51 protein-coding genes (1 of these 51 running past the window's edge) are annotated in these 57,671 nt (G+C 66.1%); 24 read left to right on the top strand and 27 right to left on the bottom strand.

Going from position 1 to position 57,671, the window contains the following annotated elements; genetic code table 11:
* A protein-coding gene (locus ACFW6D_RS28715; protein WP_379333224.1) for a cytochrome c oxidase subunit II crosses the window boundary here: on the bottom strand, positions 1–709 show its 5' portion. It extends 290 nt beyond the left edge of the window; 709 of the gene's 999 nt are visible here — the first part of the coding sequence; its start codon is at positions 707–709; its stop codon lies off the left edge, out of view.
* A 475-nt stretch (positions 710–1,184) separates the two neighbouring features.
* On the opposite strand from ACFW6D_RS28715, the gene asnB reads away from it, so the two are divergent.
* Complete coding sequence (gene asnB / locus ACFW6D_RS28710; protein ID WP_379333222.1) at positions 1,185–3,128, top strand: asparagine synthase (glutamine-hydrolyzing); 1,944 nt, start codon at positions 1,185–1,187, stop codon at positions 3,126–3,128.
* 126 nt (positions 3,129–3,254) lie between these two features.
* On the opposite strand, the gene ACFW6D_RS28705 is transcribed toward asnB, so the two are convergent.
* Together ACFW6D_RS28705 and ACFW6D_RS28700 are read right to left on the bottom strand one after the other, a co-directional pair.
* Positions 3,255–4,181 (bottom strand): carbohydrate kinase family protein, encoded by a 927-nt coding sequence (locus tag ACFW6D_RS28705; protein ID WP_379333220.1) that lies wholly within the window; start codon positions 4,179–4,181, stop codon positions 3,255–3,257.
* Between the two features lie 391 nt (positions 4,182–4,572).
* Positions 4,573–4,929 carry an iron-sulfur cluster assembly accessory protein gene (locus ACFW6D_RS28700; protein ID WP_056816608.1) on the bottom strand — a complete coding sequence of 119 codons (357 nt, stop codon included), beginning with the start codon at positions 4,927–4,929 and terminating at the stop codon, positions 4,573–4,575.
* A gap of 314 nt (positions 4,930–5,243) precedes the next feature.
* Here ACFW6D_RS28700 and ACFW6D_RS28695 point away from each other — a divergent pair, with 314 nt between their 5' ends.
* The gene (locus ACFW6D_RS28695) at positions 5,244–5,843 is read left to right on the top strand and encodes a DUF3043 domain-containing protein (protein ID WP_379333219.1); all 600 of its coding nucleotides are present in this window, start codon (positions 5,244–5,246) and stop codon (positions 5,841–5,843) included.
* Positions 5,844–6,082: 239 nt separating this feature from the next.
* Here ACFW6D_RS28695 and ACFW6D_RS28690 read toward each other — a convergent pair whose 3' ends face one another.
* Positions 6,083–6,250: a hypothetical protein gene (locus ACFW6D_RS28690; protein ID WP_379333215.1), complete on the bottom strand. Its 168-nt coding sequence runs from the start codon at positions 6,248–6,250 to the stop codon at positions 6,083–6,085.
* Between the two features lie 85 nt (positions 6,251–6,335).
* On the opposite strand from ACFW6D_RS28690, the gene ACFW6D_RS28685 reads away from it, so the two are divergent.
* Positions 6,336–7,289 carry a helix-turn-helix domain-containing protein gene (locus ACFW6D_RS28685; protein ID WP_379333213.1) on the top strand — a complete coding sequence of 318 codons (954 nt, stop codon included), beginning with the start codon at positions 6,336–6,338 and terminating at the stop codon, positions 7,287–7,289.
* A 3-nt stretch (positions 7,290–7,292) separates the two neighbouring features.
* Here ACFW6D_RS28685 and ACFW6D_RS28680 read toward each other — a convergent pair whose 3' ends face one another.
* Together ACFW6D_RS28680 and ACFW6D_RS28675 are read right to left on the bottom strand one after the other, a co-directional pair.
* Complete coding sequence (locus ACFW6D_RS28680; protein WP_379333211.1) at positions 7,293–7,748, bottom strand: hypothetical protein; 456 nt, start codon at positions 7,746–7,748, stop codon at positions 7,293–7,295.
* Positions 7,745–8,200: a MarR family winged helix-turn-helix transcriptional regulator gene (locus ACFW6D_RS28675; RefSeq protein ID WP_379333209.1), complete on the bottom strand. Its 456-nt coding sequence runs from the start codon at positions 8,198–8,200 to the stop codon at positions 7,745–7,747. Before ACFW6D_RS28675 ends, ACFW6D_RS28680 begins: the two co-directional genes overlap by 4 nt.
* A 200-nt stretch (positions 8,201–8,400) precedes the next feature.
* Here ACFW6D_RS28675 and ACFW6D_RS28670 point away from each other — a divergent pair, with 200 nt between their 5' ends.
* The 5 genes from ACFW6D_RS28670 (at position 8,401) to ACFW6D_RS28650 (ending at position 12,900) form a co-directional block, all read left to right on the top strand.
* Positions 8,401–9,309 (top strand): alpha/beta hydrolase, encoded by a 909-nt coding sequence (locus ACFW6D_RS28670; protein WP_379333207.1) that lies wholly within the window; start codon positions 8,401–8,403, stop codon positions 9,307–9,309.
* 45 nt (positions 9,310–9,354) lie between these two features.
* Positions 9,355–9,891, top strand: a complete 537-nt coding sequence (gene cobU, locus ACFW6D_RS28665) for a bifunctional adenosylcobinamide kinase/adenosylcobinamide-phosphate guanylyltransferase (protein ID WP_379333205.1) — start codon at positions 9,355–9,357, stop codon at positions 9,889–9,891.
* A gap of 76 nt (positions 9,892–9,967) precedes the next feature.
* The gene (cobT, locus tag ACFW6D_RS28660; RefSeq protein WP_379333203.1) at positions 9,968–11,035 is read left to right on the top strand and encodes a nicotinate-nucleotide--dimethylbenzimidazole phosphoribosyltransferase; all 1,068 of its coding nucleotides are present in this window, start codon (positions 9,968–9,970) and stop codon (positions 11,033–11,035) included.
* A gap of 271 nt (positions 11,036–11,306) precedes the next feature.
* On the top strand, positions 11,307–12,053 hold the full coding sequence (locus ACFW6D_RS28655; protein WP_379333201.1) for an adenosylcobinamide-GDP ribazoletransferase: 747 nt from the start codon (positions 11,307–11,309) through the stop codon (positions 12,051–12,053).
* 133 nt (positions 12,054–12,186) lie between these two features.
* On the top strand, positions 12,187–12,900 hold the full coding sequence (locus tag ACFW6D_RS28650; RefSeq protein ID WP_379333199.1) for an MBL fold metallo-hydrolase: 714 nt from the start codon (positions 12,187–12,189) through the stop codon (positions 12,898–12,900).
* A gap of 55 nt (positions 12,901–12,955) precedes the next feature.
* Here ACFW6D_RS28650 and ACFW6D_RS28645 read toward each other — a convergent pair whose 3' ends face one another.
* A complete protein-coding gene (locus ACFW6D_RS28645) occupies positions 12,956–14,053 on the bottom strand; it encodes a branched-chain amino acid aminotransferase (protein WP_379333197.1) in 1,098 nt (365 codons plus the stop codon).
* A gap of 35 nt (positions 14,054–14,088) precedes the next feature.
* On the bottom strand, positions 14,089–15,189 hold the full coding sequence (gene gcvT, locus ACFW6D_RS28640; RefSeq protein WP_379333195.1) for a glycine cleavage system aminomethyltransferase GcvT: 1,101 nt from the start codon (positions 15,187–15,189) through the stop codon (positions 14,089–14,091).
* 293 nt (positions 15,190–15,482) lie between these two features.
* Between gcvT and ACFW6D_RS28635 the strand changes: the two genes are divergently transcribed.
* Positions 15,483–17,072 carry a phosphatase PAP2 family protein gene (locus ACFW6D_RS28635; RefSeq protein WP_379333193.1) on the top strand — a complete coding sequence of 530 codons (1,590 nt, stop codon included), beginning with the start codon at positions 15,483–15,485 and terminating at the stop codon, positions 17,070–17,072.
* Between the two features lie 83 nt (positions 17,073–17,155).
* Entirely contained in the window at positions 17,156–17,812 is a 657-nt protein-coding gene (locus ACFW6D_RS28630) for a nucleotidyltransferase domain-containing protein (protein WP_379333191.1), read from the top strand.
* A gap of 118 nt (positions 17,813–17,930) precedes the next feature.
* On the opposite strand, the gene ACFW6D_RS28625 is transcribed toward ACFW6D_RS28630, so the two are convergent.
* On the bottom strand, positions 17,931–18,920 hold the full coding sequence (locus ACFW6D_RS28625) for a hypothetical protein (RefSeq protein ID WP_379333189.1): 990 nt from the start codon (positions 18,918–18,920) through the stop codon (positions 17,931–17,933).
* 160 nt (positions 18,921–19,080) lie between these two features.
* Between ACFW6D_RS28625 and ACFW6D_RS28620 the strand changes: the two genes are divergently transcribed.
* A complete protein-coding gene (locus ACFW6D_RS28620) occupies positions 19,081–19,329 on the top strand; it encodes an excalibur calcium-binding domain-containing protein (RefSeq protein ID WP_379333187.1) in 249 nt (82 codons plus the stop codon).
* A 54-nt stretch (positions 19,330–19,383) separates the two neighbouring features.
* On the opposite strand, the gene ACFW6D_RS28615 is transcribed toward ACFW6D_RS28620, so the two are convergent.
* Positions 19,384–20,373 carry a hypothetical protein gene (locus ACFW6D_RS28615; RefSeq protein ID WP_379333185.1) on the bottom strand — a complete coding sequence of 330 codons (990 nt, stop codon included), beginning with the start codon at positions 20,371–20,373 and terminating at the stop codon, positions 19,384–19,386.
* Positions 20,374–20,507: 134 nt separating this feature from the next.
* Positions 20,508–21,023, bottom strand: coding sequence for a peptide-methionine (S)-S-oxide reductase MsrA (msrA, locus tag ACFW6D_RS28610; protein ID WP_379333184.1), 516 nt, complete (start codon positions 21,021–21,023; stop codon positions 20,508–20,510).
* A gap of 146 nt (positions 21,024–21,169) precedes the next feature.
* Here msrA and ACFW6D_RS28605 point away from each other — a divergent pair, with 146 nt between their 5' ends.
* Together ACFW6D_RS28605 and ACFW6D_RS28600 are read left to right on the top strand one after the other, a co-directional pair.
* Positions 21,170–21,643, top strand: a complete 474-nt coding sequence (locus ACFW6D_RS28605) for a carboxypeptidase-like regulatory domain-containing protein (protein WP_379333182.1) — start codon at positions 21,170–21,172, stop codon at positions 21,641–21,643.
* 79 nt (positions 21,644–21,722) lie between these two features.
* Positions 21,723–23,678: a GMC family oxidoreductase gene (locus tag ACFW6D_RS28600; protein WP_379333180.1), complete on the top strand. Its 1,956-nt coding sequence runs from the start codon at positions 21,723–21,725 to the stop codon at positions 23,676–23,678.
* On the opposite strand, the gene ACFW6D_RS28595 is transcribed toward ACFW6D_RS28600, so the two are convergent.
* From ACFW6D_RS28595 to ACFW6D_RS28580, 4 genes are read right to left on the bottom strand one after another with little or no spacing between them, the layout of a single operon-like run.
* Complete coding sequence (locus ACFW6D_RS28595) at positions 23,675–24,970, bottom strand: AAA domain-containing protein (RefSeq protein WP_379333178.1); 1,296 nt, start codon at positions 24,968–24,970, stop codon at positions 23,675–23,677. The two genes, ACFW6D_RS28600 and ACFW6D_RS28595, sit on opposite strands and share 4 nt — an antisense overlap.
* Complete coding sequence (locus tag ACFW6D_RS28590; RefSeq protein WP_379333176.1) at positions 24,967–26,448, bottom strand: hypothetical protein; 1,482 nt, start codon at positions 26,446–26,448, stop codon at positions 24,967–24,969. The genes ACFW6D_RS28595 and ACFW6D_RS28590 overlap by 4 nt, the downstream gene beginning before the upstream one ends.
* Positions 26,445–27,530 (bottom strand): hypothetical protein, encoded by a 1,086-nt coding sequence (locus tag ACFW6D_RS28585; protein ID WP_379333174.1) that lies wholly within the window; start codon positions 27,528–27,530, stop codon positions 26,445–26,447. Before ACFW6D_RS28585 ends, ACFW6D_RS28590 begins: the two co-directional genes overlap by 4 nt.
* Positions 27,527–28,312: a hypothetical protein gene (locus ACFW6D_RS28580; protein ID WP_379333173.1), complete on the bottom strand. Its 786-nt coding sequence runs from the start codon at positions 28,310–28,312 to the stop codon at positions 27,527–27,529. Before ACFW6D_RS28580 ends, ACFW6D_RS28585 begins: the two co-directional genes overlap by 4 nt.
* 137 nt (positions 28,313–28,449) lie before the next feature.
* Between ACFW6D_RS28580 and ACFW6D_RS28575 the strand changes: the two genes are divergently transcribed.
* Entirely contained in the window at positions 28,450–29,958 is a 1,509-nt protein-coding gene (locus ACFW6D_RS28575; RefSeq protein WP_379333171.1) for a leucyl aminopeptidase, read from the top strand.
* On the opposite strand, the gene ACFW6D_RS28570 is transcribed toward ACFW6D_RS28575, so the two are convergent.
* Positions 29,959–30,309, bottom strand: a complete 351-nt coding sequence (locus tag ACFW6D_RS28570; RefSeq protein WP_379333169.1) for an oxidoreductase — start codon at positions 30,307–30,309, stop codon at positions 29,959–29,961.
* A gap of 233 nt (positions 30,310–30,542) precedes the next feature.
* Between ACFW6D_RS28570 and sucB the strand changes: the two genes are divergently transcribed.
* The 6 genes from sucB (at position 30,543) to ACFW6D_RS28540 (ending at position 35,920) form a co-directional block, all read left to right on the top strand.
* Complete coding sequence (gene sucB / locus ACFW6D_RS28565; RefSeq protein WP_379333167.1) at positions 30,543–32,285, top strand: 2-oxoglutarate dehydrogenase, E2 component, dihydrolipoamide succinyltransferase; 1,743 nt, start codon at positions 30,543–30,545, stop codon at positions 32,283–32,285.
* 12 nt (positions 32,286–32,297) lie between these two features.
* Entirely contained in the window at positions 32,298–33,191 is an 894-nt protein-coding gene (locus ACFW6D_RS28560) for a TIGR01777 family oxidoreductase (protein ID WP_379333165.1), read from the top strand.
* A gap of 4 nt (positions 33,192–33,195) precedes the next feature.
* Positions 33,196–33,699, top strand: coding sequence for a GNAT family N-acetyltransferase (locus ACFW6D_RS28555; protein WP_379333163.1), 504 nt, complete (start codon positions 33,196–33,198; stop codon positions 33,697–33,699).
* 102 nt (positions 33,700–33,801) lie between these two features.
* Positions 33,802–34,551 (top strand): lipoyl(octanoyl) transferase LipB, encoded by a 750-nt coding sequence (lipB, locus tag ACFW6D_RS28550; protein WP_379333161.1) that lies wholly within the window; start codon positions 33,802–33,804, stop codon positions 34,549–34,551.
* The gene (gene lipA / locus ACFW6D_RS28545) at positions 34,548–35,570 is read left to right on the top strand and encodes a lipoyl synthase (protein WP_379239094.1); all 1,023 of its coding nucleotides are present in this window, start codon (positions 34,548–34,550) and stop codon (positions 35,568–35,570) included. The genes lipB and lipA overlap by 4 nt, the downstream gene beginning before the upstream one ends.
* A gap of 38 nt (positions 35,571–35,608) precedes the next feature.
* A complete protein-coding gene (locus ACFW6D_RS28540; protein WP_379333159.1) occupies positions 35,609–35,920 on the top strand; it encodes a pyrimidine/purine nucleoside phosphorylase in 312 nt (103 codons plus the stop codon).
* 43 nt (positions 35,921–35,963) lie between these two features.
* On the opposite strand, the gene ACFW6D_RS28535 is transcribed toward ACFW6D_RS28540, so the two are convergent.
* Both ACFW6D_RS28535 and ACFW6D_RS28530 read right to left on the bottom strand, forming a co-directional pair.
* Positions 35,964–36,497 (bottom strand): hypothetical protein, encoded by a 534-nt coding sequence (locus ACFW6D_RS28535; RefSeq protein ID WP_379333157.1) that lies wholly within the window; start codon positions 36,495–36,497, stop codon positions 35,964–35,966.
* A gap of 79 nt (positions 36,498–36,576) precedes the next feature.
* Complete coding sequence (locus ACFW6D_RS28530; RefSeq protein ID WP_379333217.1) at positions 36,577–36,969, bottom strand: DUF5360 family protein; 393 nt, start codon at positions 36,967–36,969, stop codon at positions 36,577–36,579.
* Positions 36,970–37,011: 42 nt separating this feature from the next.
* Between ACFW6D_RS28530 and ACFW6D_RS28525 the strand changes: the two genes are divergently transcribed.
* Positions 37,012–37,593, top strand: a complete 582-nt coding sequence (locus tag ACFW6D_RS28525; protein ID WP_379333155.1) for a TetR/AcrR family transcriptional regulator — start codon at positions 37,012–37,014, stop codon at positions 37,591–37,593.
* Between the two features lie 10 nt (positions 37,594–37,603).
* On the opposite strand, the gene ACFW6D_RS28520 is transcribed toward ACFW6D_RS28525, so the two are convergent.
* Positions 37,604–38,131, bottom strand: coding sequence for a hypothetical protein (locus tag ACFW6D_RS28520; RefSeq protein WP_379333153.1), 528 nt, complete (start codon positions 38,129–38,131; stop codon positions 37,604–37,606).
* 562 nt (positions 38,132–38,693) lie between these two features.
* Here ACFW6D_RS28520 and ACFW6D_RS28515 point away from each other — a divergent pair.
* Positions 38,694–40,112 carry a WGR domain-containing protein gene (locus ACFW6D_RS28515; protein WP_379333151.1) on the top strand — a complete coding sequence of 473 codons (1,419 nt, stop codon included), beginning with the start codon at positions 38,694–38,696 and terminating at the stop codon, positions 40,110–40,112.
* A 225-nt stretch (positions 40,113–40,337) separates the two neighbouring features.
* Here the strand turns inward: ACFW6D_RS28515 and ACFW6D_RS28510 are convergent, their stop codons facing one another.
* The gene (locus ACFW6D_RS28510) at positions 40,338–41,201 is read right to left on the bottom strand and encodes a TetR/AcrR family transcriptional regulator (protein ID WP_379333149.1); all 864 of its coding nucleotides are present in this window, start codon (positions 41,199–41,201) and stop codon (positions 40,338–40,340) included.
* On the opposite strand from ACFW6D_RS28510, the gene ACFW6D_RS28505 reads away from it, so the two are divergent.
* Together ACFW6D_RS28505 and ACFW6D_RS28500 are read left to right on the top strand one after the other, a co-directional pair.
* Positions 41,181–41,396 (top strand): hypothetical protein, encoded by a 216-nt coding sequence (locus ACFW6D_RS28505; protein WP_379333147.1) that lies wholly within the window; start codon positions 41,181–41,183, stop codon positions 41,394–41,396. The two genes, ACFW6D_RS28510 and ACFW6D_RS28505, sit on opposite strands and share 21 nt — an antisense overlap.
* Complete coding sequence (locus tag ACFW6D_RS28500; protein ID WP_379333145.1) at positions 41,393–42,979, top strand: hypothetical protein; 1,587 nt, start codon at positions 41,393–41,395, stop codon at positions 42,977–42,979. Before ACFW6D_RS28505 ends, ACFW6D_RS28500 begins: the two co-directional genes overlap by 4 nt.
* Positions 42,980–42,991: 12 nt before the next feature.
* Here ACFW6D_RS28500 and ACFW6D_RS28495 read toward each other — a convergent pair whose 3' ends face one another.
* The 7 genes from ACFW6D_RS28495 to ACFW6D_RS28465 all read right to left on the bottom strand — a co-directional run bounded on the left by ACFW6D_RS28495 (position 42,992) and on the right by ACFW6D_RS28465 (position 57,266).
* Positions 42,992–46,291, bottom strand: a complete 3,300-nt coding sequence (locus ACFW6D_RS28495) for an AAA domain-containing protein (protein WP_379333143.1) — start codon at positions 46,289–46,291, stop codon at positions 42,992–42,994.
* Positions 46,292–46,313: 22 nt separating this feature from the next.
* Complete coding sequence (locus ACFW6D_RS28490; RefSeq protein ID WP_379333141.1) at positions 46,314–48,245, bottom strand: DNA/RNA helicase domain-containing protein; 1,932 nt, start codon at positions 48,243–48,245, stop codon at positions 46,314–46,316.
* 112 nt (positions 48,246–48,357) lie between these two features.
* Positions 48,358–52,086: an AAA family ATPase gene (locus ACFW6D_RS28485; RefSeq protein ID WP_379333139.1), complete on the bottom strand. Its 3,729-nt coding sequence runs from the start codon at positions 52,084–52,086 to the stop codon at positions 48,358–48,360.
* Positions 52,087–52,144: 58 nt separating this feature from the next.
* Entirely contained in the window at positions 52,145–52,825 is a 681-nt protein-coding gene (locus tag ACFW6D_RS28480) for a hypothetical protein (protein WP_379333137.1), read from the bottom strand.
* A gap of 87 nt (positions 52,826–52,912) precedes the next feature.
* On the bottom strand, positions 52,913–53,269 hold the full coding sequence (locus ACFW6D_RS28475) for a hypothetical protein (RefSeq protein WP_379333135.1): 357 nt from the start codon (positions 53,267–53,269) through the stop codon (positions 52,913–52,915).
* Between the two features lie 7 nt (positions 53,270–53,276).
* Positions 53,277–56,870 carry a CHAT domain-containing protein gene (locus tag ACFW6D_RS28470; protein WP_379333133.1) on the bottom strand — a complete coding sequence of 1,198 codons (3,594 nt, stop codon included), beginning with the start codon at positions 56,868–56,870 and terminating at the stop codon, positions 53,277–53,279.
* 78 nt (positions 56,871–56,948) lie between these two features.
* Positions 56,949–57,266: a hypothetical protein gene (locus ACFW6D_RS28465; protein ID WP_379333131.1), complete on the bottom strand. Its 318-nt coding sequence runs from the start codon at positions 57,264–57,266 to the stop codon at positions 56,949–56,951.
* Positions 57,267–57,671 lie beyond the last annotated feature (405 nt).

Genomic DNA, 57,671 nt, shown 5'->3' with positions numbered 1-57,671 from the left:
TCGGCATCACGTCGCGCTTGAACATGAACTCCGGCACCCAGAAGGCGTGGATCACGTCGGCGGCGGCGAGCTGGAACTCGATGCGCTTGCCGGTGGGCAGCACCAGGACCGGGATCTCGGTGCTGGAACCGAAGGTCTCGATCTTGTCGTAGTGCAGGTACGAGAGGATGTCGTTGGCCGGCTTGCCGTGCAACGGACCCGGCTGCGGGTGACCCTCGTCGTTCTTGAGCTCACGGTATTCCTTGAGCTGGTCTTCGTTCAGCAGCTCCCGCTCGGTGTCGATACCGTTGTGGGTGAGACCGGCGACGTTGTTCACGTTGCGGTAGCCGAACTTCCAGTTCCACTGGAAGGCGGTCACGTCGACGGTGACATCGGGGTTGTCGTGCTTCTCGTGCACGTAGTTCTGCACGACCACGGTGAAGTAGAACAGCACCGCGATAATCACGAACGGGATCGCCGTGTAGGTCAGTTCCAGCGACACGTTGTAACCGGTCTGGCGCGGGAACTCCGGGGAGTTCTTGCGCTTGCGGTGGAAGATGACCGTCCAGAAGGTCAGACCCCAGACCAGCACGCCCATGACGAGCGCGGCCAGCACCGACCAGGTCCACAGCTCACGCATCCGGGCGGCCTCGGGGGTGATACCCGACGGCCAACCGAACCGGAGCCAAACATTGTCGATCGAGCAGCCCGAGACGAGCATCGCGGTCATCCCCAGGGATACCGCCAGCCCGGCCCGCCGAAGGATCCGGCCCTGCCGACCCTTCTCGGGTCGTGCCCCGATCTCTTCGCTCGCCTTGTGCGCCACGCTCACGCCTTCCTGGTCGCCACACATTCCGACACATTGCGTCGTCACAGGCGGCGATTCGCCCGCTCCGACACCTCTTCAAAGCAGTTTCAGGCCTTTCGAAGTATTGCCGCTGTGACGCACGCACACCTGAGAAGGACCTGAGTACTACGCAGCGTAGACCAAAGCGGGCACTGTCTTGTCGCGGGGTCACTTTCGACACTCCGCCGTGACCGCGTCGATCATCGCGACCTGCGGTTTGGCCCTTGTCTGCCCCGCGCGCACCCCATGCGAGCGGGCGAGCGCGGCGTGTCGGGTGGGTGTGCGGCATACTCGGACACAGCGTTTCGGCCCGTTTTGTGGCCACCCATCATCGATCGAGAGAAGGTTGGGCGACACCGTGTGCGGACTGCTCGGATTCCTGACAGCTGATGCCGCGACGACTGCGGTGGTCGATCAGGTCTACGACGCGCTGCACTGCCAGCGGCATCGTGGCCCGGACGAGAAGGGCACCTGGCACGACGATCACATGATCTTCGGCTTCAACCGCCTGTCGATCATCGATATCGAGCACTCGCACCAGCCGCTGCGCTGGGGCCCCGCGGACAACCCGCAGCGCTACGCGATGACGTTCAACGGCGAGATCTACAACTACCTCGAGCTGCGCGAGCAGTTGGCCGCCGAGCACGGCGCCGAATTCCCCGACGGCAAGATCTTCGCCACCGGCGGCGACGGGGAGGCCATCGTGGCCGCCTTCCACTTCTGGGGCCCCGAGGCCGTGCGCAAGCTGCGCGGCATGTTCGCCTTCGCGATCTGGGACACCGAGACCTCGGAGTTGTTCCTCGCGCGCGATCCGTTCGGCATCAAGCCGCTGTTCATCGCGACCGGCCCCGGCGGCACTGCCTTCGCCAGCGAGAAGAAGAGCCTCCTGGAGCTGCTGAGCCCGCTGCAACTGTCCGACGAGCTCGACCCGCGCGCGCTCGAGCACTACACGGTGCTGCAGTACGTGCCAGAGCCCGAGTCGCTGCACAAGAACATCCGCCGCCTCGAATCCGGCAACTACGCCACCGTGAAGGTCGGCCAGGAGCAGGTGGTCACCCGCTACTTCCGCCCCGACTTCCGGGTTCGCCCGTTCGTCGCAGGTTCGGAGAAGGCGCGCTACGCCGAGATCGCCGCCGCTTTGGAGGACTCGGTCGCCAAGCACATGCGCGCCGATGTGACCGTCGGTTCGTTCCTGTCCGGCGGCATCGACTCCACCGCCATCGCCGCGCTGGCCATGCGCCACAACCCGAAGCTGATCACCTTCACCACCGGGTTCGAGCGCGAGGGTTACTCCGAGGTCGACGTGGCCGCCGAGAGCGCCGAGCTGATCGGCGCCCGCCACATCGTGAAGGTGGTCTCCCCCGCCGAGTTCGCCGCCGCGATCCCCGAGATCGTCTGGTACCTCGACGACCCGGTCGCCGACCCGGCGCTTGTCCCGCTGTACTTCGTGGCCAAGGAAGCCCGCAAGCACGTCAAGGTGGTGCTCTCCGGTGAGGGCGCCGACGAACTGTTCGGCGGCTACACGATCTACAAGGAACCGTTGTCGCTCAAGCCCTTCGAGTACCTGCCCGCCGGTGCGCGCAAGCTGCTCGGCCGCCTCGGCGACAAGATGCCCGACGGCAAGCGCGGCAAGTCCCTGCTCCAGCGCGGCTCGCTGTCCCTCGAAGACCGCTACTACGGCAACGCCCGCAGCTTCAACGACGCCCAGCTGCGCGCGGTCCTGCGCGACTTCCGCCCCGAGTGGACCCACCAGGACGTCACCGCCCCCATCTACGCCCAGTCCGCGGGCTGGGACCCGGTCGCCCGCATGCAGCACCTCGACCTGTTCACCTGGCTGCGCGGCGACATCCTGGTCAAGGCCGACAAGATGACCATGGCCAACTCCCTGGAACTGCGCGTGCCGTTCCTCGACAACGAGGTCATGCGCGTCGCCGAAGGCATCCCCTTCGACCAGAAGATCACCAAGGAAACCTCCAAGTACGCCCTGCGCCAGGCCCTGGACGGCATCGTCCCCGACCACGTCCTCAACCGCGCCAAGCTCGGCTTCCCGGTCCCCCTACGCCACTGGCTGCGCGGCACCGAACTCTACGACTGGGCCGAAACCCAAATCGCCGAATCCCAAACCGACCACCTGATCGACAAGGCCGCGGTCCTGCAAATGCTCCGCGACCACAAGGCGGGCCTCTCCGACCACAGCCGCCGCCTCTGGACCGTCCTGGTCTTCATGGTCTGGCACGGCATCTTCGTAGAAGACCGCATCAAGCCCGACATCCAGGAACCGGCCTACCCGGTCTCCCTCTAACCTACGAACGCCCCCGGAAACCCCGGGGGCGTTCGCGTACTCCACCAGCTTTCAAGATCACCATGCCCTGGTGCAGGTCGCTACTCGGGCGACGCTCGCGCCATTACATGGTGATCAACTGACCGACTAGAGCAAGACGGCCAGGTCGTCGGCGGCGTCGGTGCCGTAGGCCTTGGTGAGGCGTTCCTTGGCGTCTTCGGTGTTGAGGGTCCACTCCTGGGTGCCGGTGGTTTCCAGGATGAGGACCGCGATCAGGGAGCCGAGTTGGGCGGAGCGTTCCAGAGACAGGCCGGCGCGGTGGGCGGTGAGGAAGCCCGCGCGGAAGCCGTCGCCGACGCCGGTGGGGTCGATCTTGGCGACCTCGGGGACAACGTTGACGCGGACCTCGGTGCCGTCGGCGTCGACCACGAGCACGCCCTCCGAACCCAGGGTGGTGACGCGGATGCCGACCTTGGCGGTGATCTCGGCTTCGCTCAGGCCGGTCTTCTGCTGCAGCAGGGCCCACTCGTACTTGTTGGTGAACAGGTAGGCGGCGCCGTCGACCAGCTCGGTCGCCTGCTCGCCGTCGAGGCGGGCCAGCTGCTGCGACGGGTCGGCCGCATAGGCGATGCCCTGTGCCTTGGCCTGGCGGGTGTGCGCGACCATCGCCTCGGGATCGTTGGCCCCGACCAGCACCAGGTCGATGTCGTGCGCGGCGGCGATCGCGGCGATGTCGATATCGCGCGCCTCGCTCATCGCACCCGGGTAGAACGACGCGATCTGCGCCATCGTCTCGTCGGTGGTGCACACGAAACGCGCGGTGTGCGCCTTCTCGGAGATGTGCACCGCCGAGCACTCGACACCACTGGCCTCAAGCCACTGCCGGTACTCGGCGAAATCGGCGCCGACAGCACCGACCAGCACCGGCCGCTGCTTCAGCAGACCCATCGCGTAGGCGATGTTGCCCGCCACTCCGCCACGGCGGATCTGCAGATCGTCGACGAGGAAGCTCAGGGACACATGATCGAGTTGATCGGCGAGCAGCGCATCGGCGAACCGGCCGGGAAAGCGCATGAGGTGGTCGGTGGCAATGGATGCGGACACGGCAACAGACACGAGGCAGGGCCCCTTCGACGCTAGAGGTGGGAAACAGAAAAAGCCCGGGACCATACGATCCCGGACTTCAACGGTAGCAAGCGCCGCACCCCCTGTGGTTCACCTCAGCGCAACCGCGTCGAAAGCGAAAACCCTCACGAGCGAACCGCTACTCCCCCGCAACACATCTGCGACTCGGTGACCACCCTCGCGAGTGAATCGCAGCGCCTTGAGCGACCACTTACGGACTCTCAACTCGCCCACCACGTTTTCGGCCGCCCCGGATCCGAGGGGCGAGACGTAACGCCGAAGGCGCAGTATCGCCCCTCGGATTCGGGGTTACGAGGCCGAAAACCCGCGGCGCCAGCCGCTAGTTAAAACTGTCGCCGCAGGCGCAGGAACCGGTGGCCTGCGGGTTGTCGATGGTGAAGCCCTGCTTCTCGATGGTGTCGACGAAGTCGATCGAGGCGCCGTCGATGTACGGGGCGCTCATGCGGTCGACGGCCAGCTTCACGCCGGAGAACTCGACGACGATGTCACCATCGAGGATGCGGTCGTCGAAGAACAGCTGGTAGCGCAGGCCGGCACAGCCACCGGGCTGCACGGCGATGCGCAGGGCAAGGTCGTCGCGACCCTCCTGGTCGAGCAGCGCCTTCGCCTTGATGGCGGCAGCGTCGGTCAGCGTCGCACCGTGGGTCTCGGTGGCGGTCTCGTTCTGCACAGTCATGGACACTCCTAGTTCGACTCAGCCCGTCAACGGACCTCAGGTGCACAGCGCACGACTGAATTCAACGCTGTCGCAGCAACTGCTATTCCTATTTTGCCACCCTCGGCGCAGCCAGTAGACGCCACCTGGGTGCTTGTGCCCACACTACGCCCTACAGCGACGTGATCTGCGTCGCAGACCAGCCGGTATGAGACGGGGCCCACCGCTGAGCGGACCGCATTTCCCGATGCTCGGCCCCATCGAATAGCCTGGTGAACGTGAAATTGTTCCGTCGCGACGAGTCCAGCACCATCGACGAGTCCGTCGACCCGTCGGTGACCGGCTCCGATCAGGCCGCCGCCACCGCTTCGACCACCCCTGGCAAGGGCAGGCCCACACCGAAAAGGCGTGAGGCAGAAGGCAAGCGGCGCGGCCCGGTCGCGCCCGCTCCGCTCACCGCCAAGGAAGCCCGCGCCCGCCGCAAGGCCGTCAAGGGGACCAAACAGGACCGCAAGGCCGCCGCGGCCGACCGCCGCGCTGCCGTGCAGGACCGCCGCGCGCGCATGCTCGCCGGCGAGGACAAGTACCTGCTGCCCCGCGATCAGGGCCCGGTCCGCGCCTATGTGCGCGACCTGGTCGATGCCCGCCGCAACCTGGTCGGCCTGTTCATGCCGATGGCGCTGGTGCTGATCCTGTCGATGTTCGTGGCCCCCGGCCTGCAGACGATCGTCACCCTGGCGATGCTGGTGATGATGGTCTTCATGATCATCGAGGGCTTCGTCCTGGGCAAGATCGTGAACAACCGGGTGATCGAGCGTTTCCCCGACACCACCGACTCCGGGTTCAAGCTGGGCTGGTACGCCTTCGTCCGCGCTTCGCAGATCCGCAAGATGCGGGCCCCGAAGCCGCGCGTCGGCCCGGGCGACGCGGTTTAGAGAGCTGTATTTTTTTGCGGCTGGCGCCGCGGGTTTTCGGCCTCGTAACCCCGGATCCGAGGGGCGATACTGCGGCTTCGCCGTTACGTATCGCCCCTCGGATCCGGGGCGGCCGAAAACGTGGTGGTTGGGTTGGGAGTCCGTAAGTGGTTGCGGGGGCCTGGCGATTCGCTCGTGAGGGTGGGCGCTTTCACCGTTCACTTTCAACGGTGGCTGGGCGGATGTAGCCCGCGCGACCTTCACTGATGGCTGGGGCGGATGTAGCCTGCGTAGCCGGCGATGGCCTTCAGTTCGGCGTCCATGCGCTGGGCGTCGCGGTCGATGATTCCGGTGGATCCGGCGGTGCCGCGACCGATCAGTACGGCGAGTCCGATGATGACGGTGAGGACGATCAGAAAAGTAAGCATGGCAGTAATTTTGCGCTCGATGATTTTCAGCCGAAAGTGGCTGTTCTGTCATTGTGCGTAAAGATTCGGCCAGCTACGATGAGGCATGCTGTCGAAGGTTGCCGTGGTCCTCAACGATCACCTCGCCATGTTCGAATTCGGTGTCGTCTGTGAGGTTTTCGGCCTCGACCGTACCGCCGACGGCCTGCCCGGCTTCGACTTCCGGGTGTGCGGCGCCGAGCCTGGCAAACCACTGCGCTCCACCACCCCTGGCATCTCCGTCGCTCCCGACTTCGGCCTCGACCAGCTCGCCGACGCCGACCTGGTCGCCATCCCGGCCTCCCCGATCGGCCGGTACGACGATCGGGTACTCGAGGCAGTGCACGACGCCGCCGCGGGGGGCGCGACCGTGCTCACCGTCTGCTCGGGCGCGTTCCTGGCCGGCGCGGCGGGCCTACTCGACGGCCGCAAGTGCACCACCCACTGGCGCTACGTCGACAAACTCGCAGCGATGTTCCCCGAGGCCACCGTCGACCCGGACGTCCTGTTCGTCGACGAGGGCAACCTGATCACCAGCGCGGGCACCGCCGCAGGCATCGATGCCTGCCTGCACCTGGTCCGCCGCGAGATCGGCACCGCCGCCGCCAACTCCATCGCACGCCGCATGGTCGTCCCCCCGCAGCGCGACGGCGGCCAGCGCCAGTTCATCGAGCAACCGGTGCCCGAATGCAGCTCGGTCGGCCTGTCGACCACCCTGGCCTGGCTCACCGAGAACCTCACCCACCCGCACACCGTCGACGAACTGGCGGCCCGTTCGAACATGTCCACCCGCACCTTCGCCCGCCGCTTCGCCGCCGAGACCGGCACCACCCCGGTCAAATGGCTCACCACCCAGCGCGTACTGTTCGCCAAGCAACTCCTCGAGGGCACCGACATGGCCCTGGAACGCATCGCCGACGAGTCCGGCTTCGGCTCCGGCGCCCTGCTGCGCCACCACTTCCAGCGCCAGGTCGGCATCGCCCCCACTGAATACCGCCGCCGCTTCGGCGCCGCGAGTTGAGGCTCAGCCCCGCGCGGGGCTGCGCTTCCCGAAGCGGCCGGTGACCCGGAAACCATCGCGAACATTGAGCGACATGAGCACGATATTGGTTGCACCGGCGAGCAATTCGAGCGCCTGCACGCCGTAGAACAGCGGACCGAACTCGTCCCGGTCGACGAGCACCGCCAGCGTGATCGCCGAGGGGATCAGCACGAGCAGTCCGTTCCCGGCGATGAACGGCATCCGACGCTTCTTGGCGAGGATGTCGGGCATCGCCGAATCCCCGGCCAGCCGGAAGCCGGTGCCGCCCGTGATCGCGAGCGCGAGAACCAGAATCGGCAACCCCCATGGGATGGCCTGCTTCACCGCGACGATCGCGGCCTTGGATCCGCTGAGTTCGCTCAGCACCGTCGAAGTCCAGAAGGTGAGAACGGTGAGCAATCCGACGGTGCCAGCGATGGGATGGATCCGGGATGTCATGGTGTGCCCTTCTCGAGATTGCCGATCGACTGGCGAGCCATACGCAGGAATTCGTCGGCGCTCGCGTCGGAAAAACCTTGGGTAGCAAGGTCGTTCACCTCCCGAGCGGCTGCGATCAGCGCGGTGCGTAGTGCGCGGGATCGGTCGGTGAGATAGATCAGCGCCCGTCTGCCGTCGCGCGGATCGGCGATGCGCCGAACGAGGCCGTCTCGCTCCATCCGTTTGAGGGTGTGGGCCATCGTCGACTGGTCGATCCGTACTTTCTCGCAGAGTTGCAGCTGCGAGATCCCCTCCTCCTCGTACAGCGCGAGCAGTTGAGCGAATTGCCCCGGCACCACCCCGTGTTCGGCGATGCGATCGCGCAGCGCCTGTTCCATGAGCCGGGCGAGGTGATTGACCACGTACCCCAGCGAGGTGCCCCGGCCCATCGGAGGCTGTTCGATCTGTTCCATCCCCACCTCCGTTGTCGCGGCATCTCCGCTGAATTCACAATACATGGCAAGCCATATATTTGCGATGGGTCCTGTGAAGGGCCACAACCGGCTTGACTCGAACATCGGAAACTGATCAGCTCACTGATGTGTTGCACGCGGGGTGGGGAAGATTTCGTCAACTGAGCCGAGCGCTCGCGATCATTACGGCGACCACGGTCGTGTCGTTCGCCGGTACGTCCGCGGCGGTCGCCGCGCCGCTCTCGGCACCCGTGATGCGTACGCCCGCAGGCGGTTTCGAGGAACTGTTCGTGCCGTCGAGCATGGGCCCGATCAAGGTTCAGGTGCAGTGGGCCGCGCGCGGTGGCAGCTCCGCGCTGTACCTGCTCGACGGCCTGCGCGCCCCCGGCGACCACAGCCAGTGGACCACCGACACCGATGCCTTGCGCCAATTCGCCGGTGACAACGTCACTTTGGTGTTCCCGGTCGGCGGGCACTCCAGTTTCTACACCGACTGGTACCGCCCCAGCAGCACCAACGGGCAGAAGACCATCTACAAGTGGGAGACGTTCCTCACTCGCGAACTCCCTGCTTTCCTTGCGGGATACGGGGTTTCGCGTACCAACAACGCGATCATCGGCGCGTCCATGGGCGGCAATGCCGCACTGACCCTCGCAGCCCACCACCGCGACCAGTTCCGCTTCGCCGGTTCGTTCTCCGGTTTCGTCAACCCCACCTACCCGATGTGGAACGAAGCCATGCGCGCCGCCATGCGCGACGAGGGCAACTTCAACGTCGACGACATGTGGGGCCCGGCGAGCGACCCCGCCTGGGCCCGCAACGACGCGACCGTCCAGGCCGAACGTCTGCGCGGCCTGCCCCTCTACGTCACCACCGGCAACGGCATCCCCGGCGCCGCCGACGTCCCCTACGGCCTCGGCAACACCCTCAACGCGATGAGCCTCGAGGCGATGACCGTGGTCGCGGCGGGCATCTTCCGCGACCGGGCCACCGCGCTCGGCATCTCCGCCCGCGTCGACATCGTCAACGGCACCCACAACTGGCCGTACTGGCAGCAGGCCCTCACGAAGGCGCGGCCGATGGTTCTGGACGCGCTCGGGGTGCGCTGACCGCACACAAGTCGACGATGCGGCCGCTATTGCTACCGTGCTCGAATGCCCGCCCCCGCTCGCCCGCCCCGCACCCTCGTGCTCGGCGGCGCCCGCTCCGGCAAGTCCGCCTTCGCCGAGAATCTCCTGACCGACGCACCCACGGTCCGCTACCTGGCGACCGCGATCCTCGATCCCGCTGATCACGACTTCGCCGACCGGATCGCCGGTCATCGCAACCGCCGCCCCGCGCACTGGACGACCGTCGAGAACACCGAGCCCGCAACAGTTCTCGCCACCGAAGCCCCCGCGACGTTGCTCGACGACATCGGCACCTGGCTCACCGCGTGTCTCGACGCGCGCAACGCTTGGGATGCGCCGCGCGGGACCGTCGTTCCCGATTGCGATGCGCTCGTCGAGGCCGTCGAGACCTACCGGGAGCGCCTTGTCATCGTGTCGCCCGAGGTGGGGATGGGTGTCATTCCGGCGACCCGGTCGGGGCGGCTGTTCCGCGACGAGATCGGCACGCTGAACCAGCGTCTCGCGCGGGCGTGCGACGAGGCGTATCTGATCGTCGCCGGGCTGCCCGTTCGATTGAAATGAGCCGGGTCGGTCGCCGCCGCGCGCCGTGATCCGGGCAAGATGGGCGTCGAACACACCACTTCCGAAAGGCTTGCCAGTGACGCACGGATTCGACCCGGTCGTGGCCCCGGACGCGCAGGTGCGCGTGGCGGCCGAGCAGCGCCAGACGCAGCTCACGAAACCGGCCGGATCGCTGGGACGGCTCGAGGAACTCGGCAACTGGGTCGCGGCCTGCCAGGGCGTTTGCCCGCCCAAGCAGTTCGAACGCGCCCGCGTGGTGCTGTTCGGGGGCGATCACGGCGTGGCGAAGCACGGTGTTTCGGCCTACCCGAGCGAAGTCACTGCCCAGATGGTGGCCAATTTCCTGGCCGGTGGCGCCGCCGTGAACGCATTGGCCGCCGTGGCGGGTGCGACCGTGCGGGTCGTCGATATCGCCGTCGACGGTGACACCGATCCGTCGGTCTCCCAGCACAAGGTGCGGCGGTCGAGCGGGTCCATCGACCGCGAGGACGCCCTCACCGACACCGAGGTCGCCGCCGCGCTGGCCGCGGGCCGTGCGATCGCCGACGAGGAGATCGATTCCGGCGCCGACCTGCTCATCGCCGGTGACATGGGCATCGGCAACACCACCCCCGCCACCGTCCTCATCGCCACCCTCACCGGCACCGAACCCGTCGCCGCCGTCGGGCGCGGCACCGGCGTCGACGACCAGGGCTGGATCCGCAAGGTCGCCGCCATCCGCGACGGCATGCGCCGCGCCCGCCCCGTCGCCGCCGACCCCGTCGACCTGCTCCGCGTCGCCGCGGGCGCCGACTTCGCCGCCATGACCGGCTTCCTCGCCCAGGCCGCCATCCGCCGCACCCCCGTCCTGCTCGACGGGGTTGTGGTCACCGCCGCGGCCCTGGTCGCCGAGGACATCGCCGCGGGTGCGAAAGCCTGGTGGCTCCCGGCCCACCGCTCCACCGAACCAGCCCACGACCTGGCCTTGAAGCATCTGCGCCTGACCCCGCTGATCGACCTCGAGATGCGCCTCGGCGAAGGCTCCGGCGCGTTGACCGCCCTGCCGATCCTGCGCGCCGCCGTCGCCACCCTCGCCGAAATGTCGACCTTCGCCGACGCGGGCGTGAGCACGTCGGCCGAGGACACCATCGACCTGGCCAAGTGAACAAGCTGTGCGCTGCGGTCGAGCGGACCCTGCCCGTCCCGCGTGGTGAAAGCGCCGACCGACTGCGAGCGCTCCCGACTCCGATCGACCACGCGAACGCCGCACCGGCCACGTGGACGCCCCGGTCGAGCATGCATATCGAACCGGCCACTGCTGCGATCGAATTCGATCGACCACACGACCCATCATGCGGACTCACCGATCGACGCGCCGCCTGCCACGAACTGAGTGCCACGAGACGACGCCCAGACGCCGGATGGGCGACCCGGTCATGAACGCGCTGCGCCTGGCGATCTCCTGGCTCACGGTCGCGCCGGTGCCGGGCCCTGCGAAGGTCGACCGGCAGACCGCTGGCCACGCGATTACCGTCGCCCCCGTGGTCGGCATCGGCCTGGGAGCGGTCGCGACGGCTGGGTTGTGGCTGCTGGTCAGTGCGGGCATGACCACTGTGCTCGCCGGTCTGCTCGCCGTCGGCCTCCTCGCGTTGCTCACCCGAGGTATGCACCTGGACGGGCTCGCCGACACCGTCGACGGGCTCGGCAGCTATGGCCCGCCGGAGCGCGCCCGCGAGATCATGAAGTCCGGCGGGGCAGGACCGTTCGGCGTCGTCGCGCTCGTCTTCGCCGTCGCGATCCAATCAGTGGCGTTCGCGGCACTGGCCGACCAGCACCGCTGGCTCGCGATCGTCCTCGCCGTCGCCGCGGGCCGAGTCGCCGTCGTGCTGGCCTGCCGGGGTACCGCCGCCGCCCCCGGCGCGGGATTCGGCGCCTTGGTCGCGGACACTCAGCCGCGCGCCGCCGTGCTGATCTGGCCCACACTCGCCGTCGTCGCCGCGATCTGGGCAGTACCGGACAACCCCTGGCTCGGCCCCGTTGTCGTGTCGGCCGCCCTCGCACTGACCGTCGCGATCACCCGCCACTGCGCCCGTCGTTTCGAAGGCCTGTCCGGCGATGTCCTCGGCGCGGTCGTGGAGATCGCGGTCTCGATCGCCGCAACGGGCTTCTCGCTGGCGTCGTAGCTGATCAGGCGATTACCGCAAACTCGTAGTGGTCACAAGTCCAAGATGTCGGCGGTTGTGTGGTCCCACAGACCGTCCGGTCAACGGTACTCGGGTGCATCGCCAGCACACCGGTGGCAATAGGGTGTAGCGCATGTCATCCGAGCGCCTCTACTTCCGCCAACTGCTGTCCGGCCGGGATTACGCCGTCGGCGATCCGATCGCGACACAGATGCGCAACTTCGCGTACCTGATCGGCGATCGGGAGACCGGCGAGACCCTCCTGGTCGACCCCGCCTACCAGGCGGGCGACCTGGTCGACGTCGCGGCGGCCGATGGCATGCGCGTGTCCGGGGTGCTCGCCACCCACCACCACCCCGACCACGTCGGTGGCACCATGCTCGGCTTCACCCTCGGCGGCGTGGCAGAACTGCTCGAGAAGACCAGCGTCCCCGTGCACGTCAACAAGCACGAACTGGACTGGGTAGCCCAGACCACCGGCATCGCCCCCAGCGAACTGACCGGCCACGACCACGGCGACAAGGTGAAGGTCGGCGCCTTCGAGATCGAGTTACTCCACACCCCGGGCCACACCCCCGGCAGCCAGTGCTTCCTGTTCGACGGCCGCCTCATCTCCGGCGACACCCTGTTCGTCGACGGCTGCGGCCGCACCGACTTCCCCGGCGGCAACACCGACGAGATGTTCAGAAGCCTCCAACAACTCGCCGCCCTGGACGGCAACCCCGTCGTCTACCCCGGCCACTGGTACTCCGAAGCACCAAGCGCCGCACTGGCAACGGTCCGCGACAGCAACTACGTCCTACGCCCGAAGTCCCTCGGCGAATGGCAAGCCTTGATGCCGGGCTGACAGCACAAGAGCGGGCCCCGCGACGGGGACCCGCTCTCGAATGCTGTTGCAGCGCTTACAGAGTGCGCATCCACCCATGCGTATCAGCAAAAGTGCCACGCTGAATCCCCGTCAACGTGTCCCGCAGCGACATCGTCACCACACCGGGCTCCCCACCACCGATAGCGAATTCCCCCTCAGCCGACTTCACCCAACCGACCGGCGTGATCACCGCCGCCGTCCCACACGCGAAAACCTCACTGATCTCACCGCTTTCGGCACCCTTGCGCCATTCCTCCACCGAAATCTTGCGCTCCTCCACCGGATAACCGGAGTCGGCCGCCAGCGTCAGCAACGAGTCGCGGGTGATACCCGGCAGCAACGATCCAGACAGCTCCGGAGTCACCAGCCGAGCCTCGGACCCGGTACCGAACACGAAGAACAGGTTGTTGGTACCCATTTCCTCGACATACCGACGCTCACAGGCATCCAGCCACACAACCTGGTCACAGCCCTGATCGGTGGCCTGCGCCTGCGCGAGCAGCGACGACGCGTAGTTGCCCGCCACCTTCGCCTCACCGGTGCCGCCGGGAGCCGCCCGCACGTACTCGGTCGACAACCACACCCGCACCGGCTTCACCCCGCGCGGGAAATAGGCCCCCGCGGGCGAGGCGAGCAGCAGGTACTTGTACGCCGAAGCAGGCTTCACCCCGAGGCCCGCCTCGGTGGAGAACATGAACGGCCGCAGATACAGCGAATCCTCGCCACCCGCCGCGGGCACCCAGTCGGCGTCCACCTCGAGCAACTGACGCACGGACTCGATGAACAACTCCTCGGGTAGCTCGGCCATCGCCATCCGCGCCGCCGACCGACGGAAACGCGCCGCGTTGGCATCGATGCGGAAGGTCGCGATCTGGCCGTCGGGCTGGCGGTAGGCCTTGAGCCCTTCGAAAATCGCCTGCCCGTAGTGGAACACCATCGTCGCCGGGTCCATCGAGAGCGGACCGTACGGCTCGACGCGCGCATTGCCCCACTCGCCGTCGGCGTAGTCGATCGACACCATGTGATCGGTGAAGAACCGTCCGAAACCGGGCGCCGCCAGTACCTCTTCCCGCTGCTGCGCCGGGGTGAGCGCGGGGTGCGGAATACGGGTGAACTGTGCGGCGACTGTCATGGTGGGAATCCTATCCGGGGGTTGCGCTACGGAATCTACTTGGTCTTGGTGTCCACGAACGGCGGCTTGACGACCGTCGCCCGCAGCTTGCGCCCACGCACGTCGACCTCTACTTCGTCGCCAGGTTCCAGCTTCGCGTCGGTGTCGAGCAGCGCCAGCGCGATGCCGACCTTCAGCGAGGGCGAGAACGTCCCCGAGGTGGTCTCACCGACCGGTGCGCCATCGCGCAGCACGGTTTGGCCCTGCCGCAGCACGCCGCGATCCAGCGCTTTGAGGCCCATCAGCGTGCGACGCGGCCCGTCGGCCTTCTCCTGCTCGAGTGCGGCCTTGCCCCAGAATTCCGGCTTCTTCCAGCCGACGGCCCAGCCGGTGCGGGCCTGGTTCGGGGTGATCTCGAGGGACAGTTCGTGTCCGTGCAGCGGGTAGCCCATCTCGGTGCGCAGGGTGTCGCGCGCGCCGAGCCCGGCCGCCTGGCCACCGGCCGCCTCGACCTGGGCGATCAGCGCACGGAACACCGGCTCCGCGTCGGCCCAGCGCGGCAGCAGCTCATAGCCGTGCTCGCCGGTGTAGCCGGTCCGGCACACGCGCACCGGGCGGCCGTCCCACTCGGCGTCGGCGTAGGCCATGTATTCCATTTCGGTGGGCAGGCCGAGGGCGGTGAGCACCTCGGTGGCCTTGGGCCCCTGCACCGCGAACACCGCGTAGTCACGGTGCTGGTCGGTCACGGTGATCCCCGCGGGCGCCACCTTCTGCAACTCCGCGACCACTGCCGCCGTGTTCGCCGCGTTCGGCACGAGGAACACCTCGTCGTCGCTGACGTAGTAGGCGATCAGATCGTCGATCACGCCGCCGTCTTCGGCGCAGCACAGCGTGTACTGCGCTTTCCCCGGCCGGATCCGGCCCAGATCATTGGTCAGCGCCGAGTTCACGAACGCCGCGGCGCCCTGGCCCGCGACCGTCGCCTTGCCGAGGTGACTCACGTCGAACAGCCCGACCGTGGTGCGGACCGCGGTGTGCTCGCCGACCGTGCCGCCGTACTGCACGGGCATCTCCCAGCCGCCGAACGGAGCGAAGGTGGCTCCGAGTTCGACATGAACAGCGTGGATGGGGCCCTCGAGCAGCGCAGTGTCGGTCATGGGCAGAGTTTAACGCCCCCACAAAGCCCGACTTGTCGCAGTGCGGAGTCTGTCCGGGCTGAGTTCAACGCCCCCACAAAGCCCGACTTGTCGCAGTGCGGAGGTCGCTTACCACTCACCTTGCCCCTGTAATTGGGGGCGCTCCGCAGGGTTCGATTTCGGTGTTTCGGTGGGAAAATCATCGCTGGACGCACCCTTGCCACGGACAGCGCCGCCCCTGCCGTCGAGGGGTGCGCGGGCGGCCCTGTCCGTACCGAAAGAGACTGACCGCCAACGGCGGTAGGGTTCTCGGTGTGAGTGAGTTGCCCCGAGCACGATTCGGCCATGTCGCCCGGATGGACGACACCATGAGCCGGGCGGTGTCCCGGATTCCGGAATCGGCGGTCGATCGCGGGATGCTGCGGTTGACGAAGTCGGCCAATACCGGCGGCCTCTGGCTGGCAGTCGCGGCGGCGCTCGCGGTGCAGCCCGGTCCCCCGCGACGGGCCGCCCTGCGCGGCGTCATCGCGCTCGGTGGCAGTAGCTTCCTGGTGAACCTCGTCCTCAAGACGCTGATCCCGCGCCGGCGACCGCCGGCCGAACTGATGCCGCTCGGGCGCAGACTGGTCGCCGCCCCAGTGTCGTCGTCGTTCCCTTCCGGCCACAGCGCCAACGCCGCCGCCTTCGCCACGGCCGTCGCCCTGGAGAGCCCGCGCGCAGCACTCGCCGTGGCGCCCGTGGCTGCCGCCGTCGCCTACTCACGCATCCACACCGGCGCGCACTGGCCGTCCGACGTGCTGGTCGGCGCGGGCGTGGGCACCGCGATCGCACTGACCACCCGTCGTTGGTGGCCGATCCGCGAGTCCGACGAGGCCGACGCGCACGTCGTGCACGATGCCCCGATCCTCGCCGGCGGCAAAGGCCTTGTGCTGCTGGTGAATCCGCGTTCGGGCGATTCCTCCTACGATCCCACCGCCGACATCGCCGAGGCCCTGCCCGCGGCGATGCTCGTGCGCACCGAACCCGGCCGTGACGCCGTCGAGCTGCTGCAGGACGCCGTCGACGCCGCAGCGGATCGCGACGACGCCGCGACGGACGACCACACCTCGGTACTCGCGGTCGGCGCGGCAGGCGGTGACGGCACGATCGCCGCCGCGGCAGCCGTCGCCGTGCGCAACAAGCTGCCCCTGGTCGTCGTCCCCGCGGGCACCCTGAACCACTTCGCCCGCGATCTCGGCGTCTACGACCTGCGCGAAGTAGCCGACGCCACCGGTGCGGGCGAGGCCGTCGAAGTCGACATCGCCGCAGTCGAATTCGACACCCCCGACGGCCGACACACCCACCACCTGATCAACACCGCCAGCATCGGCGCCTACCCCGAACTGGTGCGTCTGCGTGAGCAGTGGGAGGACCGCTGGGGCAAGTGGCCCGCGTTCGCCGCCGCGCTCGTGGTCACCCTGCGCCGCGCGGAACCGATCCACATCCGCCTCGACGACCGGTGGCACGACATGTGGTTCCTGTTCATCGGCAACGGCCCCTACCACCCGCACGGCGCGGTCCCCGCGTTCCGCTCCCGCCTCGACGAAGGCCTCCTGGACGTGCGCTGGCTGCGCGCCGACGTCCGCTTCTCCCGCACCCGCGCGGTCATCGCCCTGATGCTCGCCGCGATCGGACACAGCCGCGTCTACGGCGAACGCCAGATGCACGAACTCACCGTCACCTCCAAAGTTCCCGTCTCGGTGGCCGCCGATGGCGAAGTAGTAGGCATCGCAAAGACTTTCCGTTTCGGCATCGCGGGCCGGATCCCGGTCTACCGCCGCGACGAGGACAACCCCCGCTGGGAAAACCGTCCCCGCCCCCACCACCGCCGCCCCCTGGCCTGGCTCACCGACCGTCGACGCTGACTTCCTCACAAACCCGTCTCGTCTCGATCACCATCGCCCACAACAACCTTGCGCCCCAGGCCGGTGGTGTCGAGGATGGAGTGATGAGCTCGCCGGACGGGGGACGTCCGATCACCGCAACCGAGGCCGCCCGGCGCTGGGACCCGTGGACACCGAGCGTGGTGGCCGCCCGCCTCGCCACCTGCCCTGCTCCGTGGGCCGTCGCGGGTGGCTGGGCCCTCGACCTGTTCGCCGGGTCGATCTCCCGCGCCCACGACGACATCGAAATCACTGTCCCTCGAGGCGATTTCCTCTTTGTCGCCGACGCCTTCCCCGAATACGAGTGGGACGTCGTCGGCGACGGCAAGCTGTGGTCCTATTCCCTCGCCGCGACCCACCCCGATCTTCACCAAACCTGGCTCCGCGACCCTTTCACCGGCGCGTTCCACCTCGACGTCTTCCGTGAGCCGCACGACGGCGACACCTGGATCTGCCGCCGCGACCCCACGATCACGCTCCCGTACACCGAACTCATCCACACCACGGACAACGGCATCCCGTACCTGATCCCCGAGGTGGTGCTGCTGTTCAAGGCAAAAGCCAACCGCCCCAAGGACGCCAGCGACTTCCACCGCGTCCTGCCCCTGCTCCCGGAGTACCGGCGCGCCCGCCTGAACTCCTGGCTGACCCAACTCCATCCGGACCACCCGTGGGTCGCCGCGACCCGCGCACCGGCCGTCGGCTCGTCGTCGACGGAATAGTCGGCCCCACGACGACCGAGGGCTCGCTGCCGCCGATCGGAGTCGGCGTTCCTCGACCAAAGCCCGATTCGGCAACTCAGCTCGATCCGACTCAGATGTGGCTGGCTGGCCTGCGAAATCAGTCCGCCATCCGGCACCAATCCCGTCGATAGTCAGCCCAATCCTGCGGCGTCGCAGCGAAATCCACGTACAACGCCACTCCGAAATTCGCGCGACCCACATCGGCTTCGGTCAGGCCGAGGCGAATCCCCCGCACCGCAGCGGCGACGGTCTCGGCGGCACCGTGATGCCCCGGATCGTCGGCCCAGAAGGCAGGCGCCCCCATCAGCAGATCCACTCCGTCTGGCGTCACCTCCGCAGCGAGCTCGGTCTGCTGCGCCACGTATCCGCTGTACAACGCCCGCGTAGGCATCGCAGTGTCATACGACATCACCGCCACCTGATCAGCACGACGCGCCACCTCGGCGAAATACGCCTGACTCCACCACTTTCCGTGATCAGCGACCGCCAACCCCACCGAGTGCAGTCCCGGCAGCGGATCGATCACCGGCGCCGACACCGAAAGTGGCACGCGCGCAGCCGTTGTCACCGCCCGCGTCGCGTCCAGCAGTGCGAGAAATCCCGGCGAACCCGATCGAATCGGTTCGAGGTCGTAATGCACCCCGTCGAACCCATAGGCCAGCACCCGCCGCGCCGAGGCCACCACCCGCTCACGCGACACCGCCGATTCCACGTCCAGGCCGTCGAATTCGGGCTGCACGATATCGCCCAGCCACGACTGCACCCGAATCCCCGGTAATCGCGCGTGCACCGCGTCGACGAACCATTGCGCGCGCGGCACCAGGTCGTCGCGCAAACTCCCGTCGTGCTCCAGCGGCCCCGTGTGCACATACAAATCCCGCACCCCGGTACCCGCCAGCAACCTCCCGAGCCCCTCGATATCGGCATCGGTCTTACGCCCGTCCACCCAGGCATGCCCGAGCCACACCGCGTCCTTCCCCCTGGTCCGCGCATGCTCCGACTGCTCCCCGACGTTGTACACCAACAACGCCGCAACCACCCCCACCACCGGCAACACCCCCACCACAACCAGAACGAGCGCGACCACCCCACCCCGCACCCACCACGACCAACCCCGCCATTTCCCCCACATGAATCCCCCTCGTTCGAAGAACCCCGATCCTACCGACTGGTACCGACAGATTGATTTCGGACAATTCCCCCACTCGTGAAACACTGTGCGCCGCTACATGATCGATCGGAGAACAATGAAATACGTCGTCACCCTTGCTTCCGCTGCCATCGCGGCCTTCGCATTCGCGATCGCGACCCCTGCCACGGCGGGAGCGCAGCCGTCGAACTGCCACGACTCCTACATCCCGTGCCTACCCATCGTCAGCGATGTCGACTGCGAAGGCGGCAGTGGCAACGGGCCTGTGTACACCGGTCGTGTCCAGGTCGTCGGCCCCGACGACTACCGCCTCGACCGTGACGGGGACGGCATCGGCTGCGAGTGAACAGCACGAAGGGCGTGCGATGAATGGTCATCGCACGCCCTTCGGGGTTCACCGTCAGCGGTTGCCTTCGGGGCCCCAGCCCTGGTCACCGGGCTTGCCCAGGTCGGGTCCGTCGGGGTGACCGGGACCGCCCTGGCCCGGGTAACCCGGGCCGCCATAGCCCTGGCCACCTTCGGGACCGCCGTAGCCGGGGGCACCGTAACCGGGTCCGCCGTAGCCCTGGCCGCCTTCGGGGCCACCGTAACCCGGCTGACCACCGTAACCGGGCTGACCGCCGTACCCCGGCTGACCGCCGAATCCCTCTGCGGGCCCGCCGTATTGCTGCGGGTACCCCGGATCGGCGGTGGCCGCGGCACCGGCCACCGGCCCGCCGACGATCACGCGGTAGGCGTAGGTGGAGGCGATGATCGAGACCGGGATCGTCACCAGCAGCCCGAGCCCGCACAGCAGCGCACCGACGATATTGATGCCGAACAGCGCCAGCGCCAGCAACAGCAGTGGCCCGGCATTACTCGAGATCGCCGAGAAACTCGACTTGATCGCCGTGATCGCGTCCTGATCGCGGTCGAGCACGAAATTCATCGTGAACCAGGTGAAGAACGCGATGATGATGCCCGGCAGCAGGCACAGCATGAACCCGATGCCGGTGGCGAGCCCGACGAGGAAGCCCGCCAGAATCACCGCGCCCACATTGGTGAATTTGAAGAAGTCACCGAATCCTGGTTTGCGACCGTCGGTTTCGTCGAGGGCGCCACGCACGAGCGCCGCCGAGATCAGATACCCGATCACCGTGCTCACAATGCTGCCGAGGAAACCCCAGAAGCTGAATCCGAAACTGATGCCGCCGTCGGCATCGGAGGTAACGGTGCTCGACGACCCGAAGAGGAAACTGATCGCCACCTGAATGATCGCGGCGATCAGGATGATGCCGACCCACACCACCGCGTTGTTCTTGAACTTTTCCCAGCCGTAGCCGAGGGCGTCACCGACGCCGAGTTGTGGCCCCGGCGCGGAATATCCGGGTTGTTGCTGTCCATACGTCATTCGAATCGCGTCCCCTCATCGTCTGCGGCGACCTCGGCCACCGTCGTGAGTTATTTCGATCCGACGTCACTGCGCACACGCCGACACTGCCGATCATGGCATATCGGCAGTGCGGTGGGCGGAGTACGAAACAGTTATGCGCCGGTGGTGTCGCGCCTGGGCAGTTTCCAGCCGGGGCGCGGGAAATGGCAGGTGTAGCCGTTGGGGTAGCGAATCAGATAGTCCTGGTGTTCGGGCTCGGCATCCCAGAACGTGCTCGCCGGGGTCACCTCGGTGACGACCTTGCCGGGCCATAGACCCGAGGCGTCCACATCGGCGATGGTGTCGAGCGCGATGCGGCGCTGCTCGTCGTCGAGATAGAAGATCGCGGAACGGTAACTTTCGCCGAGATCGTTGCCCTGACGGTCTTTGGTGGTCGGGTCGTGGATCTGGAAGAAGAACTCGAGCAGCGCCCGGTAGTCGGTCTGCGCCGGGTCGTATTCGATCTCGACGGCCTCGGCGTGACCCGGGTGGTTGCGGTAGGTCGGGTTGTCGTTGGTGCCGCCGGTGTAGCCGACCCGGGTGGCCAGCACACCGGGCTGACGACGGATCAGATCCTGCATGCCCCAGAAGCATCCACCGGCCAGAACGGCCTTACGGGTGTCAGTCACACGTACTCCTTCATGAGAACTCCACGGTCGCACAAATCACCCCAGAACGGACTCTATGGAACACCGGTGTCGGCCCCGAAATTCCCGTCAGTATTGTTGCCGCCCGGGCGTTACCTCAACTTCGAATCCAGGAGGAAGACGGCGCGATGCCACGGTTTGTCATTTCCCAGTGTTTGGCGATCGGATTGGCGGCAACAGCTCTGATGGGGACGGCGGTGGGCAGCGCGTGGGCGCATCCCGGCGCCGACGACTCGATCGCGCAGGAGGGGGCGCCCTGCGAAGAAGTACGACAGGCCCGGCTGAACGACCGGGGGATCCGCGCGGCCACCCCGGCGGCGGCGGGTCAGATCGACGCGGTGCTGATCAGCGCGACCGACCGCACGCCGATCGCGGGCGGGAAGGTCGTCCTCACCGGCACCGACGCGTGCGGCGACAATATCCACCGGCACATGTCCACCGGCACCAACGGACAGGTGAGTTTCCGCGGACTGCAACCCGGCCGCTACCAGCTCACCGCCTACCGCAACGATTCGGCGGCGCAGTCGGTCACCAAGGCCGATGTCGACCTGTCGACGCCGTCGCTGAAGACCATCCAGTTCACCGTCGGAACCGCTGACTGATCCGAAACCTCTTGACCCCCAGCGCGGCCGGATGTCGCGTGATAGAACTCACCCCAGAGTGAAATGGGGTGAGTTCCGCATGGAACCGACAGCCGAACATCGGGCCGCGCTGGGCATGATCTGCGATACCTTCCTGCCCGGCGACGGACTCGGTGTGCCCGCGGCAACAGAGCTCGGCGCCATCGATTCGATCTTCCGAATCCTGGACCGTAATCCGCGCGAAGCCGAACGCAAGCAGTTCGCGATGCTGTTGGGGCTGTGGGATTCTCGCGCCTTCGGCCTGCTCACCGGCAGCGGTGGCCGCCGATTCTCCACGCTCTCGCAGGAGCAGCGTGAGGCCGCCCTGCTGCGCCTCGGCGATTCCCGCCTCGCCCCCGCGCGGGCGATCTTCCAGGCCCTCAAGCAGGCGTCACTGCTGGCCTACAACGTGACACCCGGTCCCACCGGAACGAATCCGCTGTGGAAGCAGATCGGCTATCCGGGGCCGGTCGGCCGATTCGAGACCGCCCCGAAGCCGCCGCTGTCGCCCCTGCGGTACACCCAATCCACCGCGCTCGACTGCGATGTCGTCGTGGTCGGCTCCGGCGCCGGTGGTGGCACCGCGGCAGCCGTACTGGCCGCGGCCGGCCTCGACGTGATCGTGCTGGAACGCGGAAACTATTACGACGACCAGGATTTCGGCACCGGCGAACTCGACGCGCTCACCACCCTGTACGCCCCCGGCCCCGCCACGTCGGCGGAAGGTCAGATCACCCTCGTCGCGGGCACTTGCCTCGGCGGCGGCACGGTAGTCAACTGGAGCACTTCACTGCCGACCCCCGACACGATCCGTGCCGAATGGGCCGAGACCGGCGTTCCGCAGTTCGCCGAGGACGAGTTCGGCGACGCATTGACCGCCGTGCAGCAACGGATCGGCGTCACCGATCGCAGGTCGCCGCTCTCGGCGCGCGACGGCATTCTCGAACGCGGCGCACGCTCCCTCGGCTGGGACGTAGACACGTTGCCGCGCAATGTCAGCGACGCGTGCGATGCCGGAATCGAGTGTGGGCGTTGCAGTTACGGGTGCCGCCTCGGCGCCAAGCAGTCGGCGACCAAGACCTGGCTCGCCGACGCGGCCGAGCACGGTGCACGCCTGGTGGTCGATGCCGATGTCCGAGCGATCACCGTGAAAGCCGGTCGTGCCGAGACAGTTTCGGCCGTCACCTCCACCGGCGCGGAGGTCACCGTGCGCGCCAAGGCCGTTGTGGTCGCCGCGGGCGCGATCCAGACACCGGCGCTGCTGCGACGATCCGGCCTGCGCAACAAGAACATCGGGCAGCATCTGCGCCTGCATCCGGCCGCGGCGGTCTTCGGCGCATTCGACGACGAAGTCCGGCCGTGGGAAGGCGCGTTGCAGGGCCGAATCAGCCGCCACCACGCCGATCTCGACGGCAACGGTTACGGCGTGATCTACGAAACCGGCCCGATCCACCCCGGCCTGGCCACCGGTTTCATGAGCTGGCGCGGTGCGGCGGACCATCGCGGCGCCATGCTCGATTTCGCGCGCACGAATGCCATCGGCGTCATCACCCGAGACCGGGATCCCGGCTCGGTCTCGATCGACAAGTCCGGCGAACCGGTGGTGAAATACCAGCTGTCCGACTACGACGCCGCCCACCTGCACACCGGCATCGTCGGCGCCGCCACCATCCTGGAAGCCGCAGGCGCGCAACGGATCTACTCCGGCCACCAGGCAGGCATCTCCTTCGAACCCGGCACCCGCGGCTCGCTCGCCGAGTTCGGCGCCGCCGCGAAGAAGGCGGGCTACGGCCCCGGCCGCTGTTCGATGGGCGCCCTGCACATCATGGGTTCGGCCCGCATGGGCGGCTCGTCCGACATCTCGGCCACCGACCCCGACGGCACTACCTGGGAGGTCCCCAACATCGTGGTCGCCGACGGCTCCACGTTCCCGACGGCCCCCGGCGTCAACCCGATGGTCACCATCGAAGCCATCGCCTACATGACTGCGAAACGGCTGGCGGCCAGACTGACCTAGGCGCGCACCCGATGGTTCGAAAGATGGCTCAGCACGGCCTGATTCGCCTCCCACCCATCGGGGAACTTCACCGGGACACCGAGGTGGACCGGGTCGGCGGAGGGGTGGGCGTCGAGGAGTTCTGGGATGCCCGCGCGGCCGACGAGGATGCAGGCGTGGCGGTGCCGGGAGGCCAGCACGCACAGGCGCCCGGCCTCCAGGTGGAAGGCGCTGGCATCGCGGCGGCCCGAAAGGGGATGCAGCACAAGGGTTACGTCGTATTCGCGGCCTTGGAGCCGGTTGGCGGTGTCGACGGTGACGGGTTCGGCGCAGGTGCCGCGCAGGGCGGTGCGGACGGCGTCCGCCTGGTCGCGGTGCGCGGTGCCGATCGCGACCCGGTCGGTAGTGACGGGGTGGCTGCCGGATTCGGAGTGGGCGGTGGCACCGCGTTCGATCAGCCGGGCGGCGATCATCGCGATCGCGGCCACGGCCTCGCGGTCGGTGCGCAGAGTGTGCCGCGCGGGCAATTCGTACCAGCCCCAACCGGATTCGGCCGCCTCTTCCAGCACCTCGTCGACCGGGCCGCCCATGCCGCGCGTGCTGAAATCCATTTTCCGGTCACCGAATCCGGTGCCCGACTGGAATTCGGTGAAGGGGTAGAACGCCTTCGACACCACCGGCGCCGCGGTGGCGGGCAACCGCCAGGACACGGGCAGCCGGTGGGTGGGGATGTTGTCGTTGTTGGCCAGCATCACGCTGACCGCGCTCATCGTCGGGTCCCAGGTGAGCCCGGCCCAGCGCGCGGTTTCGACGGTCGCGAACGGATCGAGCTGCCCCGGATCGCCCACGAACAGTCCACGATCGAACCGATTCGCGATGCGCAGCAACATATCCGAGCGCATCTGGTAGGCCTCGTCGATGATCGCGTGGGTCCAGGTGCCCTCGGTGATGGTGGCCCATTTGGCGGCGGTGCCGATGACGATGGCGCGATCCTCGAGATCACCCGGCTGCTTGGCGACCCGGACATTGCCGTGCCGCTCCACCCGGTCGCTCACGACGTAGGCCGCGCTGGAGAGCCGTCCGATCCGCAGTGCGGGGTCGGCGCCGGCCAGGCGGTCGATGAGGTCGTCGACCTGCTCGTTGGTCTGGGCGACGATCATCCGCTGGTCACCGTCCTCGGCAAGCTGGCGGGCCGCGCGCACTACCAGCGTCGACTTGCCCGCGCCGGGTGGTGAGTCGACGACGATCGCGCGATGGCTCTCGTCGCGCAGGTCGGTGAGAATCCCCGCGACAGCCTCATCTGGGGTGGTCACTGGAGCTCTTCCCCTTCGTCGTCGGTCGGCGGCGTCCACTCCGGCGGCGGTCCGCCGTGTGTCCACGGGGTCTCTTCGCGCGCGGGCAGATTCAGCATGCCGTTGAACGGTGCCGGCTTGAACCGGGCGAACCCGAGTTCATCGCCTTCGTCGGGAACACTGCCCGGCTCGGCGACGAGCTTTCGTCCCATCCCACCGGAAAGTTCGAGAACCATGCTGTCGCCGTCGATTTCGACGACCACCCCGGTCTGCTTCGGCCGCTCCACACACGTCAGTTCCTCACCGACAACCGCGATGAACGGATCGGTGGTCCGAATGTGTATGTGCGGGCGCAGTTTCGGCCGCGCTCCCGAACGGTCGAGCCGCTCCGGTTCGCTGTGCACGACGGTGCCACGGAACGCCGCGCCGCTGACGCGATGTTCGAGCATGAGCAGCGGATCGTCGAACGCGCACTGCCCCTGCAACGCCTCCAGCGCACGTTCACGCTCGAGCAGTCGGCGCACCGCGGGGACAGCGGAATCGCGGCGAGCCTGCGGAACTCCCTCCGCGATATCAGCGGCGAAACGGGAGAACGCACCGCGATCATCGGTCCACCGGTTCTCGACGCTGGCGCCTTCCGGCAGTGCGCCCAGCAGCTCGATGGATCGCCACATCAGCTGCCAGGTGGGTTCGAGCTGGCCGCGCAGGGACCGTTCGAGGCGTTCGGCCGCAACGGATCTCGTCGAGTCGTCGAGTGCGGCGTTGTAGGCGGCGATCAGCGGCGCGAGTTCTTCGTTGTCGAATCCGGGATCGGTGGCCGGGCCCGCGGGCGGGGACAGCAACGGATCTTCGGCCAGCGCGGCGGCTTCCGCGCCGGTCAGTCCGGGCGGCGGGTCGATCCAGCCGAGCAGCGCCGCGAGATTGCCGTCTTCCAAGGAGGATTGGCCCGATGCCCAGTGCGCTGACAAAGCCGATGTCATCGCGGGCGATACTGCCGAACCGGGATGTTCGGCCCGATCGCCGAACCAGGTGAGCCACCTGCCGAGCAGCGGAATCGATTCCGGCACAGGGTTATCGCCGTCGACACGGTGGAACCGCACCGAACGTCCCAGCAATTTCAGGAAGTTCACACCGCCGGGATTGGGTGTCCACATCTGCGGTGCGTCGAGGCACCGGGTGTAGGTCTCGCCCGCCTTGCTGGTGAGTTCCTCGGTCTCGACGAGAAAGGTCGAAAGATAGGGCAGCACAACATCAGCCAGCTGTTCGATGAACCGCAACCGCAGTACCCGGTCGCGCGGCTGGGGCACGGTCAACACGTTCTGGTCGCCGGGCGCGGTACCGATCATGATCGCCACCGGCGCCGCCGCCTCCCCCGCCAACCGCAACGGCACCGCGACGAGCGGCCGCTCCGCGAGGTGGATGTGGCGCACCGCCGCGGTCGCCTGCGCACGGCCCGCCCGCACGGCCTCCGCCTTGGCCAGGGCGGCAAGGACGCTCATCCCGCGATCTCCCACCGCAGCCGATGGGCGGTCCGCAGCATGGCGGTGATGTCGGCGTGCTCGGGGCCGGGTTCGAGGGTGCCGTCGGCCAAGCCGAGGACCGTGTGGATGTTGTCGATGCCACCGACCACATCGCACACCCCGCGACCCAGCGCGTCCACCGAACCGCAGGTGCGGGCCTCGTCGCGGCAGGCGAACGCGAGCTCGCAATTGGACATGCACTCGGGCGCGTAGCGAGCGGGGATGGCGGCGATCGTCTTCTCGAGGTTCTCCCCCGGCGCGAAGGTGGCTTCCGGCGGCAACAGGTCCAGGAGGTCGGGAATCGCGGTGAGCCTGGTCAATTGGCGCGAGACCGAGGCGAGCTGCTTACGCAGGTCGACGAGTTCAGCGGTCGGCCTGTTCGAAAAGTCCTTGGCGCACACCAGAATCACATTGTGCGACACGATCTCCGGTGACTCACCGATCTCGGCCATCAACTCACGCAACGCGATCACATACACCGCGGATTGCCGCGCGGCCGCCGCAACCTGCGCCGGATCGGCCTGCCCGTCGATCACCGGAAAGGCTTTGACCTCCACGACATGGAATTTGCCGTCCACCTGCACGGCCACCACATCGGGTTCGAGATAAGCGGTGGCACCGGCGATATCGAGCCGAAGCATCGGGTGATCGAACAAGGTGCCGTCGCCCGCGGTGATCGTGCTCTTCAGCAATTGCCTGGTGCGCTGATAACGCACCGCGTTGCCGGTGTTCTCCCCCACCGAATTCAGGTCGTGGTAGGCGACTTCGGGAATGGTGAGACCGAGTTTGTCACGCAAAAGGGCGAGCAATTCCGCGCAACCGTTCGCCTTCACCATCGACTCGAATGCATTACCGCGCGTGATGGCGAACTGGGACTGACCGAATTGTGGTGGGAATCCCAGCGATTGGGCGATCACGGTCTTGTCCACGGCGGCCGCGTCGAGCAGGGCGCGGCGGGCACAACCGGGATTGGCCGTCAGCGCGGCGATGGTGCGGGCATTGTGCCTGGTCGCGGGGGCTTCACCGCGCAACTGGTCCAACTGTGCTGCGAGAGTGCTCATTTCACCTCGATTCGTCGCCGATCGGCTACGCCGAGCCGAACACCGAATAGTTGTGCGGCCGGATCCGCGAGCTGATCCGCCGCCCGTCGCGCGGCCGAATTGCGCTGCCTCGCATCCTCGTCTTCGTGCACCGCGAGCTCACGCCGCGCGGCCTCGATCACTGTCGCCGGGTCGAGGGAATCCGGGGCGGTGGAAATGCCAGGAATCGACACGGCGAGCCGCCACAGTACGCGCAAACCCGACGTTTCTCCGGCAGGCTGCGCCGAAAGATGTTCGGCCAAGCGAATAGCCGACACCAACAGCCCCACGCGCGGACTCAACGGACCGACCATTCGCCGTTCGAGGGGCCACGAACTCACCGCCATCAATCCACGCGCGGGGGCGAGTAGATCGGTGGTGAGGGCCGCGCACAGGTAGTACGGGCGGGCGTACGGCGCCGACCGGAAGGAACGTTCCTCGTCGCGCCGCAGACTCGTCAGCCGGGCGGGCAGCAGCTCCCCGGAGAAGAACGCGTCATGGGTGGCGAGCACCAATTTCGGCGAGGACGGCACCGACAGCAAAGTCAACGCGCGATGCACGTGCTCACGCACCGGCACCCCGGGCGCCTCCGATGCCTCCTCGGGCACCGACCCGAGAACCGCCGCGTCCCAAGCCAACTCGGCCCTGCGCAATTCCGCGCGCAATTGCCGGGCGCCCGCCCGGTCCCCACCGGCAGCGGCCCGCCGCACCTCGGCCCGCAAACCGGAGATGCGCACCTCCAGCTCTTCGGCCGAGTCCGTCACGAGTCGGAGCGTATCCACAGCTACCAGTATTGTCCAGTAATTCCCAGTATTTCTGAGAAGGCCGAACAAGAACAGCTCACACCCGCCCACCCGGACTCGTGATGCGAGCACCGATAGCGACCGAATAACCTGGGGCAATGACCGCAGTCGCAGATCGCTCCCTCGGACCAGAATTGGCGCGCACCGAAACCATCACCCCCGACACCGACGTGCTGGTGATCGGGTTGACGTCCTCGGAGAACGGCCCCGCCATCGCCCCCGCCGACCTGTTCGGCGACGTGCTCACCGCCGAGGTCCGCGCGCAACTGCTCGACGCTCTCGGCGCGGTCGGCGCCAAGGGCAAGCCCGAGGAACTGACCCGGGTGCCCGCACCGGCCGCGCTCGACAATGTCACCAGCGTGCTCGCCGTCGGCCTCGGCGCGGCCGACAAGGTCGACGCCGAACAGGTGCGTCGCAGCGCCGGCGTCGCGGGACGCGCGCTCAGCGGCACCGAACTCGTCGCCACCACCCTGTCCGGCATCGACCTGGGCGCGGCGGCCGAAGGGTTCTACCTCGGCGCGTACACCTTCTCGTCGTTCAAGTCCAAGAGCGCACCCAAGCCGGATGAGCGTCCGGTGGTCCGCCTCGAATTGCTGGTTCCCGAACCGGAATTCGGCACCCTCGAACTGCTGCGCGCACAGCTGGTGGCCGAAGCCATCGCCACCGCACGCGATTTCGTGAACACCCCGCCCAGCGCGCTCTACCCCGCCGAATTCGCCGACCGGGCCCGCGTGCTCGCCGAAGCCGCGGGACTCGAGGTCGAGGTGCTCGACGAGAACGCCCTCGCCGCAGCCGGTTACGGCGGCATCATCGGCGTCGGCCAGGGTTCCTCGCGCCCGCCGCGCCTGATCCGGATCACCTACGCGGGCGGCCCGAAGAAGATCGCGCTCGTCGGCAAGGGCATCACCTTCGACACCGGCGGCATCTCGATCAAGCCCGCCGCCAACATGGAGAACATGACCTCCGACATGGCGGGCGCCGCGGCGGTCATCGCGACCGTGCTGCTGGCCGCGCGCCTGGGCCTGCCGGTCACCGTCACCGCGACCGTCCCGATGGCCGAGAACATGCCATCGGCTACCGCGCAGCGCCCCGGCGACGTGCTCACCCAGTACGGCGGCACCACCGTCGAGGTCATCAACACCGACGCCGAAGGCCGCCTCATCCTGGCCGACGCGATCGTGCGCGCGATCGAGGACGAGCCCGACTACTTGATCGACGTCGCCACGCTGACCGGCGCCCAGATGGTGGCGCTGGGGACCCGCACCCCCGGCGTGATGGGCACCGACGACTTCCGCGACCGTGTCGCCGCCATCTCGCGCAAGGTCGGCGAAAACGGTTGGGCCATGCCGCTTCCCGCAGAGCTGCGCGCCGACCTGAACTCCAAGGTCGCCGACCTCGCCAATGTCGCCCCGCATCGCTGGGGCGGCATGCTCTCGGCCGCGCTGTTCCTCAAGGACTTCGTGCCCGAGGGCGTGCAGTGGGCCCACCTCGACGTCGCAGGTCCGGCCTACAACACCGGTGGCCCGTTCGGCTACATCGGCAAGGGCGGCACCGGCGTCCCGGTACGCACGCTGATCACCGTGATCGAGGAGATCGGCGCGGAGTAGTCACTCCTCCAGTTCGGCTTCGCGAGCCCGCCGCGCTTCGATGCGGCGGCGGGCGTCGAAGTCGCGCATGCGTTGCGGATAGCCGGTGCGGTTCACGTCGTAGACCGGAATCTTCAACGCACCGGCCAACCGCCGCGCGCCCTTCTCACCGACGATGCGCCGGGTCCATTCACCGTCCGCGGCCACCAGCACTACTGTGACATCAGTCACAGTAGTTTTCGGTTCGACGAAGGCTTCGACCCCGCGCCGCGTCCGCGCCCACTCCGCCAGGGCGCTCACCTCCGACGCGCTCTCGCGAGCGACTGACCTGCTCGCACCGCGCCCACCGCGGAAACGATCCAGCAAACCCATCCGGTTCGACCTCCTACATTCCGGCGGAATTCTGCTCACCGCCGTACATTCCATGGTGCCAGCTTCGCCCGGATCGCCGCCCTGCGCTACACCGGCGGCGAGCGAGTGCAAGGATGGTTGCCGGAACAAGAACCAACGTTTCCCGGGTGCTCCGCCGAGACCGGCGGGGTGGACGAAAGCCGCGACCCGCGACGAGTGTCCGCCGGGTACACACTGCAGAGGAGTCAGAGGACATGGCCTTCTCCGTCCAGATGCCAGCCCTTGGTGAGAGCGTCACCGAGGGCACGGTGACCAGGTGGCTGAAGCAGGAAGGAGACACGGTCGAGGTCGACGAACCGCTGCTGGAAGTCTCCACCGACAAGGTCGACACCGAGATCCCGTCGCCCACGGCGGGCGTGCTCTCCAAGATCGTGGCCCAGGAAGACGACATCGTCGAGGTCGGCGGTGAGCTCGGCGTGATCAGCGATGCCGACGAAACCCCTGCCACCGCTCCTGAGCCCGCTGCCGCACCCGCGGCCCCCGAACCCGAACCCGCGCAGGCCCCTGCCGCCGAGGCCCCCGCCCCGGCCGCCGCGCCTGCCGCGTCCACTGCTTCCGGCACGCCAGTGAAGATGCCCGAACTGGGCGAGTCGGTCACCGAGGGCACTGTTACCCGCTGGCTCAAGGCCGTGGGTGACACCGTCGCCGTCGACGAGCCGCTGCTCGAGGTGTCCACCGACAAGGTCGACACCGAGATCCCTTCGCCGGTCGCGGGCACGCTGCTCGAGATCACCGCGCAGGAAGACGATGTCATCGATGTGGGTGGTCAGCTGGGTGTGATCGGTAGCGGTCAGCCCGCGGCCGCCGCGCCCGCACCGGCTCCCGCACCTGCGCCGGCTCCCGCACCTGCGCCCGAGCCCGCTCCCGCGCCTGCACCGAAGCCTGCTCCGGCTCCCGCGCCTGCCCCGGCACCCGCCGCTGCGGCTCCCGCGCCGAAGCCCGCACCGGCCCCGGCTCCCAAGCCCACGTCCGCGCCTGCCCCGGCTTCGGCCAACGGCAGCACCCCGTACGTGACCCCGCTGGTGCGCAAGCTGGCCGACGAGAACAACGTCGACCTGTCGAGCATCACCGGTTCCGGTGTGGGCGGGCGCATCCGCAAGCAGGACGTGCTCGCCGCCGCCGAGGCCAAGAAGGCGCCCGCCGCCGCACCGGCTCCGGCCGCCGCAGCACCCGCGGCCCCGGCCAAGCAGTCCGCCACCCCGAAGCTGGCCGCCCTCGTCGGCACCACGCAGAAGGCAAGCCGGATCCGCCAGATCACCGCGACCAAGACGCGCGAATCGCTGCAGAGCACCGCGCAGCTGACCCAGGTCCACGAGGCCGACGTCACCAAGATCGCGCACCTGCGTCAGCTCGCGAAGGCCTCGTTCAAGGCGCGCGAGGGCGTCAACCTGACGTACCTGCCGTTCTTCGCCAAGGCCGTCGTCGAGGCGCTCGGTGTGCACCCGAACGTGAACGCCTCCTACAACGAGGACACCAAGGAGATCACCTACCACTCCTCGGTGCACCTGGGTATCGCGGTCGACACCGAGCAGGGTCTGCTCTCGCCGGTCATCCACAACGCCAGTGACCTGTCCCTGGCAGGCCTGGCCCGCGCGATCGCCGACATCGCCAACCGCGCCCGCAACGGTGGCCTCAAGCCCGACGAGCTGTCCGGTGGCACCTTCACCATCACCAACATCGGTAGCGAGGGCGCCCTCTTCGACACCCCGATCCTGGTTCCGCCGCAGGCGGCCATGCTCGGCACCGGCGCGATCGTGAAGCGCCCGGTGGTGGTGACCGACGAGGCCGGTGGCGAGTCCATCGGCGTGCGCTCGATGGTGTACCTGCCGCTCACCTACGACCACCGTCTCATCGACGGTGCCGACGCGGGCCGGTTCGTCTCCACCATCAAGCACCGGCTCGAAGACTCGGCGTTCGAGGCCGATCTCGGCCTGTAGCCGAGTAATTCGATGAAGGTGGTCATCGCCGGTTCGTCCGGACTGATCGGGACGGCGCTCGTCGCGGCACTACGCCGCGACGGGCACCTGGTCTCCCGCCTGGTGCGCCGCCCCGCCGCGGCGCCGGACGAATACACGTGGGATCCCGCGCGCGCCCAGCTCGACGAGCGGGCGTTGCGCGGGGCCGACGCGGTCGTGAACCTGTGCGGTGCCGGCATCGCCGACCGTCGCTGGAACGGCAGCTACAAGCAACTGCTCCGCGACAGCCGCATCACTCCCACCGACGTACTGGCCACCGCGGTCGCGGCCGCAGGCGTACCGACCTTGGTCAACGCCAGCGGCGCGCACTACTACGGCGTCAGCACCGGCGACGCCGTCATCGACGAAACATCGCCCGCCGGAACAGGTTTCCTCGCCACGCTGTGTCGCGACTGGGAAGCCGCCACCGAACCCGCGGCCGCGGCGGGCGTACGAACGGTGCTGATCCGCAGCGCTGTGGTGCTGGCCCGCAACGGCGGCATGCTCGGCAAACTGCACCCGCTGTACTGGCTCGGCCTCGGCGGACGCCTCGGCAGCGGCCGCCAATACTTCCCGTGGATCTCCCTCGACGACGAGGTCGGCGCCATCATCTTCGCGCTCACCCACCCCGAGCTCTCCGGCCCGATCAACGTCACGGGCCCCGCCCCCGTCACCAACGCGGAATTCACCCGGGCCCTAGGCCGCGCCCTGCACCGCCCGACCCCGTTCATGGTCCCCGGTTTCGCCTTGCAAGCCCTGGTCGGCGAGCTGGCCGAGTCGATCATGCACGGGCCTCGCGCCATCCCCGCGGTCCTGGAGAACGCCGGCTACACCTACCAGCACCCGACGATCGGCGCCGCCCTGTCCGCCGCCGTCGACCGAGGATGAACCGATGCTGATCCGCGACGCCGACAAGCCCGACCTCGACGCCGTCCTTGCCATCCACAACACCAACATCGCCGAGTCCACCGCACTCTGGGACACCGACGAAGTCGACCTCGACGACCGCCTGGCTTGGTTCTCCGATCGCACCGCCGCGGGCATGCCGATCCTCATCGCCGACATCGACGGTGAGGTAGCCGGCTACGCCTCCTACGGCCAGTGGCGCCCCAAATCCGGTTACCGCTTCTCCGTGGAGAACTCCGTCTACGTCGACAGCCGATTCCAGCGCCGCGGCGTAGCCACCGCACTGCTCGCCGAATTGATCACCCGCGCAACAGATTCCGGCCGAGTCCACGCCATGATCGCCGCCATCGAATCCAGCAACAGCCCCTCGATAGTCCTGCACGAACGCTTCGGCTTCGTCACCGTCGGCGAACTGCCCGAGGTCGGCTACAAATTCGGCCGCTGGATGGATTTGACCCTCATGCAACGAAACTTCCCCGTCGACCCGTGAACCGGCACGGTCGCTGGGAATTCGCGGGTCGGCCGTACTCGCACCGAACAGTCGCCGTGGGCGGGCTGACCGAACGGCACCCCGAGGCGTAACGTCGCAAAGGTGAACGACACGCGCCCCACCGCGTCCGCACGATTCGATGCGACCCCGATCGTGGTCGAGGATCTCGGACTCATCGACTACCACTCCGCCTGGGAGCTGCAGCGGCAGATCGCCGATCAGCGCGCTCTCGGTGAAGGCGACGACCGGCTACTCCTCCTCGAGCACCCGTCGGTCTATACCGCGGGCCGCCGGACCGAGACCGAGGATCTACCGATCGACGGCAGTCCGGTGATCGAGGTCGACCGTGGCGGCAAGATCACCTGGCACGGTCCCGGTCAGCTGGTGGGGTACCCGATCATCCGCCTCGCCGAGCCCATCGACGTCGTCAAGTACGTGCGGCGCATCGAGGAAGCGATCATTCAGGTGGTCACCGGCTTCGGTCTCACCTGTGGGCGCGTCGACGGCCGTTCCGGTGTGTGGCTGCCCGCCACCGAACTCCTGGCCGAACGCAAGATCGCCGCGGTGGGTGTGCGTGTACAACGCGGCGTCACACTGCACGGCGTCTCGCTCAACTGCAATTCCGCCCTCGACGGTTTCCAGGCCATCGTGCCCTGCGGCATCAAAGACGCCGGTGTCACCACCCTGACCCGCGAACTCGGCCGCGAAGTCACCGTCGCCGAACTCAAGCCCCTCGTGGCCGCCGCGATTGTTGCCGCCCTCGACGGTGAAATTCCCGTTCAGGCCCATGACATTGATCGCACCACCGCACCGGCGAACGCGCAGGCCCCGAGCGTAGAGTCGGTCCGGTGAGTTCCGTAGACGCCTCTGCCCCCGCCGGACGCAAGCTACTGCGCATCGAAGCGCGCAACGCGGAGACCCCGATCGAGCGCAAACCCAAGTGGATTCGCACCCGCGCCACCATGGGCCCCGAATACACCGAGCTCAAGAGCCTGGTGAAATCCGAGGGCCTGCACACCGTGTGCGAGGAAGCGGGCTGCCCCAACATCTTCGAATGCTGGGAAGACCGCGAAGCCACCTTCCTGATCGGCGGTGAACAGTGCACCCGCCGCTGCGATTTCTGCCAGATCGACACCGGCAAGCCCGCTGCCCTCGACCGCGACGAGCCCCGCCGCGTCGCCGAGAGCGTGCAGTCGATGGGCCTGCGCTACTCCACCATCACCGGCGTCGCCCGCGACGACCTCGACGACGGCGGCGCCTGGCTCTACGCCGAAACCGTGCGCGCCATCAAGGCGATCAACCCCGCCACCGGCGTCGAACTGCTCATCCCCGACTTCAACGCCGACCCCGCCCAGCTCGCCGAGGTCTTCTCGTCACGTCCCGAGGTCCTCGCGCACAACCTGGAAACGGTCCCGCGCATCTTCAAGCGCATCCGCCCCGCCTTCCGCTACGAGCGCTCCCTCGCGGTCATCACCGCCGCCCGCGAAGCAGGCCTGGTCACCAAGTCCAACCTCATCCTCGGCATGGGCGAAACCCCCGAAGAGGTCACCGAGGCCATGCGCGACCTGCACGAAGCAGGCTGCGACATCCTCACCATCACCCAGTACCTGCGCCCCTCCCCCCGCCACCACCCCGTCGACCGCTGGGTCAAGCCCGAGGAATTCGTCGAACACTCCAAGGTCGCCGAAGAACTCGGCTTCGCCGGCGTCATGGCAGGCCCCCTGGTCCGCTCCTCCTACCGAGCAGGCCGCCTCTACGCCCAAGCCATGACCCACCACGGCCGCGAAATCCCCGAAGCCATGTCCCACCTCGCCAAGGAAGGCACCGCCTCCCAGGAAGCCAGCTCAGTCCTGGCCCGCTTCGGCAGCTGACCTAGACTAAGGGTCCCCTCACCCACTCGGAAGGACCCATGTCGAAGTTCGAGAACGTCTCCGTCAGCAAGAAGGCCAACGTCTACTTCGACGGTAAGTGCGTCAGCTACAGCCTCGAGATGCCAGACGGCGCCTCGGTGTCGGTGGGCGTGATCCAGCCGTCGTCGCTGCGCTTCACCACCAACGCCCCGGAGATCATGGAGCTGGTCGCGGGCGAGGCCAACGTGACACTGGACGGCACGACCGAAGCCATCACCTACCGGGCCGGCGAATCGTTCAAGATCCCCGGCGACAGCGCCTTCGACATCGAGGTCGTCGACACCATGCACTACGTCTGCTACTACGGCTGACGAATCCGAGCCGGGGCGACCAGTGCGGTCGCCCCGCTCAGCTCTACTTCACGAGGAACTCGTCCTTGTACAACCGGTTGGGCCGCGGGGCCGTGGCCTCGCTCAATTCCACCTGAAAGTCGCTCTCGCGCTTGGTCCTCGGTCGGTAGCTGCCACCGAAGGTGACCATCACCGACCCGCCGACGCCGGTCGTACCGCGAGCCGACATCGTCTCCCGGCCCGCGTTGAACACCGTCGCCACATCGCGTCCGTCGTTGCCGACCGCGATCTGGCCGTCATGGAAGAACTGCACGAACGTCCCGTTGTCCGCGCCGACGGTCGCGGCGACCGTGTGACCCTTTTCCGGGTCCAACTCGAACTCCGCATCGCACTGCTGACGCCGATCCACGGGACCGGCCGTCCCGAGCGTGCGCCCGATACCGAGCAGCACAGTCTCGCCGAGCGCATTGTGCCGCTCGCGACCTTCTTCGGTCCACAGATGGGTGGTCGACCAAACCTTCACGCGCCCGTCATCGAAAAGCGACACCCGGTCGTCGGTGCCGTTGCTGATCAGATATTTCGCACTGTTGGGGGCCATACCCCCATCTTCCTCGCTTTCGCGCGCAGAGATCACCCGTTCGGGTGACCTGATCACCCAAATCGCTCCGCGCGCCAGGTCAGAAGCTTTTGTGCGGCACACCAACGATCTCAGCGGAAGCCGACGCACGGATGATCCCGACGAGCGCCACGACCGGAAACGCGAACAGCCAGAGGTTCGGGATCCACCACATCAGGCTGTACTCGCCCCGGATCACATAGAAATTCAGCGCCATCAACCCCGCGGCGGAGGTGAGCGACAACGACACGACGATCAACAGCATCGAACTGGCCGAGCGCCGACCGAGCGCGAGCCCGACCAGCCCCAACCCGATCGCTGCCGCGTCGAGTCCGAGAAACGACCAGTTCCACTGCTGCAGAAACTCATCCGCCCCGACACTGATCAGCCCCAGTGCGATGGCCACCCAGTAGGCGAGGAAGCCGAGATCGGTCACCAACATCAGCTTTTTCATAACCACGGTTACATAATAGCCAGTATGTAAACTCTCGTGTCAATGCCGAAAATCGTCGATCACGAAGAGCGCCGCCGCGCGATCAGCGCCGCCGCGTGCCAGGTCATCGCCACCAAAGGCTTGGCACACACCACCGTCCGCGACATCGCCGCCGAGGCCGGTTGCACCACCGGCATGGTCGTGCACTACTTCGCAGACAAGCGCGCGGTATTGCGGGCCGCGCTCGGCGCAGCATCCACCGCCGTCGCCGACCGCGTGACCCGAATGGCCCCCGAGTCCGACGACCTGTACGAACTCCTGAGCCAGTGCCTACCGATGGACCGAACCCGCCGCATCGAATGGCAGGTATGGATCGCCTTCTGGGACTGGGCCACCCACGACCCCGACCTCGCCCGCGAACAACGCGCCCGCTACCGAACCTGGCGCGAGGCACTCGAACTGGTCCTGATCTCCGCCGGCCACCGACCAGGCCCCGACCTCGAACGCGCAGCCGAAGCCCTCACAATCCTCATCGACGGCATCGGCATCCAGGCAGTCTTCGACCCCGAACGCTTCCCCCCGAACCGCCAGCTACAACTCCTACGCAACCAGGCCGAACCGATCCTGGCCGAGCTCGAAACCTGAATTCGCGCGATCAGCAGGCGATGTTCGCCGCGCCCGATCCCTCGAACGAAATATGCACGTGGTCATAGTGATTCTGCGTGGCGCTGCCGCGATCCTCCATGTAGGACCAGCCGCTGCCGTCGTTGTACCGCTGCTGCCAGATCACATAGGTGACGCCGAACCGCGCCTTGTTGGCCAGCACGAAGTCCGCAATGGTGTTGCCCAGCGCGGTGTTCGACGTCATCACATCCAGCGCGCGCCCCGCACCATGGTCACCGTCGTACCGCCCGTGCGCACCACCGATATCGCCCACCCCGAACATCTTCTGCAGCAGGTTCCCGACCTGCGCCACATGCGGCAGAGTCCCGTTGAACTCCGTCCCACACAACACCTTCACCTTCAACGCCGACAACGCCGCCATCTCGTCATCCGCCTTGACAATCGGCCCCGGCTGCGGCTGATCATTCGTCGGCGCGGCAGCAATCGGATCAGGCTCGATCGCCGAGGTCGACAGCGGTTCGACCGAAGCCACCGCCTCAACCTGCGCACCCGGCCGCATCACCATCATCAACATGCCGGGAACGGTCGCCGCAAGACTGCAGACAGCCAGTGGCAGCCGACTCTTGGGAGCCGACGGTTTGCGATGCGAAGCAGTCACGTTGTCAATCACCAGTCATTGTCGAGAACAGGTCACCGTAAGATTACGAAACGGTCGCGGAAAAGTCACGTCCAGCTACGCATCAACAGTTGGACCAGCATCTATCACCCGACGCGATCCCGCAATCCTTTCGCCGCGTGTCGTTACAAAGACGGCCTGTCGCGTTGACCGGCGCAGCCGTTGCGCATGTCCGAGGTGTGACCAGTCGAGGTATCTCCAGATCCGCCACAAGCCGCACCCCCGTGGAAATACCTCGATCATTCGACGCGATCCCACCAACTGAGAGGCAGGTCTCTCGTCAGGGTCGAGCTGCCGACGCTCCCGAGCGGCTTCGTAGGCGTCCGTGCGGTCGGAGCACATCGACGCTCCCCCCAGTGCACAACCAATTACCAGCGACGCACCGAATGTCGGTGCCCCTTGCTATTTTTCGTGCATTCGATCTCCACGAGCTCAGCGAGGACGCATGACCGCCGAAACCACCTATCTCGAACTGTCCGACGACGCGGGCTCCTCGCACAAGTTCTACGAGGTGGTCGTCACCGGAACACAGGTCAATATCCGCTTCGGCCGCATCGGCGAGCAGGGCCAGTCCAAGGTGAGCTCGTTCGCCACCGAGGACAAGGCCAAGTCGGCCGCGCAGAAGAAGGTCGGCGAGAAGATGCGCAAGGGCTACGCCGCCGCAATCATGGGCGCGCGCGAACGCCGCACCGTCACCCGCCGCAGCATCACCAGCCAGCGCTCCACCGCCAAGTCGGCCCCCGTGCTGTGGCGTTTCGACTCCGGCGCCGCCGCCTTCGGCATCTTCGTCGACGACCAGCGCTGCTGGGTCGGCAACGAGAACGGCGAAGTCTTCACCCTCTCCCCCGCCGGCGTCGTCACCAACAGCTACAAACTGCCCGACGCGGTCAAATGCATCGTCGCCGACGACTTCTGGATCTACGCGGGCTGCGACGACGGCCGCGTCTACGACCTGTCCGGCAAAGTCCCCCGCGCCGCCTACGACGTCTCCGCCGACGACGTCTACTGGCTCGACATCCACGACGGCATCCTCGCCGCCTCCGACGCCGCAGGCGGCCTGACCGTCATCGACCACGAGGAGGAATCCCTCTGGTCCGCGCGCAGTAAGGGCAACTCCGGCTGGATGGTCCGCGTAGACCCCACCGGCGTCTACCACGGCCACAGCGGCGGCGTCACCAAGTACCACCTGGAAACCGGTCGCGCGCAGTGGAATTCGTCCACCCGCGGCGCGGTCCTGTTCGGCTGGCAGGAATCCGGCACCGTCTACGCGGGCACCTCCCACAATCAGGTCGAGGAGATCACCAAACAGGGCACCGCCACCCGCACCTACCAGTGCGACGCCGCCGTCTTCTCCTGCGCCGCCTCCCCCGACGGCCGCTACGTCTTCGCCGGCGACTCCCACTCCTCGGTCTACTGCTTCGACGCCACCGGCACCCGCCTGTGGAAACTCGCCACCGGCTGCGGCTCCGCCTACTCCATGCAGTACCACGACGAAAAGCTCTACCTGGTCACCACCTCCGGCGCCCTGGCCTGCCTCGACGTCAGCGAGTCCGCCATCCGCGACGCCGACCAGGGCGTCCTCCCCACCACCCGCTCGGTGAAAGCCCCCGATTTCTCCGCGGTAGCCCCCAGCACCACCCTCGAACTCACCACCGACGTCGGCACCGGCGTCATCGTCGAATGCCTCCAACACGGCGACTCCCTGCGCGTCCACGTCATCTCCCCCGGCTACGACCCCGGCTGGAACGTCCAGTTCCCCCGCGACATCCGCCTGGCCGGCGCCCGCTACGTCGTCGACGCCGTCTCCGAATCCGCCCGCGGCGGCTTCTACCGAGTCCGCGGCGACATCCGCCGCCTGGGTTGAGCCCCTCCTCGGCCCGATCCCACCGCCATACCGAGTGCGCCACTCATCGACCAGCCGATGACGCCGACCTGGCGAATCGGAACACCCGCACGAGCGTCACAGCCTCACCGCCAGCCATGAACGACTACCGTCCGCCATTCACGAGATGGCGGACGTGGCCGGCGGTGGGCTGTCTCCTCGGACCGGGTCACAGACAACGCCGAGTGCCGATGCCGCAGGTTGTGCTCAATCCTGAGGCGTCGGTGCCTCAGACTTCGCCCGTCTCCGGGTCAACGCCGCCAACGTGACAAAGATCGGCACCACCGGATCCGCCACGATCCCCCGCCCGCGCAGAAACGCATCGATCATCCCCCACAGCAATTCGTGCACCCTGCTGACGAATTCGCCGGGATCAGGCTCCGCCTCGCTCAGCCACAGATCGGTCAACACGATCATCACACCGACGATCGCCCGCGCCAGATATTCGATCCCCTCGGCATCCAGCGGAATCGAATCCGCCACCGCCCGAGCCCTTTGCGCGAACCGACCCGACACCGCGCTGGCGAGGTCGTACTGTCCCGCCGACCCCTCACGGTTGGCACTCGTCTGCGTCAGGAACCGGAAAACATTGGGGTGGGCCAGAATTCCGACGGCGTAATCGGTGAGCGCATGATCGATAGCGGCGTCGGGTGGCTGCAACAGCAGAGTCAGGTCCGTTCCCGTCGCGGCGAACGCGGAGTCGGCGAATCGAGCGCCGATGGCCGCGTAAAGGTCACCTTTGTCAGTGAACTGCCGATACAGCCGCGGCTTCGTGATCCCGGCCTCGACCGCGAAAGCCTCCATGCTCGGATGAGGCCCGTCACGATCGAGCACCCGAATCGCGGCGTCGACGATGACATCCCGGCTCACCGGCGGAGGTCGTCGACTGGCGCGGGTCACGGTCGAGAACCATACACGTACCAGCAGTACGATCGAGGCTTTCCATGCCCCACTGACGAAGGGCTCTTTACCTAAGCCCCACGTACCGGCAGTATCGTTGTCCGTACCGGCAGTACGAACTACCGGACATCGCATCGAAGGAGACGGTCCGTGTCGGATGCCCTGCGCCAACTCACCGCAACACTCGGCACCCCACCACCACCCGACTTCGCCACCCTCACCCCCGATGAGCTGGCACTCCTCGACGGCTACGTCCGCGCCGCCCTCGACCACCGCAAGGCCGCCCTCGACGGCGCCCTCGACTCCGGCATGCGCCTCATCCCCCGCCTGGCCCGCCCCGCCGTGAAGAAGGTGCTCGGACTATGACCGCGACCCACCACACCACCGCCGAGCTCACCAAACTGGCCCGCATCCTCCACCGCGACCCCGCCGACCTGGACTTCCTCGCCACCCTCCCACCCGAGGCCCTCCGCGAATTCCGCGACCAGATCACCGATCTCACCGCCCGCCGCGAAGCCCGACGCATGCAACGCGTCGGCGCCGCCGCCAAACTCGTCCCCGCCCCCATCGCCGCCAAGATCACCGAAGCCGCCTTCGGCCCCGTCCTGGCCGCCGCGATCGCCGGCTCGGTCGACCCAGCCCGCGCGGTCGCCATCGCCGGCGCCCTCTCCCCCAGCTTCCTCGCCGACGCCACCCTCACCCTCGACCCCCGCCGAGCCACCGAAGTGATCGCCGAGGTCCCCGGCCCGATGGCCGCCGCCGTCGCCAGCGAATTGATCCGCCGCGGCGACTACCTGACCATGGGCAATCTCGCAGGCTCAGTCCCCGACTCGGTCCTGCGCGCGGCCCTGCCCCACGCCTCCGACCTCGACATCCTCCAAGTCGGCTACTACCTGGAGGAAACCTCAGCAGCCGACCGCCTGCTCTCCGTCGTCACCGACCGCATCCCCGGCGTCATCCGCGCAACCCATGCCGCAGGCGAATGGCCCAAAGCAATCACCCTGCTCGCCCTCCTAGGCCCCACCGAACGCTCCAAACTCGCCAACGTCGTCGCCGCTGGAGACGACGAAGTCATCGACGGCCTACTCGCCGCAGTAGAAGAAGTCGACGCCTGGGACACCCTCCTTCCCGTAGCCGCAGGCATGGCCCCAGAACCCCTACAACGCCTGGCCCAACGCCCCGCGATGCAAAACCCCACCCTCCTCACCAAAATCGCCGACCTAGCCCTCACCCAAAACCTCTGGCTCTCCCTACTCCCCCTGGCCACCCACCTCTCCCCCACCCAACTCCACACCGTCGCCGCCCGAGTAGCCACCGAACCCGACGACTCCCTGACTACCCTCATAGAACAAGCCCACACCGAAAACCACTGGCCCACCCTCCTTCCCGTAGCCCTGGCCCTCTCTACCCCCGACCGCAAACGCCTAGCCTCCCTTCCCGTCATGCACCGCCCCGAATTCCTCACCGCCGCAATAAAAGCCACCGCCACCCACAACCTCTGGCCAGCGGCCCTCCCCCTCCTCGACGACCTCCCCACCACCACCTACGACACCCTCGCTACCACCATGAACACCCTCACCGACAACAATTTCCGAGAAGCCCTCCAAGCCGCCCCCACCGCCGACTGCACCACAACGCTGATACAAATCGTCCTCCGCCAAGAGCCCTCCGCACGTGCCCGCTCCCTCACCCTCCTGAACGAATCCGACAACCTGGAAGCCTTCGTCGGAACCATCCACACAAAGGATCCTGCGGTCTGGCAAGCCATTTCCGATGCCCGCGAGGAAATCCCGGAACCCCTCCGCACACTACTGGCCGCACAAGCAATCCAATCCGGCAAACCGAAGGACCCGCCACCCCTGGCTCACCTTGCTGAGGGACGAGCAACACCCCACAGTCCTCGACGCCACGGAACCAGATCTCGTCGTCTGGACCGCGAGTTCGAGTGATATGCCCAGCCGCTAGCTCGCGCCGCTCCTCGCAGTGCCCAGGATGATGTCCTGCGTCCACCCGCGATTTCCTTTGCGTTCTGGACACTGACTGTTCCTGCACCGCCAGTACCAGGTCTGGTCCCTACGCCGCTTGAGGTCGACATCCTGTTCGTTGCATCCGCCACACCGCGGCGGACGCGCAAAGATCTCTGCATGCTGACCTTCGAGGATCTTCTTGGCGAAGTGTGTGCCGCGCATCGTCAGCATGATCTCGCGAGTATGACTCTGCGAGAGCGGATTAAGGCTGCCGATCATCACTGTCTGCTCATCGACCACGACAATCTTCTGGTGCATGACATTGACGCGGACCACCGTTCGGACGACCGCACTCAGTTCATCAACGAACTCTTCGAGCCGTTGTTGCAGCTGATCCCCCGGATCACGGACGAACACGACGATCCGCACACCGCGAGCAGCCGCCTCGATCAACACCGGCAGCAGTGAGTGAAGCCGCTTGGCCACCCACGGCGCCCAAATCCAGATGGACTTGCGCGCTCGACTGAGTCGATCGCCGAACGTCTTGTAGAACTCGACCTCGTCTTGGATATCGCTGATCTCCACATGACGCGAAAGGATCTCGGCGAGCCGACCACCAACGGGGCCCAACGGACGGCCAGTACCGAGCGGTGCGATGAGCTCACTGGCTGCAATCGTCCGGACCCGACGATCGGTGAGCATCTTGTTCAACGCCCCTAGAGCGGAGTCCTTTACCGCATTCTCCACACGATGTCGGCTGCCGATGATGTACACACGCTGCTGTACTCGGGTGACTGCGACATTGAACAACCGAAGCCCACTACGTGACCAGCCGTTCGCCTCGCGCCCTCGGCTCGCCTTGGCCATCCACATACCGGGTCCGTCTTCTGATTCGACGAGATCAAAGACAACGACACCGAATTCGCGGCCTTGGAAGCGATGCGCCGTGCCGACCTCAGCCAACATCGGGTGGTCGGATTCGACCTGCCGCATAGCCTCGAGGGTGGCTTCGGCCTGCAGCGCGTATGGCGTGACGACGCCAACAGTTGAACCGTCGTTCGCATGCAGGTCGGCCAGCGCTCTCGACAGCAGCATGCCGGCCGGCCACCAGCCACTGGACGGACCTGTTCGGTACACATGACCGAGATCCCCCAGTCCATCCGTATCGATCAGCACGATTTCAGCATCGCCAGGCTGCGTAGCTCTCGCCCGTGCCTCAATTGTCGGGCCCGCCTTCAACGTCCCGTCATACGCGATCGAATTGGCGAGGTACATGACATCCAGCCCGAAGCGATGCTGCACGTCAAGTGCGATGCATCCCGCGTTACTCTGCGCGGAAGCAGCCGAATCAATGCCACAATGATCGAATACTTCTGTCAGCAGCCACCGCTGGATGTCCGTTCTTCGGCTGCCTTTCAAGACCTGTGCGCCGACGGGCCCGAGCTGCATAAAATCTCCGAGTAGCACCGCATTACGTTGGGCTGCGGCGACGACAAGCAACACTTCCGGCAACGAGGCGGCGCCGACCTCGTCGACGACTACCAGATCGTACGGCCCCTCCATCATCGCGGGGATCGTTCGAAACTTCGCCAGTGTGGACGCGACAACTCTGGCCTCGCGAATTATCGCTCCTTGGGCATCTTTGGCCAGCGCTTCGTACTGCTCCTGCAGCGTTTGGTGGCGTTTGCGCAGCTCTGGCTCACGCTCGGGATCGTCAGCACCGATGAGTCGCAGTGCGCTGGCCTCAGCGTGGAGTAGGGGCTGTCGCTTCGTCCTCGCTGAGTGCACTTCGTCGACTGCTTCGGCGGTACGTGCGAGCTCTCGGTCGAGGCGTGCCGATTCAGCCGCACATCGACGTATTTCATCTTGTAGTCGACTCTTCTCATCCAGTGCTCCGCGGTACTCCGAGTCGATCCGATCGATGTCATCGCGACTCAGCGTGATCTGGTGCCCACGACGAGAAATATCGCGCTTCACATCCTTGATCCGCCGGTCGAGTATTTCCACCGCCTCGTCCCGACGGTCGCGATCGAACTTCAGCTTCGAGGCCAGGTGGTCACGTGTTCTTCGTGCCTTCCCTGATTTACCAGGGTCAGTCAGCCGCTCCCACCGCGATCGGTCTTCGAGGTCGGTCAGCACCCGCTCCGCGTCAGCGAGTTCAACAGCGGAAATCGCAACGACTGCCTCCGCTCTCGTCTTCTTTGATTCCAGGTCTTCCGCTTCGAATTCGAGTGCGTCGATCGCATGCCAACCCTCCCGATCACTGGCACAGCTGCGGACGCTCTCCTCTGCCTGAGTGATTCGGTGCGACATCGAAGTCAGAGCAGAGTGGGCGACATCCTGTTGGTCGGCGACACTGGAACGGCGATCTGACAAGGTTTCAACCGAATTGGACGCATCAGCTAACCGACGCTCAGCGCGGGCGAATTTCGGCTCGTCGAAACCGACAAGCGCCGAATCGAGTTCCACCAGCCTGGCAATCCGCTCCCTGACCTTCGCCAGATCTTTGGCGATCTCATCGCGTTGCTGGTCCAGTTCTGTCAGCCGGGCCCGAACCATGAGCGGCAGGCAGACATCCGGGTTGTCGGCGACTTCCCGTAGATGCGGAGTTCCCACACGAACGACGGAGCCCGGCCTATCTCTGGTCTGCTTAGCGACCTGCACGACCACGTTGTCGACGGCAATGTTCGTTGCCGACACCAACAGCACCCGTTTCCCGTCGGCGATCAGGTCGACGACAGCTCGCATGATCACCGACGTCTTTCCAGTCCCTGGCGGCCCCCACACCATCCAGAGTCCGTGACCTCTACACGCCCGATATGCCATATCCTGACTCGGCATGAGAGTTCCCGACGACAATCCGACCGTTGCTAATTCACCACCGAGCTGTCCACGAGCAAGCCGACCGGCCAAGCGTTCGTCGGTGATGCCGGCAATCCCTTTGATCAGCGTATCGATCAGAAAGGTGGGAGGCTGCTGGAGCAGCCATAGAGTCGGGTCGACCGGATCGGCGAATTCAGCAACTCGAACGCGCACGGTAGAACCGTCGTACGACACCTCCATGACGTGATTACCGTCGCTGATGCTCGCCCTGTCCGGCTCGGCCAGCCGCAAGCTCTCCGCCTGCAGATGGTCTCCGCTGAGCATCGATCCACGGACATCCACCTCGAAGGTGCCCGATGCTGTGCCGCGTACCGCAGTACCGATCCGCCTCCACGAGGGTTCAGTGGCACCCCCGCCTTCCGCCGCCAGCCACGATCGCAACGCCGTGTCGACCTCTTCTCGCCAGCCCACTTTCTCCCCCTCGATCAGTTGCTCATGCCATCAAGGTCTCTGTCCGCGGACCCGGATCTCGGACACTGTCGACCGACGGGACGAGCTGCTCTAACAGTTCGCGGACAGCAGGATCGACTGCGTAGATCACCACTCCACGCATGGCACGCGTCAGCAATACCCGATAGGTATTGCGAATCAGCATGTCAATCTCTTCGTCGAACACCGGTTTCGCGCGAGTGCCGACAAGTGCCCTGTCCTTGTTCCCCTCACGACGAACGACTATCCGTTCGTTCTGCACCTCCACATCGGGACCCAAAATCACTCCGCCCCAGTCATATTCGAAACCCTGAGCGGTGTAAACACATCCGATCTGTCCGAATCCACGGTGATCGGCCGCCCACAGGCTCGCGGGTGGGGCCACGTTGGGATCTCCGTCGTTGACCATGTTCCACGGCCGTGCCCAGTCCCCGATTTCGACGTCATCGACCAATGAGCCATCCGCGCGCGGTGCGCTCCACGTCCAGCAGTAGCCCGCTGTCATCCGCGCGCTACCGCCATCTGCGATCCGGTCCTTGAGGAGACTCTCCATCTCCTGCGGCGATGACACAACCCGAACAGAGAAGTCCGTGCCCTTCCAGGGCGTCGGGTACGAGCCTGCTCGAAGCCCGAGTAGGTTGAGCACCCATTCGTCGTAGGCCACGCTACCGCCACATCGGTACTGTCCGTCGAGCCGAATGTGGAACACCGGAAAGCCCATGCGCGCGGCATGGTCCCTGATCAGGTCGACTGTGCCGACTTCGTCGGGCCGAACGACTTGGTTCTCATCCAGGAGGAACACCGGCACACGTGCGGCCGCCATCAACTCGTCAATCTGTGGACGATTGGTTCTCAGCTTCCTTTTCGTCCAACGATCGGTCGACGTCCGCCGAATGCGGTGCGCCTCATCGCAGATCAACACATCGATGCTGTTCTGTTCCCGCTCCGCAAAGCGTGCATAGTAGGTGAAGAGCGCGTTCAGCTCCTTACCTCGCTTCTGCGAAAGTGTCCGCATGGTGGTGGTCACTGCGGTAGAGCCGGTCGCATACGCTACGTCGTAGCCTTTTCGTTCCAGCTCGGCCAGCGCGGAGATCGCGACCATGCTTTTGCCGCTACCCGGACCGCCGGTGACCACCACAACGCTCTTGTGATTCCCCCGCCGTGACCGATCGATCCGGTTCAAAACCGCCTCGTAGGCAAGCTTCTGGTTGTCCAGCAACGAATATTCCGTCGCACTCCTGAGTTCGTCTTCGGTGAAGTCCAGGAACGTTTTTCGTCGAAGCACCTTGCTGTCCAGCAGACGGTCTGCCGCGCCGCTGTCCGGCGACAGTCGCTCTCGAAAGTAGTCGGCCAAGTCCTTGTTCTGATCCCCGGTGAACAAACGCCCCAAGCGATCCGGCTCGCGCTCGAGCAATCCGCTGACCGACTCACGGGTCGCGTTGTGCAGGTAGGCGATTCCACTGACCGACTCCGGCTTGTCGTGCAACTGCGCCACGTACTGCTGGAGATACCGACAGTAGCCGCGAACCTGATCGATCGGATGAAGCTGGTCGCCCCTGGTGTTGATCGACCAGACAATCTGGTCGCTGTTCCAACCCAGATCAGCCTGACTCCACTGCTTGAGCTCGACCACAACGTATCGGTCGGCTCCCGATCGAGGGTCGACTCCCGCCAGCACCGCATCGGCGCGGCGGCTCGACTCTGGCATCGGATACTCGATCAGCATGTCGATCTCGCCCAGGCCCGCATCCACCAGAACCTTGGCCAGCATCGGCAGGCTCGCGTCCCACGACCGGCGCTCCGCCTGGCTCGCGTACTTGAGCCGATGCTCGGCGATCAGCACCGACAACAACTTCTCGACCCGTGACTCGGCCCCCTTGATTTTCGGCAGATACTTCGCTACTTCGACAGCCGTCACCCGATACGGTTGATCCACGCAATAAAAGCTACGTGAAATCCAAACCCCTTGCAGTGCAAGACTATTCAGTCATATTCAGGACGGTCAGGGAGTGGTGGCGGAGCAGCGAGGGTCGAAACGATGTGTGCCGCTATGTCGCCCGCCTAGGCAGTGCCTTCTTGGCCGGTCGCTTCGTCGGCGCAACCTGACCCGCGAACACCTGCTCAGCCAACGTCCGCCACTCTGGCACGTTGACACCTCCCAGATCGTCGGTCCACACGAGCGAACCCTTCGGCCCGCCGCCCTCGCTCCACGGCAGGATCCCTTGGTGCGCGTACCAATCCCGCTTCGCTGCCCATTTCGCGGCATAGACCGGTTGGTCGAGCATGCCGAGATGCTCCCAGTACACAGTGCCACCCAGCATCGTCTGAATCGTGAAGTCCGGGGAGCGCACCGACCCGTCGGCACCGACCAGCTGTTGCTCGTATTTCCACTGTCCTGGCACCACCTGCTGCAGGATGTCGGCGAGGATCACCTCGTTCTTACTGCGAACAAGAACACCGGTTCCGGTGACGTGCACCAGGTTTGCGTCAACGCGGTGGATCTCGCCGGCAATACTGACTTCTTGTGGCGAAGGCGCTCGAAACAGGTCGGTGAGCCTGGCTGCAGTCTCGGAAGCGGACGGCCGGGCGAGCTCACGGAGTTCGGACAATGTGCCGTCGTGGAGGATGACGACACGGTCGGTGTGCCGGGTCAGCGCGGTGTAGAGGAGTTCTCGTGAGACGCCAGCGCGCGACGGAAGCACCACGAAGGTGGTTGCGAATTCCGATCCCTGTGACTTGTGCACGGTGACGGCCCAGGCAAGCTCGAGTGGTGGATCTTCCGAGGAAGATGCCCAGTAGCTGTAGGTGAAGTCGAGCTGGGAGGAGAACTCCACCCGAACGTACTTCTCCTTGAACGGTTTGAGCCGACCGATGACCACACCGATTTCACCGTTGGCGACGTAGTCGAGTCCCTCGTTCTTCGGCCATCCACGCATTCTCGCGTTGCGGGTATTCATCACCTTGTCGCCTCGGACGATCATCTCGGGACCGATCGGGTTCGCGATGTTGAACTTGCGTGTCATACCGGCGAACTTCGTGTCGCCCGCCCGGAACGCCCGTTTGATGTGCCGATTGAGCTCGACGCTACCGAACTGGCGCGATCTGGTCGGCGTGAGGATCTGCCACTTCTCGGCCGCCGCACCTGCGCCCACGTCCCAGTTCAGATAGGGATCGTTCCAGGCACCGCCGTAGGTGAGCGCGAACGCCTTCTCCACATCTGGATTCGCGGTGAGGTCCAGCTCCTCGTGCATCACGTCGGTGAGCACCTCAGCTGGAGTACGCTTGCCCCACTCCACGTACCGGATTCGCCCCATCTCCGGGTCGGTCGTCAGCTGCTGCCAGATCAGGTCGTCGTCGGGTCCGAGCTCGCCGCCGCCGAACCACTTCGCCAACGCCAGATCCGCACCGTCCTGATCCTGCTGTCGTCGGGTCACCTGCAGTTCCACATAGCCACGGTCGACCCGTACCGACGACTCGAAGGAATCCGGCTTCAACCGTTCGACCAGGTCGACAAACGGACGTCCGGCGCCGATCGGCGGGAGTTGGCGCGGATCACCCACCAACACAAGCCGTTTGATTCCGGCAAACGAATCCAGCGTCGCGGCGAGCATTTCCTCGGTCAGCATCGAGGCCTCGTCGATCACTACCAGGTCTGCCTGCTGCCGCGCAGCCTCCTCGTCGGTGCGATACTGACCCGTCGTGCCGTCGAATCGACCACTCCGACTGAGATGACTGGCCAACGTATGCGCCGGAAATCCAACCTTTTGCTGCATCTGCACTCGCGCTTTCCCGGTCGGCGCGAGCAGTATCGGCGCGACCCCGGCAACGTCGGGCAGATCTACAAGGGCACGAAGGAGCGTCGTCTTTCCGGTTCCCGCGGGCCCGATCAGTACGGACAACGGCGAGGCGTAAAGCTCGGCCAGACCCGCGGCCTTCTCTGTTCGCGCCGCTTCTTCATCGAGATCGCCGGGCGAAAGGGGTTGATCGATCGCCGCATCGATCGCTGACCGCGCCGTCGACAGAGTGCCGAAACGCGGGGCAGCCGCACGCAGGTCGACCTGGCGACGGATCAGCTCGGCAACGATGAACAGCCGCCTCAGCTTGTATGCCGGAGTACCGTCGCCGACGGTCGTCCCGACCAACGCTGTCCAGTATTCGTCCGGATCAGGCAGACTCTCCGGGTCGAGCTCCAGACCGAACAGAACCTGTTCGTTGAGTGGGCACGGTACCGCCACCGGAATTCCCGCAACCCCTGCCACGGCCTCTGTCAACGGCAGGACCGTACTTCCTTGTACAGCAGCGTGTTCGAGGCTGTCGACCAGCAACGCTTCAACTCTGCGAGGGTCATGGTGATCAGCCATCTGTGCGGATTCCGGCATCGGTGAAGTCCACGTCACGTGGGCCGGCGGATAACATGCCCGGTCGATCGTGGTGACCGCGATGTGCAGCGGGTCCGTGTAAGTGCATATCGACGCGTAGTAGGGATTCTCCAGGAACTCTGCCACTGGCAGCGGCTCGACCGTCGTGCCATCCATGATCATCGCGGCCTGGTCCGCGGTGATGTCGAACGCTGACAACGTCTTCAACGCATCCCGGAATTCGTCGGTCTGTCGCTGCCAGATCCGAGCGGTCGATCCACCCAGTACTTGCCGCAGCTCAGCGGTGAATCGGGAGGGATCAGCGAATCCGCTGTCGAGATACTCCCACGGATCGGCGGAATCCTCGATGGCCGCCGAAACCATCCGCGCCACCCCGTAAGCCCCTGGGACTCCCAGATGCGCGAGCACAGCGCCCAGCCCGGGAGTAGGACCGCGCTGCTGCCACAGCAGCCCGACCTGCCGATCCACCCACTCGAACGCGCTGGCTGGTACTTCGACTCCGAGCGTGCAAGCCCCGCGGGCAGCAGCGGCCAACGCCAGGAGTGCCTCGATCGCGGCGTCGTCCGAAACGTGTTCGGTCACGTAAGAGAACTCGAGCGCACGCCCCTCCGGCTCCCAGGCGAGCGCGTCATCGACATCGATCCCGTTCTCCAGCAAGGGAACAAGGTGCTGATACGGCAGCAGGATCCCATCGCGCATGTCGGTACGCAGGCTGTGCGACACCGCCGTCTCCCACATCGATGACTCGAACGCGGGCTCCCCCTGCATATTCCACATGCCGGGCAATCTGACATCGGTCACCCTCGCCGCGCCCACCAGGAGCTTGCGGGTGGTCCCCTCTTGAAACGGCGAGTGCTTGAGGTAGGCGAAAACCAGCGAACTGTGTGGCACGACCGGCTCGAAGAACGCACGAATCACCGCCTGCTGATTCGCACCATCCATGATCCATTTCGGGTCGAATCCGAGCGTCTCGACAGCCCGAACCTCGGCCTCGCCTTCGTAGCCCGTCGACCAGTTCGGCGCAAGATCCGCCTCGAACGGTTCCCTGCTCATCCATCGGAAAGGCACTGCTTCGAAGGCGAAGCCAGGGATCGAGACCGTCGTCGGCGACAGGGTCCCCTTCAGCACCTTGTTCTTCGCGTACGGGTGGTTCTTGACTACCGAGTAGCCGTGCGCTGACATGAACGTCGCGCGCTCGTTCAGACACGGCAGCTGCTCCGGCACCAAGCTGACGACGGGAGCGCCCGCATGGTCACGCTCGTAGTCGTCGTCACGCTTCTCACCGATGCCCTTCAGCAGGACACACGACGAATTGTCCAGGGGCCGATCACAGACATGCCCATCCCACGGTCGGTCTCGCCACGGCACTCGCATCGACAGGTGCTGCGTTCGCGTCATGCGCAAAGTTTCGCAGGTGCATACGACATTCGCGGCCGGTTCGGAGCCCGAGCAGGGCTCAGCGACTTTGACGCACCTGCGGACACTTCTTTCCCGCCATGTGGCAGCGATCTTCGAACCCCGGCGGCAACCAATTGCCCGACAGCAACAGCGGATGACTCGGAAAACAGGTGAAGGCGGACATGACGAACATCAGCGCCGCCCACGGGCTGTGCACGCGGATCGCCGCGTTGCCCCCTTCGCTGTCCTGGAATCGGAACTCCATACTGTCCGGGGCGATGAGATCGACGGCGTCCATGCCGTGCCAGTACAGACTGAAGTTGGTGTCGGGGTTGTGAAAACACATCCGTACTTGCGAGACCATGCCGATGCCTGGTCGCTGCGGCACCCACCTCGGTCGCGAATCACGCTGGGCGAGACTTCTGCGCGACCGATTGAGCATCGCGTTGCCCAGGTGCGCCGCAACGACAAAACCGGTCGAACCCATCGCCGCGATATTGTTCGACTCCCACGACCCGTCCCCGATCGCCGTCCAGACCGACCACCCGACCTGCGATTCGGCCAAACTGTGTTCGCCGGGGTCCATCCGCATCCTGGTCGGCCGCGGCGGCAGGCTCGCGAGCGTGCCGTCCATCAGCGCCCGCGTGACCCACGCGGTATAGAGCAGATGGTCATCGAACATTCCCCAACCAACTTGCTGTGCGAGCAACCGGTCGACATCACCGCCGGGATCGAACACCCCTACTCACCTCCTTCGACGTATACCGATACAGATGCCGACCCCGCCTGTGTCAGTTTCGCGGTACACGGCCACTCGTCGCCGCTGTCAGGGTTCACCGCGCTCGACGATGTCGGCCACGGTCGCGTCGATCACGTCTTGTCGCTGACCCGGCTCGACATCGGCCGGGGTGGGGGCGGCTTGCAGCAGCGCGGCGGCAAGAATTTCGCTGGTGGCGCCTTCACGACGGGAGACGATGTCGTGGTAGATCTGCCAGCCGAGGGTCACCGTGCTCATCACGAGACCCGCGATGCCGACCAGGTCGGCGTACTGGCGTGGACCGAGAGCGGTTTGCGGCCCCAAGGCGGTATCCACCTCCGCACGCAATGCGACACCGTACTTCGCCGCCAGTCGTCGGGCTACGCGCCGGGCCGCCGCATTGGTAATACTTGTAGACTGAGTCATTTACGACCTACCTGATTTCATTTCGTCGACGGATGATTTCGGTTCTTATTTCTTCGGGAAGTCGTTTGCCTGTTGCGGCCCGCCACGCATTATCGAGCTGCCGAGGCCTCAACGAGTGTGTGCTCACCGCCAAGAAGTTGAGCGTATGATCCCACTGCTCCTTGACCCGGTGTGACTCGTGCGGCATGGCGGCGAGAATCGAGGCTCCCATGATGAGCAGAGTCAACGATTCTGTCCGATCGCTGGCGACAACGCTCAACTGAAGGTGGATGGACGCGAGTCTGGTCGGATCGCCGATCATATTTTCAATCTCTCGCTGCTTCCCCCACCACTTCTTCGCGAGTTCCGGGTTGTCACTGAGGAATGCCGCGGCGCCCAAATTGTTGCAGCAGTCAGCGGCGCGTAATCTATCGCCGTTCCGTTCACAGATTTCAAGTGCCGAAGTAGACCACTCGACACTCTCTGCCGCACCTTCGGAAGTGCCCAGCTTGAGGTGACACGACCCCAGCAGCATATACGATTGGGCAATACTCCGCTCCTCCGCTTTGGTTTGCTGTTTAAGCTGCAAGGATTTTCGAAGAAGCTCGATCGCATAGCCGTACTCTTTTACCGAACACTGCAGATAGGCACGCTGGTGCAGCACCCGAGCATGGGCTGCAATGTCCGATTTTTCCTCGCATGCTTGCTCGAGTCGCTCGTATTCGTCCTCTGCCTCATCGATGCGCCCCAGGTCGACGAGCGTATTGCACAGCTGGTACGCGGTAATCTCCAGTTCCGCCAGGTGTCCGTGCAGGCGAAAGAGCCGCTGAGCCTCCCGAAAGCGCTGGGCTGCCGCCTTCAATTTTCCTTGCTCGATCGCACAGTTGCCGAGATTGTGCCACGCTTCGGCAACCGTCCTCGGATCAACGCTGCCGGGCGCTGCAGTAACCACTGCTGTGAGCAGTGTTGTCGCTTCCGCGAATGCACCTGCCTGATATGCGCTGTATCCACGCTGGAAATCGAATATTGGTTGCCATCTGCCGTAATCTCCCGATCGTCGAAGTTGCCGCTCGAGCGAATCGTAGATCCGGTTCGCCGCACCGGCATTACCCACTGCGATGAGCCGATTGGCTGTAGCGCTCTCCACAAACAACGACAGCTCGGCCGCCGCATCATCGGTGGAAACCGGAGGCTGCTCACTACCGAGCACTCGACGAACGCGATCGACCCATCTTTCTGCCTCGTCGGGACGACCCAATTGTTCGAAATAGCCGTTCAAGCATCGAACAATCTGGTGTGCTCGGTCCCATTCTTCATGCTCGAGAACATGATCGAGCGAGCGGCCGAACGCATCTACATGCGACCGAACAACCGGGGAAGTCGACAGCTCCCTGCGATGCTCGGATTCCCATCGATCAGCCATTTCCGCGTGCACGATCGCGAGCATGTGCACGGTCACGTTGTACGCGATCGAAAATACTTCCGGATCGTCCTCGTACCACAGTGTGGCGAGAACACTGGGCAGCGCGCCGTGGATGGTGTACCGGGCCGATGCTTCCCCTACCTTCGGCGTCGACACCAACCCGGCGTCGTAGAGTCGTCCGAACAATTCGAACCAACGCGCGGCCGGCACTGGACGGAAGAACATCGGGTTCCGCGGGTTGTCGACCAGTTCCTCGAGCTTCGCCACCAGCGCAACGACGTCGTCGATATCGACGCTCCCATGAAACACACTGAGCACGAACAACATTCGTCGCTCATCAGCACCGAGCCCGGCAACCGCCGAGCAGACACTCGGACTCCGCCCGACCGACCCCGCAGGCTCGGCCCCCTTGCCTGCTGGATCAGCAACCGCCTGCTGCAGGTGTTCGAGGACCTCGGCAGACGAACGGTCAGTGAGGTAGGGCAGCACCTCACCCATCAGCGACGGGTTGCCCCCACACCAATCGAGCAGTTGCGCCATCGCGGGTTCCGAGAGTCGCGACGGCACCGACCGGAGCAGATGGGTGGCGAGTGCGACACTGTCCTCTCGCGCCAGTCCGTCTACCTGCACACGGGCCACCCCAAGGCCGGAATCCGCCACACCCCCGCCGTTTCGCGTCGTCACAACCACTGTCGAACGACCGCGCGCGAGTTGCCCGAGGTACGCCCACAGCGCCCCGGTCGCCGCACTGACGTCCAGGTCGTCGACGATCAACATCATCCGTCGCGTGCGCATCATCTCGGTGATCTCCGCACGCCGTTCCGCACGGCCGAGAAGCTCAGCGCTCGCCATGAGTACCGCGTCAACACGGTCGAGTCCGCCGGTGAGCTGTCGCCAGCGGCCGAACTCACGCGCGAGCGCACTCTTACCGACCCCGATGTGACCGTGCAGGACAATCACTTTCGAGGTGTCGGCCAATTTCTCCAACTCCAGGAACAGCGAGTCGCGGCCGACGAAAGGAACTCGCGTCGGCGATTCGTCCGGACCCCGCGCGAGCCCACGAAACCGTGTCGTGCGGTCGCCGTAGAGGACCGGCACCATCCAATCCTGCAGCGGCAGTTCATCGCCGCCGACAGCAGCTCGGATCGGACTGGCGCGGACTCGTGCCCGGCCGTCGTTGGTCGCGCGAGACAGACTGTGACCCTCGAACACGCTGTCGTAGAAGCCGGACATGAAGGTCGAGGCGGCAGCGTCGATGACCTTGTACGCCATCGCCACCACACTGGCGCCGCCGTTGCCCGCGATGGCCGTGGCTACGGCGGTTTCGGTGGTCTTACTCATCGCCGCCGATCGGCAGGCGTTGAGCACCACGACTTCCACACCGTGGCGCGCGATGATTCGGGCGAACTCCGTAGCAGCGACCGCGTCCGAACCAGCGGCGGGCTGCGCTGCTTCGAAGATCAGCGATCCGCCTCCTTCGCTGACACCGTGACCGTCGAAGTGGACGACGTGAAACGGATCACCCTGCGCACGAGCCGCACCGAGGACCGTGTCGAGCATGTGTTCGGTCGGTGGTCGCAACACCGTGAAGTCGACCGTGCCTGCCAGCCGCTCCAGTTTGTCGACAATGGGTCGAGCCACCCCGGTGTAGGAGACGTCCGTGCCCGCAGGTGTTCCGGGCCGCGCGATCACCATCAGCACCCGCAGACGCCGCAGGACGACTTCCCGGTCCCCTACCGGTGTGGCGCCGCCGATACTGCGCCGAAATTCCACGCCCTCTGCCGAGAGCGGCATGGTCCGCGCCGGATCCTGCATGATCTCCCATGGCAGTCCGAGCCAGGCCGGATCAGCCGACTGCACAACCACTTCCATCGAGGTTTCCGAGCTCGATCGGCGCGCAGCGTGATATGCGTTCAGCGCGTCGCGGCCACTCAGCACGCAGTCGAACAGTCGACGCCCCCACGTTGCGGTTGCCGTCGAGATCGTCTCAGCTCGGTCGTGGTGCGCACCGTAGGAGGACTGTGGGTAGTCCTCCAGGTACCAGCGCAGATCCTCCAGATCGGTGTTGGTGAGCGGGAATTCGACCGGCGCGGGCGCTGAGCCGGCCAGGTAGCGGTAGTCGCTGTCGAGAGCGATGACGCTCGCTTCGTCGTCACCGTTGAGGTTGATGAGCAGCGTCGCTCCCACCGGATCCCGCATGGCCCACACTCCTTCGCATGACTGGCGTCGTCTCACTAGATGCGATTGCGCGTCGGTGTGGTTCGCGGTGTTCCTGGTTCATCGACTCAGGTAATCCAGGCACGCTTGTTCGACGATGACTCCGGTGATCTCAGCGATGATCGCGACCGTAACCACTTTGCCCGCAGCGAGTCTCGATGCCACGGCCTCTGCCACCGGACCGACGATCGAGCAGGTCTGCCCGACAACACCCGCCCCGTCGCCATCGGACCCGTCACAGGCCGCCACCGGGACACACAGCGTCAACGCCAGCAAATAGCCGATTACTCTCACTCGTCGCCCCGATGGGCCACGACCCCGTGGACGAACTTCGGCGCCGGACTGCAAGAACACACCGCGCAACGGTCCTGCGCTCATTCCGAATCACCTTGCCTTACATACGATATCGACGGGCCAGTGGAACCAGTTACCGGACTGCCGCACGATCGGGAGATCCACGCAACGGTCACTACCCCTTAGATGCCGCGCACATAGCCGATGGTTCGCTTGCCGGCCAAACCTTTTCGCGACAGGTGGACCGAACTGGCCGCAACGGAGCGAGCCCGCCCTGTTCGAGGGTTACTCGGCCTCGACGCTCCTGATCTGAGCCGCCAGCGCTCCGCACGGCACCGTGAGCGTCGCCGGTGCGCGCGTCACAGCGCGAGCGGCCTACCCGCCCGCGAGTTCGCTAAGGGATGTCCCGTAAGTCTGAATTAGCGACGGCGAGCGATCCACCCGCCAGGAATCAGTAAGCGTGGGCGAGGTTGGCCAGCGTCGCTACCC

Origin of the sequence: Nocardia sp. NPDC058705, assembly GCF_042749305.1 — a bacterium.
GTDB lineage: Bacteria > Actinomycetota > Actinomycetes > Mycobacteriales > Mycobacteriaceae > Nocardia.
Note: the sequence above shows the minus strand (reverse complement) of the source record. Positions and strands in the feature narration are given on the sequence as shown.

Excerpts from the sequence above, each read along its gene's own strand:
- ACFW6D_RS28705 (WP_379333220.1), bottom strand. The coding sequence starts at position 4,181 with ATGCGCTTTCCCGGCCGGTTCGCCGATGCGCTGCTCGCCGATCAACTC.
- ACFW6D_RS28700 (WP_056816608.1), bottom strand. The coding sequence starts at position 4,929 with ATGACTGTGCAGAACGAGACCGCCACCGAGACCCACGGTGCGACGCTG.
- ACFW6D_RS28690 (WP_379333215.1), bottom strand. The coding sequence starts at position 6,250 with ATGCTTACTTTTCTGATCGTCCTCACCGTCATCATCGGACTCGCCGTA.
- ACFW6D_RS28685 (WP_379333213.1), top strand. The coding sequence starts at position 6,336 with ATGCTGTCGAAGGTTGCCGTGGTCCTCAACGATCACCTCGCCATGTTC.
- ACFW6D_RS28680 (WP_379333211.1), bottom strand. The coding sequence starts at position 7,748 with ATGACATCCCGGATCCATCCCATCGCTGGCACCGTCGGATTGCTCACC.
- ACFW6D_RS28675 (WP_379333209.1), bottom strand. The coding sequence starts at position 8,200 with ATGGAACAGATCGAACAGCCTCCGATGGGCCGGGGCACCTCGCTGGGG.
- cobU (WP_379333205.1), top strand. The coding sequence starts at position 9,355 with ATGCCCGCCCCCGCTCGCCCGCCCCGCACCCTCGTGCTCGGCGGCGCC.
- ACFW6D_RS28655 (WP_379333201.1), top strand. The coding sequence starts at position 11,307 with ATGAACGCGCTGCGCCTGGCGATCTCCTGGCTCACGGTCGCGCCGGTG.
- ACFW6D_RS28650 (WP_379333199.1), top strand. The coding sequence starts at position 12,187 with ATGTCATCCGAGCGCCTCTACTTCCGCCAACTGCTGTCCGGCCGGGAT.
- ACFW6D_RS28645 (WP_379333197.1), bottom strand. The coding sequence starts at position 14,053 with ATGACAGTCGCCGCACAGTTCACCCGTATTCCGCACCCCGCGCTCACC.
- gcvT (WP_379333195.1), bottom strand. The coding sequence starts at position 15,189 with ATGACCGACACTGCGCTGCTCGAGGGCCCCATCCACGCTGTTCATGTC.
- ACFW6D_RS28630 (WP_379333191.1), top strand. The coding sequence starts at position 17,156 with ATGAGCTCGCCGGACGGGGGACGTCCGATCACCGCAACCGAGGCCGCC.
- ACFW6D_RS28620 (WP_379333187.1), top strand. The coding sequence starts at position 19,081 with ATGAAATACGTCGTCACCCTTGCTTCCGCTGCCATCGCGGCCTTCGCA.
- ACFW6D_RS28615 (WP_379333185.1), bottom strand. The coding sequence starts at position 20,373 with ATGACGTATGGACAGCAACAACCCGGATATTCCGCGCCGGGGCCACAA.
- ACFW6D_RS28605 (WP_379333182.1), top strand. The coding sequence starts at position 21,170 with ATGCCACGGTTTGTCATTTCCCAGTGTTTGGCGATCGGATTGGCGGCA.
- ACFW6D_RS28600 (WP_379333180.1), top strand. The coding sequence starts at position 21,723 with ATGGAACCGACAGCCGAACATCGGGCCGCGCTGGGCATGATCTGCGAT.
- ACFW6D_RS28590 (WP_379333176.1), bottom strand. The coding sequence starts at position 26,448 with ATGAGCGTCCTTGCCGCCCTGGCCAAGGCGGAGGCCGTGCGGGCGGGC.
- ACFW6D_RS28585 (WP_379333174.1), bottom strand. The coding sequence starts at position 27,530 with ATGAGCACTCTCGCAGCACAGTTGGACCAGTTGCGCGGTGAAGCCCCC.
- ACFW6D_RS28575 (WP_379333171.1), top strand. The coding sequence starts at position 28,450 with ATGACCGCAGTCGCAGATCGCTCCCTCGGACCAGAATTGGCGCGCACC.
- ACFW6D_RS28570 (WP_379333169.1), bottom strand. The coding sequence starts at position 30,309 with ATGGGTTTGCTGGATCGTTTCCGCGGTGGGCGCGGTGCGAGCAGGTCA.
- sucB (WP_379333167.1), top strand. The coding sequence starts at position 30,543 with ATGGCCTTCTCCGTCCAGATGCCAGCCCTTGGTGAGAGCGTCACCGAG.
- ACFW6D_RS28560 (WP_379333165.1), top strand. The coding sequence starts at position 32,298 with ATGAAGGTGGTCATCGCCGGTTCGTCCGGACTGATCGGGACGGCGCTC.
- ACFW6D_RS28555 (WP_379333163.1), top strand. The coding sequence starts at position 33,196 with ATGCTGATCCGCGACGCCGACAAGCCCGACCTCGACGCCGTCCTTGCC.
- ACFW6D_RS28540 (WP_379333159.1), top strand. The coding sequence starts at position 35,609 with ATGTCGAAGTTCGAGAACGTCTCCGTCAGCAAGAAGGCCAACGTCTAC.
- ACFW6D_RS28535 (WP_379333157.1), bottom strand. The coding sequence starts at position 36,497 with ATGGCCCCCAACAGTGCGAAATATCTGATCAGCAACGGCACCGACGAC.
- ACFW6D_RS28530 (WP_379333217.1), bottom strand. The coding sequence starts at position 36,969 with ATGAAAAAGCTGATGTTGGTGACCGATCTCGGCTTCCTCGCCTACTGG.
- ACFW6D_RS28525 (WP_379333155.1), top strand. The coding sequence starts at position 37,012 with ATGCCGAAAATCGTCGATCACGAAGAGCGCCGCCGCGCGATCAGCGCC.
- ACFW6D_RS28520 (WP_379333153.1), bottom strand. The coding sequence starts at position 38,131 with ATGCGGCCGGGTGCGCAGGTTGAGGCGGTGGCTTCGGTCGAACCGCTG.
- ACFW6D_RS28515 (WP_379333151.1), top strand. The coding sequence starts at position 38,694 with ATGACCGCCGAAACCACCTATCTCGAACTGTCCGACGACGCGGGCTCC.
- ACFW6D_RS28500 (WP_379333145.1), top strand. The coding sequence starts at position 41,393 with ATGACCGCGACCCACCACACCACCGCCGAGCTCACCAAACTGGCCCGC.
- ACFW6D_RS28485 (WP_379333139.1), bottom strand. The coding sequence starts at position 52,086 with ATGACGCGAACGCAGCACCTGTCGATGCGAGTGCCGTGGCGAGACCGA.
- ACFW6D_RS28475 (WP_379333135.1), bottom strand. The coding sequence starts at position 53,269 with ATGACTCAGTCTACAAGTATTACCAATGCGGCGGCCCGGCGCGTAGCC.
- ACFW6D_RS28470 (WP_379333133.1), bottom strand. The coding sequence starts at position 56,870 with ATGCGGGATCCGGTGGGAGCGACGCTGCTCATCAACCTCAACGGTGAC.
- ACFW6D_RS28465 (WP_379333131.1), bottom strand. The coding sequence starts at position 57,266 with ATGAGCGCAGGACCGTTGCGCGGTGTGTTCTTGCAGTCCGGCGCCGAA.